We start from the raw sequence: 55,745 nt of genomic DNA on the forward strand, positions 1-55,745 counted from the left end.
CGGCGTCGCCGTGGGCGACCTCGCCAACCCGTTCTTCGTCGCCATCGGCAAGGGTGCCGAGGATGCCGCCAAGAAGATCGGCGGCCCCGGCGTCAAGGTCACCACCGTTTCCAGCAAGTACGACCTCAACACCCAGGTCGGCCAGATCGAGAACTTCATCGCCAACAAGGTGGACGTGATCCTGGTCAACGCCTCCGACCCCATGGGCATCGAGCCGGTGCTGAAGAAGGCCCGTGCCGCCGGCATCGCCGTGGTGGCGGTGGACGTCGGCGCGGTCGGCGCCGATGCCACGGTAATGTCCGACAACGCCATGGCCGGCGCGGAATCCTGCAAGTTCATGGCGCAACAGCTGGGCGGCAGGGGCAACGTGGTGATCGTCAACGGCCCGCCGGTGACCGCCGTCAGCGCGCGCGTGGCCGGCTGCAAGAAGGTGCTCGGCAACTACCCGGGCATCAAGCTGCTGTCAGACAACCAGGACGCCCACGGCAGCCGCGACGGCGGCATGGAAACCATGGCCAACCTGCTGACCGCGCACAAGAAGATCGACGCCGTGTTCGCCATCAACGACCCGACCGGCATCGGCGCCGAGCTGGCGGTGAAGCAGGCCGGCCGCAGCGACGTGAAGCTGATCGCCGCCGTGGACGGCGCCCCGGACGCCGAGAAGGCACTCAAGGACAAGAAGAGCCTGTTCGCCGTTTCGGCCGCGCAGAACCCGTACACCATGGCCACGATGGCGGTGCAGATCGGCTACGACATCCTCAACGGCAAGCGCCCGGCCAAGAGCCAGGTCCTGCTGCCGACCCCGGCCGTGACCAAGGCCAACGTCGCCAGCTACACCGGCTGGACCCAGCACTGAGCCCCGGCACGCGCCGCGGCGGCCTGCCCGCCGTGGCGTGAACCGGCCCCGAGCAACGCGGAGGGGAGCCATCCCCTCCGCCGTCATCCTGCGGGATGAACAGGAGTCGTCATGAGCTCGATCGCATTGGAAATGATGGGCATCGGCAAGCGCTTCGGCGCCAACAAGGCGCTGGACCAGGTCCGGCTCACCGCCTACCGCCACGAGGTGCTGGCGCTGATGGGCGAGAACGGCGCCGGCAAGAGCACGCTGATGAAGATTCTGTCCGGCGTCTACCAGCCGGACGAGGGCGAAATCCGGCTGGACGGCAAGCCGGTGCGCATCGCCTCGCCCGCCGACGCGCGCGCCGCCGGCATCAACCTGATCTACCAGGAACTGGCGGTCGCGCCCAACCTCACCGTGGCCGAGAACATCTTCATGGGCGCCGAGCCGCGCGCCCGCTTCGGCCGCATCGATCACGAGGCCATGAACCGCCGCGCCGAGGAAGTGCTGGCGCGGCTGGGCGCGCGCTTTTCGGCCACCACCCCGGCACACCGCCTGGGTATCGCCGACCAGCAGCAGGTGGAAATCGCCCGCGCCCTGATCCACGACAGCCGCGTGCTGATCCTGGACGAGCCCACCGCCGCGCTGTCCGACCGCGAAAGCGAGCGGCTGTTCGAGGTGATCCACCAGCTGCGCGACGACGGCATCGCGCTGATCTACATCAGCCACCGCATGGAAGAGGTCAACCGCCTGGCCGACCGCATCGCCGTGCTGCGCGACGGCTGCTACGTCGGCAGCATGACGCGCGCCGAGAGCACCCCGCAGAAGGTGGTGCAGATGATGGTCGGGCGGCCGCTCAACGACTTCTACCAGCACAAGAGCGAGGTCGGCGCAGGGCCGGTGCGGCTCGAGGTGCAGGACCTGGGCAGCCACCGGGTGCGCCCGGCCTCGCTCAAGGTGCGCGCCGGCGAGGTACTGGGACTGGCCGGGCTGGTCGGCGCCGGGCGCACCGAGCTCGCGCGCCTGATCTTCGGCGCCGACGCCAGGACCAGCGGGCGCATCCTGCTCGACGGGCGCGAGGTGGCCATCCGCGAGCCGCTCGACGCCATTCGCCTCGGCATCGGCTACCTGCCGGAAGACCGCAAGGGCCAGGGCCTGTTCCTGCAGCTCTCGGCCACCGCCAACACCACCATGAACGTGCTGGGGCGCCACGCGCGCGCCGGCGTGCTCGACCACCCGGCGCTGAAGAAGCTGACGCAGCAGGCCATCGACCGGCTCGCGGTGAAAGTCTCCGGCACCGAGGGCATCGTCGGCGGGCTGTCCGGCGGCAACCAGCAGAAGCTGCTCCTGGCGCGCTGGCTGGCGATCAAGCCCAAGGTGCTGATCCTCGACGAGCCCACGCGCGGCGTCGACATCGGCGCCAAGGTGGAGATCTACCGCATCGTCCATGAACTCGCGGCACAGGGCGTGGCAGTGATCTGCATCTCCAGCGAGCTGCCCGAAGTGATCGGGCTGTGCCACCGCGTGCTGGTGATGCGCGAAGGCAGTCTCGCCGGCGAACTCGCGGGCGAGGCTGTGACCCAGGAAGCCATCATGACGCTCGCCACCCACGAGGCGGCCTGACGCACAAGACACATCAAGGAGACAAGCGATGACTACTTCGAGCCCGAATTCCCCGGCCGGCCTGCTCGCCGCGCCGAAACCGGCCGGCTTCAGCCTGGGCCGGCTCTACAGCAAGGTCGGCATGCTGCCGGTCCTGGTCGTGCTGTACGCCGCCTTCTATCTGCTCACGCTGCACTTCAGCGAGGACGGCAGCACCAACTTCATCACGCTGGACAACAGCCTCAACATCCTGCGCCAGACCTCGATCAACCTGGTACTGGCCTCGGGCATGACCTTCGTCATCCTCACCGCCGGCATCGACCTCTCGGTGGGCTCGATGCTGGCGGTGGCGGCGGTGCTGGGCATGCTCACCTCGCTGCCCGGCCACGCCCCGCTGCTGGCCCTGCCCGCCTTCATCGTGGCCGGCCTGGCGATGGGCGTGCTCAATGGCTCGATGGTGGCCATGCTCGGCATCAACCCCTTCGTGGTGACGCTGGGCACCATGACCGCGCTGCGTGGCGCGGCCTACCTGTTCGCCGACGGCACCACGGTGCTCAACAGCGACATCCCGAGCTTCGAGTGGATCGGCAACGGCAACCTGTTCGCCATCCCCTGGCTGGTCTGGCTCGCCGCCGCCGTGGTGGTGGCCTCGTGGTTCGTCCTCAAGCGCACCGTGCTCGGCCTGCACATCTACGCCGTGGGCGGCAACCCGCAGGCGGCGCGGCTCACCGGCATCAAGGTGAACCGGGTGCTGCTGTTCGTGTATTCGATCAGCGGCCTGTTCGCGGGTCTCGCCGGCGCCATGTCGGCCAGCCGCCTGTACGGCGCCAACGGCAACTGGGGCACCGGTTACGAGCTGGACGCCATCGCCGCCGTGGTGCTGGGCGGCACCAGCCTGATGGGCGGGGTCGGCTCGATCTGGGGCACCGTGGTCGGCGCGCTGATCATCGGCGTAATGAACAACGGCCTGACCATCCTCGGCGTCTCGTCGTTCTGGCAGTACGTGGCCAAGGGCGCGGTGATCGTGCTGGCGGTGATGCTGGACAAGTGGCGCCAGAAACAAAGCGGCCTCAACTGATTCGATGTGGAGTAAGGATATGACGAAGCCACTGCCCCGCGTGGTCGTGTTCGGTGAGGCGCTCACCGACTTTCTGCAAACCGCCCCCGGCGTCTGGGCGAGCCGCGTCGGCGGCGCCTGCTGGAACGTGGCGCGCGCCGTCGCCGCCCTGGGCGTGCCGGCGGCCTTCGCCGGCGCGGTGAGCGAGGACGATCTGGGCGACGAGTTGGCCGAAGCGACCCTGGCCATCGGGCTCGACCCGCGCTTTCTGCAGCGCGCCGCCAAGCCGCCGTTCCTGGCGCTGGTGCCGTCGCAGCACCCGCCGCGCTACTTCTTCGCCGGCGGCGATTCGGCCGACCTGGCGTTCGACGCCGAACGCCTGCCGGCGGGCTGGCTGGAGGCGGCCGAGGTGGTCCACTTCGGCTCCATCAGCCTGGCGCGCGCGCCGCTGGCGAGCCGGCTGCTGGCCATCGCCCGCGCCGCGCGCGCCGCCGGCAAGCGCATCACCTTCGACCCCAACTGGCGCAATCTGATGGACGACGCTTACCGCGCCACCTTCGAGGACATGATCCGCCTCGCCAGCGACGTCAAAGTCTCCGACGAGGATCTGGCGCGGCTGCTGCCCGACTGCTCCACCGAGGCCGCGCTGGCCACCCTGCTGGAGTGGAACCCCACGCTGCGCATCCTCTACACCGAGGGCGCCCAGGGCCTGCGCCTGCTCACCGCGCAGCAGGCGACGCACCAGCCGGCCGTCAAGGTGACGGTGGCCGATACCGTCGGCGCCGGCGACGCCAGCCTGGCGGGCTGGATCGTGGCGACGCTGGATGAGCCCGCCACGGCGGACGCGCTGCCCTTCGCCGCCGCCACCGCGGCCGCCGCCTGCATGCGGGCCGGCGCCCACCCGCCCAGCCGCGCCGAAGTGGACGCGCTGTTGAGCCGACGCGAGGCGCCGCACGCCTCGCCCCACCCCGACCTAGCCCTGTGAGAACCGCCATGTACGCTGCAATCGCCTCCGATCTCGACGGCACCCTGCTGGATGCCCGCGAGACCATCACGCCGTTCACCGCCGCCACCCTGCGCGCCGCCGCCGCACGCGGCGTGCACCTGATCATCGCCACCGGCCGCCACGTGCGCGACGTGCAGCACCTCACCGCCGCGCTGGAGCTGCCGATCAGCCTGATCACCTCGAACGGCGCGCGCGTGCACGGCAGCGACGGCGCCCTGCTCCACGCCGACGACGTACCGGCTGAGCACGTGCGCGCGCTGCTGCAGCCGGACCTGGCGCACGGCACCCGGCTGAGCCTGTACCTGGACGAGGGCGGGCTGTGCTGCCTGCACGACGGCTACGTCCACCGCGACGCCGAGACCGGCTTTTCCCAGCAGTGCGACGACCTGTCGCAGCATCCCGGCCACGGCGTGGCCAAGCTGATGTACACCGCGCCGCCGACGCGGCTGGCCGAGATCGAGGCGGCGATCCGCCAGCGTTTCGGCAGCGCGCTGGCGCTGACCTACTCGCGCCCCGACTACCTGGAAGTGATGGCCCCCGGCGTCAGCAAGGGCCGCGCGCTGACGCGCCTGCTGGCGCGCCTGGGCGTGGCGCCGGAGCGCTGCGCCGCGTTTGGCGACGGCCTCAACGACGTCGAGATGCTGCAAAGCGTCGGCCATCCGTTCCGCATGGCCAACGCCAGCCCGCGCCTGTCCGCGCTGCTGCCCGAGGTGGCCGAGGCCGGCCACCACGACGAGGCCGGCGTGGCGCGCCAGATCAGCCTGGCGCTGGGGCTGGCCGTGCCGGAAGTGTGAACGCCCCACTGAACGAATGGCCGCAAAGAGCCTGTTCGTCAGTCCGGCAAAGAAGAACCTGTTCACGATCTCGCGAGCTAGAGCGAGACAAGGCAAAAACGGCTGAGGAAGCAGAGTTTGCAAGCGGTAAATGAGCATTCCGAAGACGGTTTTAACGCCGTATCGCCGAAGCGCAGCAGCTCGTAAACAGGTTCGAAGAAGCGACGGGTGAGAACCCATCGCATGCAGTGCCTTTTCTAATAAGAGCGGAGGAGAAAGATGAAAACCAAAACCATGAACGTGAAAAACGTCGCGCTGGTTTCTGCCGTGCTGTCGCTGTTTTCCGGCGCTGCGCTGGCAGACGTCAGCATCATCGGCAAGATGGAAGCCGGCGTGCAGCGCAAGAGCAACGTCGACGGCACCCATGTCAACGGCGTCAAGGACTTCGGTTCCGAAATCGACTTCGTCGGCAGCGAGGACCTCGGCGACGGCCTCAAGGCCATCTGGCAGATGAACAACAACGTGCACCTCGACGGCGGCCAGGCCGGTGATACCTTCGCGTCCGGCGACACCTTCGTCGGCCTGTCGGGCGGCTTCGGCGCGGTCAAGCTGGGACACGGTATCGACGCCTACGGCGAGGGTTACTGGAAGGCCAACTTCTTCGACCTGGGCGACCACGGTCCGGACCGCGGCGTCGGCGGCGTGCTGGGGCTGAGCGACGCCGGCAACTCGAAAGGCGCGGTCAAGTACGAGACGCCCAAGTTCGGCCAGTTCAACGCCGCCGCCAGTTGGGCGGCCGGCGAGAAGGGCTCGGGCAGCGCCGCCGGCAACGCCTGGGCGCTGGGCGCCAACTTCGAAGGCGCCAGTTACGGCCTGCACGCCGGCTACCAGCGCCAGGACCTGGTCAACAATGCCTCGGCCCCCTACGTCAACGTCGGCCATGCCGACGATTGGGTGGCGGCGGGCAAGGTCACCCCGCTGCAGGGGCTGACGCTGGCGGCGGAATACAACCACTCCCGGCTCTCGGCCACCACGCCGGGAGCGCTCACCGGCAGCAGCACGTCCTTCGTCGTGCCGGCCGATCCGGTCGCCATGAAGAGCCTGATGCTGCTGGCCGAGTACAAGCCGGACCGTCTGGCGCTGCGCGCTTCGGTGCTGCGCACCGACAACTACCAGTACGTCAGCGACAAGCGCCGCAACGAGTTCGTGCTGGGCACCAGCTACGACCTCTCCAAGCGCACCGCCCTGCTGGCGGAATACCTGCGCAGCAAGGTCAGCAGCGATGACCGCGCCAGCAGCGAGCTGGTGATCGGCCTGCACCACGGCTTCTAAAACCGCGAAAACCCGGGGCGGCGCGAGCGCCGGCCCGGGTTGTCAGACCCTGTTTATCCGACTCGTGTCGAAACGTCCAAATTCAAGGAGCGTACCGTGAGCAAGCTCACCCAACTGCCGGCCTGGCGCACCCTGTGGAACCACTTTTCGCGCGCGCGCGACTGGCACATGCGCGAGCTGTTCGCCGCCGATCCCGAGCGCGCCGAACGCTACTGGCTGCAAGCCGAAGGGCTGACGCTCGACTACTCCAAGAACCGCATCAGCGACCAGACCCTGACCCTGCTGTTGCAGTTGGCCGAAGAAGCCGGCCTGCCGGAGCAGATCGAGGCCATGTTCCACGGCGACAAGATCAACGTCACCGAGAGCCGCGCCGTGCTGCACGTGGCGCTGCGCAACCGCGCCGACACCCCGATCCTGGTCGACGGCGAAGACGTCATGCCCAAGGTCAACCGCGTGCTGGAGCGCATGGGCCGTTTCGCCCACGCCGTGCGCTCCGGCGAGTGGCTGGGCTACACGCGCCAGCCGATCACCGACATCGTCAACATCGGCATCGGCGGCTCCGACCTCGGCCCGCTCATGGTGTGCCAGGCGCTGCGCCCGTACGCGCATCCGCGCATGAACATGCACTTCGTCTCCAACGTCGACAGCTCGCAGCTCAAGGAAACGCTCAAACGCGTGCACCCCGAGACCACGCTGTTCGTGATCGAGTCGAAGACCTTCACCACGCAGGAAACCCTGACCAACGCCCTGACCGCGCGCGAATGGTTCGTTGCCCGCGCGCGTGACGAGAAGGCTGTGGCCAAGCACTTCGTCGCGGTCTCCACCAACAAGCAGGCGGTGGCCGAGTTCGGCATCGACCCGGCCAATATGTTCGAGTTCTGGGACTGGGTGGGCGGTCGCTTCAGCCTGTGGTCGGCGATCGGCCTGCCGATCATGCTCTACCTGGGCGAGGAGAGCTTCCTCGACCTGCTGGAAGGCGCGCACGGCATGGACCAGCATTTCCGCAACGCGCCGCTGGCCGCCAACATGCCGGTAATCCTGGCGCTGATCGGCATCTGGTACATCAACTTCTATGGCGGCGGCAGCCACGTCATCGCCCCGTACGACCAATACCTGCACCGCCTGCCTGCCTTTATCCAGCAGCTTGATATGGAGTCCAATGGCAAGCAGACCCTGCGCGACGGCCAGCCGGTGGATTTCGAGACCGCACCGATCATCTGGGGCGAGACCGGCATCAACGGCCAGCACGCCTTCTTCCAGCTGTTGCACCAGGGCACCCATACCTCACCGATCGACCTGATCGCCTCGCTGGAGAACTGCAGCTCGCTGCCCGGCCACCACGAGATCCTGCTCGCCAACCTGTTCGCCCAGGCCGAGGCCTTCATGCGCGGCAAGACCGCCGACGAGGTGCGCGCCGAGCTGACGGCGCAGGGGCTCGAGGGCGAGGCGCTGGAAAAGCTGGTGCCGCACAAGGTGTTCGGCGGCAACCGCCCCACCAACACCCTGCTGATGAGCCGGCTCGATCCGCGCCACCTCGGCGCGCTGATCGCGCTCTACGAGCACAAGATCTTCGTGCAGGGCGCGATCTGGGGCATCAACAGCTTCGACCAGTGGGGGGTGGAACTGGGCAAGCAGCTCGCCAAGACCATTCACGCCGAGCTCGCCGGCAAGCGCGGCCCGGCCCAGCACGACAGTTCGACCGCCAAGCTGATCGCGTTCTACCGCCAGGTCAACGGCGCCGAGCCGGCCCCTGCCCCGGCGCCGGTGAAGCCCAGCCAGGCGCAGCCGCAGGAAGCCTGAGCCAGCGTCAGCCAGCAAAAAGCCCGTCGCACAGACGGGCTTTTTGCTTGGGTTTCACTCCAGCGCCAGTTCGGCCAGCGGCTGGCCGAGATAGTCCGCCAGCACCGCGACGATCAGCGCGTGGTCCTCGCGCTGCGGCAGGCCGGACACGGTGACGGCGCCGATGCAGCCGCTGCCCGTCAGTCGCAACGGGAAGCTGCCGCCGTGCGCGGCGTAGTCGCGCGTGGCAAGACCCAGCTTGGCTTCCAGCGTCTGGCCGTCGCGCTGCAGCGCGAGCCCCACGGCGTAGGAGCTCTTGTGCGTCAGCTCGACTAGGTTGCGCTTGCGCCGCGCCCAGTCGGCGTTGAGCGGCGTGGTCCCCGCCATCGTGTGCAGGAACACGGTCTCGCCGGCGAGGCGGATCTCGAGCGCCAGCGCGGCGTGGCGCGCCTCGGCGGCGGCCTTCAGGCGGCAGCCCAGCTCCCAGGCGCTGGCGTGGTCGAAATGGCCGAACTGCAACCGCTGCTCCTGCAGCGCGACGCGGGCGAGATCGGCGTCGATGTCGGTCCGGCTCATACGGCAGCTCCCTCGTCGGTCGATACCACTTCCCTTCCCTCCGCGGCGCTCCGGCAGCCCGCCTCGATCACGCGCATCACGGCGATGGCATCACCCGCCGGCACCGGGTTGGCGGTGCCATGCAGGATCGCGTCGCGTAGCGCCGCGTAGTAGGCCGGGTAGTCGCCGTGCCGCGTCGGCACGCGCTCGTGACCGGGTTGACCGTCACGCCATACCGTGAGGATGCCGTCGCGCTCGTCGCGGCCCCAGTCGGCGGCGGACGGAAACCGGCCGGCCTTGAGCGCGGCTTCCTGCTCGTCCAGCCCGTGCTTGAGGTAGCTCGCCGCGGTGCCGTGCACGGCGAAACGCGCCCCCGGCTCGGCGGTCAGCGTGCTGGCGTGCAGGATCACCTGCAGGCGCTCGTAGCGCAGCAGGGCGTGGAAGTAGTCGTCCACCTCGGCGCCGTCGCGCAGCGTGGCGCGCGTCAGCGCGATGCCCAAAGGTTGGCCGAACAACTGCAGCGCCTGGTCCACCAGGTGCGGCCCCAGGTCGTACCACAGCCCGGAGCCGGCGCTCGCCGCGCTCTCGCGCCAGCGCTGCGGCACCTCCGGGCGGTAGCGGTCGAAGTGCGACTCGAACTGCACCACGCGGCCCAGCCGGCCCTCGTCGAGCAGCGCCTTCAGCGTCAGGAAGTCGGCGTCCCAGCGCCGGTTGTGGAACACCGACAGCACGCGCCCGGTATCCCGCGCCAGGGCCTCCAGCTCGCAGCCCTCGGCCACGGTGACGGTGAACGGCTTGTCCACCACCACGTGCTTGCCCGCCAGCAGCGCGGCGCGCGCCAGCGCATGGTGGGTTTCGTTCGGAGTCGGGATGACGACGAGATCGATGTCGGCGCGCGCGAACAACGCCTCGGGCGTGGCTTCAACGTCGAGCGAGGGACAGTCGGCGCGCACCTGATCCGGCCGGCGGCTGGCAACGGCGACCAGCTCGAGGCCGGGGGTGGCGGCAATCAGCGGAGCGTGAAAGGTCTTGGCGGCGCTGCCGTAGCCGACCAGGCCGACGCGAAGGGGATGGGGCATGGGCTAGTCCTCGTAAAACAGAAACCCTGCCGTCTGGGCAGGGTTGCGGAAAACGGCCCTCCAGGCGGGCTTCGGCCAACCTGGAGAGTAGTTTCATACGGCTTAGAGAATGAAGCGCGTATTGATGAAATTGCTCTCGTTCGACAACACAATCGCATCCAGCAGCTTCTTGCTCGCCTCGGTTTCCTTCGCCGCCACCATCGAGCGGATCGAGAACGCGCGCAGCGCGTCGTGCACCGACAGCGTGCCCTCCGCCGAATCCTTGCGCCCGGCGAACGGGAACACGTCCGGGCCGCGCTGGCACTGGCAGTTGATGTTGACGCGGCAGACCTGGTTCACCAGCGGGTCGACCAGCTCGGCGATCTGGTGCGGGTTGCTGCCGAACAGGCTCACCTGCTGGCCGTAGTCCGAGCTGATCACGTAGTCCAGCGCGTCCTCGATATCCTCGAACGGCGCCACCGGGATCACCGGGCCGAACTGCTCCTCGCGATAGAGCTTCATGCCTTCCTTGACCGGGAACACCACCGCCGGGTGGAACAGCGTCTCGGCCACGCTGCCGCCGCCCTCGTTGATCACGCGCGCGCCCTGGGCCTTGGCGTCCTCGACGCATTCGGTCAGGTAGCGGCACTTCTCCTGGTCCGGCAGCGGCGTCACCATCACGCCCTTCTCCCATGGCATGCCCACCTTGAGCGCGTTCACCGCCTCGCTGAAGCGGCGCAGGAAGGCCTCGGCGATGGACTGGTGCACCAGGATCATCTTGATCGCGGTACAGCGCTGACCGTTGAACGACAGCGAGCCGGCGATGCATTCCTTCACCGCGAGGTCGAGGTCGGCGTCCGGCAGGATGATGGCGGCGTTCTTGGCGTCGAGCCCCAGCACCGCGCGCAGGCGGTTCGATTTCGGGTGCGCCTTCTTCAACTGGTCGGCGACGCGGCTGGAGCCGATCAGCGCCAGCACGTTGATCTTGCCGCTGTTCATCAGGTAGGGCACCAGCTCCGAACCCTTGCCGTAGACCGTGTTGATCACGCCGGCCGGGAAGGCGCTGCGGAACGCCTCCAGCATCGGGTAGTACAGCAGCGTGCCGAACTTCGGCGGCTTCAACAGCACCACGTTGCCCATGATCAAGGCCGGGATCAGCGTGGTGAAGGTCTCGTTCATCGGGTAGTTGTACGGCCCGAGGCACAGCGTGATGCCGAGCGGCGAGCGGCGGATCTGGCCGATGGTGCCGTCGACGATCTGGAAGCGCGAGTTGTCGTTGTCGAGCTTCTTCAGCGCGTCGATGGTGTCCTTGATGTAGACGATGGTGCGGTCGAATTCCTTCTCGGAGTCGGGCAGGCTCTTGCCGATCTCCCACATGATCAGGTTCACGATCTCGCGGCGCTTGGCTAGGATCTGGCGCGTGAATTCCTCGACGCAGCCGATGCGCTCGGCCACCGACATGGTCGGCCAGGCGCCGCGGCCGTTGTCGTAGGCGGCCACCGCGGCGGCCAAGGCTTCGTCGGCCTCTTCCTTGCCGGTGACCGGGATGCTGCCGAGCTCGACGCGCGCCAGCTCGCCGTTGTCCTGGCGGGTGTAGACCGGCGACAGCACGGCGCGCGTCTCGCCGTGCCACATCTTGAGCTGGCCGTTCACCAGCAGCGTGCGCTGGTGCAGCGGGGCGAGAATCTGGCAGTCGGCCGGAACGGCGCTCTCGGCGGGGAACAGGGCGTGCAGTTGTTCGATGGTGTTCACTCTCGATGTCCTTTGTGTGTGCAGTGTGTGAGAACCTGCTCACGATCTGTCGCGAGCAGGTTCTGAGCGGTCGGGGCTCAGCCGCGATCCGTCTTCGCGCTTATTCCGGCCAGACCACGCGCAGCAGGTTGGTCGAACCCGGCGTGCCGAACGGGATGCCCGCCACCACGATCAGCGGCCGGCCCGGCTGGTAGTAGCCGGTGTTCTTGGCGGCGGCGCTGGCCTTCTCCACCATGTCCTCGACGTTCTTGGCGTCCTCGGTGGCGTACGAGGTCACCCCCCACAGTAGCGCCAGCTGGCGCGCCACGGTCCGGTTCGGCGTCAGGCTCAGGATCGGCGAGGCCGGGCGTTCATGCGCGACGCGGAAGGCGGTGGCGCCCGAGGTGGTGTAGGTGATGGTGGCACCCACCGGCAGCACCCCGGCCACGCTGTGGATCGCCGCGCCGATGGCATCGGTGGAGTTGGCCTGGTGGCGCGTGGTCACCGCCTGCATCAGCTGGCGCTGCAGCGGGTCGCCCTCGGTGTGGTGGATGATGCGCTGCATCATCGAGACCGCCTCGACCGGGTAGTGGCCGGCGGCGGATTCCGCCGACAGCATCACGGCGTCGACGCCGTCGTACACCGCGGTGGCAACGTCGGAGGCCTCGGCGCGGGTCGGCGCCGGCGCCTTGATCATCGATTCGAGCATCTGGGTGGCGACCACCACCGGCTTGCCGGCCTCGCGGCACAACCGCACGATGCGCTTCTGGATCGACGGCACCTCTTCCGGCGGCAGTTCCACGCCGAGGTCACCGCGCGCCACCATGATGGCATCGGCCACCTCGATGATGGCCTCGAGGTTCTGCACCGCCAGCGGCTTCTCGATCTTGGCCATCAGCTTGGCGCGGCCACCAATCAGCTCGCGCACTTCCAGCACGTCTTCCGGGCGCTGCACGAAGGACAGCGCCACCCAATCCACCCCCAGCTCCAGGCCGAACTCGAGGTCGCGGCGGTCCTTGATCGACAGCGCCGACACCGCCAGCGCGGCGTCCGGCACGTTGACACCCTTGCGGTCGGAGATGAGGCCGCCCGCCACCACTTCAGCCTCGATGACATCGGGCGTGACGGACACGACGCGGAAACGTAGGCGCCCGTCGTCGACCAAGAGCTGGTCGCCCGGCGAGACGGCAGAGAAGATTTCGGGGTGAGGCAGGCAGACGCGCTCATGGTTACCCGGCTCCGGGTTGCGGTCGAAGGCAAAGCGCTGGCCGGCGACGAGTTCGGCCTGGCCGTCGGCGAAGCTCCACACCCGCAGCTTGGGGCCCTGCAGGTCGAGCAGCACGCCGATGGGGCGGCCGGCCTGGTGCTCCACCTGGCGGATGGCGGCGAGCCGGGCGGCGTGGTCTTCGTGCGCCCCGTGGCTGAAGTTGAGGCGGAACACGTCGGCGCCAGCCTGGTGCAGGGCGGCGATGGTATCCACGGTGCTGCTGGCCGGCCCCAGCGTGGCGATGATCTTGGTGCCACGGCTCTGACGTTCGCTACATGTACCCATACTCACTCCTCCTTGTCCTTATGTAGTAGAACTACATTGAAATCGATTTCACATTAACTGTCAACAGACATCACCCAGCCCTGTTCCACACAGCTGACATCCGTACCAAAAACCTCAACAAATCCTTCAACATCAGTCCATTAAGATAAAACAACGGGCCATGACAGAATCGTCTTGCTGGTGCGAAGCCACCCTGCCGTCGCATTCCACTACAGAAGAGAATTGGCACGACTCCAATCGAGTATATTTGTAGTAAAACTACTACGCAACCGCTAACGGAATGCCACCACCAAGGCGGGACAAGGCACGCAACAAGTGCGCCGCAGCGACAGGGGAAGGACTTCCGAAACAGCGGACGCGACGAGCCTTGGCAGCCCGGCAGAAAAAGGGGAAAGAAGACGGCGCGCCCGGCGCGAAGGCGTGGCCGCCTGCGAAAATGGGCTCTAAGATGGAATCATGGCCAGCACCGCGGAGACACCATGACCAAACCGACCATCAGCGTGCAGGGCGAGCCGGGCGAGGACCAGCCCGAGCCCGCGGTGTTCCAGGGACTGTCACGCTACGAAATACGCTCGCAACTGAGCGAGATTTCCTTCTACCTGTGCGGCGAAATCCAGGCCTCGCACTTCTACACCAACTTGTTCTACACACTGCGCAGCGCCAGCGAGACCGACATCATCTACCTGCACCTAAACACCACCGGCGGCGACTTCGACACCGGCATGCAGATCATCAACAACATGCAGTCCTCCTGCGCCCACGTCATCACCGTGCTCGAGGCGCGTGCCTACTCGATGGGCGCGCTGATTTTCCTGGCGGGAGACGAACTGGAGGTGCAGGACAACTGCCAGCTGATGTTCCATATCTACTCGGGCACCTTCGCCGGCCGGGGAACCGAGCAGCAGGCACAGATCCAGGCGGTGAGCAGCTGGTTCGAAAAGGTCATGCAGCGCATCTGCCAGCCCTTCCTCAGCACGGCGGAGGTCGACAAGGTGCTCAAAGGGGCGGATGTCTGGATGGATTCGGACGAAATCCGGCGTCGTCTGAGCCGCCTGCAGCGCGCACCGGCCAAGCCGACTGCGCCGCGCCGCAGTCGCAAGAACAGCGCGCCCGACGCCGAACCCGGCAGCTGAGCGGCACCAGGCGCATCATCGATGGTTTCTCCGGCGAGGCGCAGGAGCAATGGACGGCACGCCCTACGCCGCCCTCAATCCAGCTGCTGGGTCATACCGTGCTCCGGCACCGAACAAGGCCAACGCAGCTCGGTGGCGATACGGCGCCGCAGCGTGTCTGCTGCCACCGGTTCGCCGTGCACCACGAAGGTATGCCGTGGCGCGCTCTCGAAGCCATCCAGCCACGCCAGGATTTCACCGGCATCGGCGTGTGCCGAGAGGTTCTCCAGCATCACCACCTCGGCACGGATCGGCACTTCCTCGCCGTGGATGCGTACCGATTCCGTCCCGCCAACGATCGCCGCCCCGCGCGTGCCACCTGCCTGGAAACCGGAGAACAGGATGGTATTGCGAGCATAAGGAGCAAACGCCTTGAGGTGGTGCAACACCCGGCCGCCGGTGGCCATGCCGCTGGCGGAAATGATGATGGCGGGCTCGTGCCGCTCGTTGAGGCTCTTGGACTCCTCCACCGTGCGCACGATATGCGCCACGCGGCACATGCCCTCGCACTCGGCCGGAGTGAGGCGATGCTCGCGGCGGAAGCGATGGTAGAGCTCGGTGGCATCGGTGGCCATCGGGCTGTTGAGGAACACCGGCAGGTCGGCCGGAATCGCTCCGGACTGCTTCAGACGGTACAGGTAATACATCAGCGACTGGGTGCGCCCCACCGCGAAGGACGGGATCAGCGTGATGCCATGGCGCGCCGTGGTGCGCCGGATGATCTCGGCCAGCACCTTGGCGGTATCTTCCGGCGGGTGGCGACGGTCGCCATAGGTCGACTCCACCAGCAGATAGTCGGCCCGGGCGATGCGCTCCGGCGGCACCATGATCGGATCGTGCGGTCGCCCCAGGTCGCCGGAACACAGCAGCGTCACACCACCGGCGCTGATTTCCACCATGGCGGCGCCGAGAATGTGCCCGGCCGGGTGCAGCGTCACCTTGATCCCCTTCGCCACCTGCTCGGCATGATGCCAGGGCAGCATCTGCAAGGCCTTCAGCGAGCGCTCGGCGTCGGCCAGGGTATAGAGCGGCAGTGCCGGGTGGTGCTTGGAGAAGCCGTGGCGGTTGGCGTACTCGGCCTCTTCCTCCTGCAGGTGGCCGCTGTCCGGCAGCAGTATCTCCGCCAGCGCGCAGGTCGCCTCGCTGGCGTACACGGGGCCGGCGAACCCTTCGCGCACCAGCAGCGGCAGATAGCCGCTGTGGTCGAGGTGGGCATGCGTCAACACCACGGCGTCGAGGCGGGCCGGCTCGAACGGCAGCCGCGCCCAGTTGCGCAGACGCAACTGCTTGAAGCCCTGGAACAGCCCGCAATCCACCAGCACGCGCGAACCGCCGTGCTCCACCAGAAACTTGCTGCCGGTGACGGTGCCAACCGCCCCCAGAAAGGTGATACGCATCACTCGCTCCCGTTTTCCGCCGCAACGGGCGCCGCCACGGCGGCCCCGCGTCGGTAGATCAGGTAATACACCAGCGCCACCAGCACGCTGCCTCCCAGCAGATTGCCGGCGATCACCGGCAACAGGTTGCGCAACAGACCGCCCCAGCCGATGGTATCGGCGAACGGAATCGGGCCGGCGACGCCGTCCTTGAGCAGCATCGCCAGCGGGATCAGGTACATGTTGGCGATGCTGTGCTCAAAGCCGGCGGCGACGAAGGCCGAGATCGGAAACACCACCGCTACCATCTTGTCGGTGACGCTGCGCCCGGCCATCGCCATCCACACCGCCAGGCACACCAGCACGTTGCACAGCGCCCCGCGCCAGAACAGCGTGGCCAGCGGCGCCGAGCACTTGGCGGCGGCCAGCCGCACCACCTGCTCCGCCACCAGTCCGTGGTTCAGGGCCGGGTGCCCCGACAACCACACCATCAGCGCCAAGCCGGCGGCGCCGACGAAATTGGCCAGGCACACCACCAGCCAGTTCCGCAGCAACAGGCCGGTGCCGATGCGGCCATCGGCCCAGGCCATGGCGAGCAGATTGTTGCCGGTGAAAAGCTCCGCCCCGGCCACCACCACCAGCAACAACCCCAGCGAAAACACCAGCCCGCCCAGCACGCGGCTGGCGGCAAACCCCAGGGAGGGGTCGCTGGTCACCAGCACGAAGTAGAGCGCGCCCAAGCCGATGAAGGCACCGGCCAGCACGCCCAGCAGCGCCATCTGCCGCAGCGGCAGCTGCGCCTTGACCACGCCGATCGTTTCCACCCGTTCGGCGATCTCAGCCGGAGAGAAGGCATCGAATCCGTATAGCGCCATCAGTGCCCTCCCTTTCACTCAGGCCGATACTGCCGTTACCCGCACCGCGGTCACCTTGTACTCCGGCGCCTGCACCTGCAGATCACGAATCGACGAGGTCAGCCGGTTCACCAGCGGCTCGCTGCGGTGGAAGGTGGCGAACACCTGCCCAGGCTGCACCTGGCGGCTGATGCGCAGCGGCAGCACCACCTCGCCGTAGCGGCTGGTCACGCGCACCGGCGTGGCGTCGGCAAGCCCCAGGCGCGAGGCGTCGGCCGGCGCCATGTCCAGCGTATCGGCCGGGCGCAGCACCGTATCGGGGGTGCGGTTGCTCATCGTGCCAGCGTTGAACTGGTAGAGCGTGCGCCCGGTGAGCAGCAGCAGCGGGTAGTCGGCGTCGGTCTGTTCCGGTGTCGGCAGGTAGGCAATGGCGGCCAGCATGGCGCGCTGGCCGACCGGGAAGCTCGACTGATACAGCACCGGGGTGCCCGGATGCTGCTCGTCCGGGCAGGGCCAGTGCAGGCTTTCGTGTTCCAGGCGGGCGTAACTGAGCCCGGCCCCCTCCGGCCACAACGCACGCACCTCGTCCCAGATCGCCTGCGGACCGGCAAAATCGAACCCCTCGGCCCGCCCCAGCCGCGCAGCCAGCTGCTGGATGATCCACCAGTCCGGCCGGGCCTCACCCGGAGCCGGCACCACCTGGCGGATGCGCTGCACGCGCCGGTCCGAATTCATGAAGGTGCCGTCGCGCTCGAAGAACGACGCGGCCGGCAGGAACACGCTGCCGAAGGCCTTGGCGGTTTCGTTGAGGAACAGGTCCTGCACGATCACCAGCTCCAGCTCGGACAGCGCCCGGGAGGTCTCGCCGACGTTGGCCAGCGACAGGTAGATGTCGTAGCCGAAGGCCCACATCGCCTTCAGCTCGCCGGCGGCGGCGGCGTCCACCATCTGCAGCAGGTTGCGGCCATGGCGTTCCGGCAGCGCCCCCCCCCATACCGAGGCGCAGCGCGCCCCGGCCTCCTTGAAAGAGTGCCCGCCGGGCAGCGTCGCCGGATCGCAACCCATATGCGCCGCCCCCTGCACATTGTTCTGCCCGCGCAGGGGGTTGATGCCGGCGCCGGGGCGCCCCAGGTTGCCGGTGAGCAGCGCCAGGTTGATCAGCGTCATCACGCCCTCGGTGCCCTGCAGGTGCTCGGTCACGCCCAGACCATGCAGGCACATCGACGGGCGGCCGGCAGCGTAGAGCCGGGCGGCGGCACGGATGTCGGCGGCGCTCACGCCGCACTCCATCGCCACCCGCTCCGGGGCATAGTCGACGATGAAATCGGCAAACTCGTCGAACCCGTCGACCCGCTCGCCGATGAAGGCCTGGTCGAGCAGGTCTTCCTCGATCAGGGTCGCCGCCATGGCATTGAACAGCGGCACGTTGCACCCCGGCCGCGGTGCCAGGTGCACGTCGGCCAGCCCGGCCAGCTCGGTGCGGCGCGGGTCGATCACCACCAGCCTGGCACCGTTCAGCACCGCCTGCTTGATGCGCGCCCCCACCACCGGGTGGTTCTCGGTCGGGTTGGCACCGCAGATCAGGAAGGCCCCGGCCAGTTCGATGTCGTCGAAGCCATTGCTCGCCGCGCCGGTGCCGAGCATGGTCTTCAAGGCCTTGGCGCTGGGGGTGTGGCAGACGCGTGCGCAACAGTCGACGTTGTTGGTGCCGAGCACTACCCGGGCAAATTTCTGCGCCAGGTAGTTCTCTTCGTTGGTGGCGCGCGCCGAACCCAGCACGCCAATGGCGTCCGCACCATGCGCGGCGACGATGGCGCGCAGCTTGGCGGCGGTAAAGTCGAGCGCCTCGCCCCAGCTCACCCGGCGCCAGCCCTCGCCGTCTCGGATCATCGGCCAGGTGATGCGTTCGGGCGAGTGATTGAACTCGAAGGCGTAGCGGCCCTTGACGCACAGGTGGCCGCGGTTGACCGGGCTCGCCGCCGGGCGCACCGCCACCACCCGCCCGCCGCGACGCCCCACCTCCATCTGGCAGCCCACCGCGCAGTAGACACAGGTGGTGCGCGTCCAGCCCTCCACCTCCACCGTCACGCGCTTGTCGTAAAGCGCCCCGCTCGGGCAGCTGTCGACACAGGCGCCGCAGCTGACGCAGCCCCCTTCCAGCAGGGTGGCACCGTGCGCCGGGGCGATGCGTAGCGCCGCACCGCGGTGCCACGCCTCCCACACGAACTGCCCTTGCAGCTGCTCGCAGATGCGCACGCAGCGCTGGCAGTCGATACAGCGCGTCATGTCGATGCCGATATAGGGATGCGAGTCGTCGAGAAACAGGCCATCGCGCAGCTGCCCGCCCGGCTCCACGTCATAGGCCGCAAACAGCCGATGCAGAGGGTGCTGCGGTTCGGCCTCCATGGCCGCCGCCGGATAACTTTCGGCCAACAGCTGCAAGTGGGTGCGGCGCAAGGCGCGCAGGACTGGCGTGTCGGTGCGGATCACCATGCCGTCCTCGGCCTGGCAAGCGCAGCTCGCCACCGGCCGCGGCTCGCCGTCGACCTCCACCAGGCACAGCCGGCAGCCGCCGTGCGGCGTGAGCCGCGGGTCGTGGCACAGATGCGGCACCTCGGCACCGGCCTGCAACAACACGTCGAGCAGCCGGCCCGGCTCGGCGCTCCGGGCGATGCCGTCGATGGTCAGCTGAAGCATGCCTTCCACTCCTCGGGAAAATGGGTCTGGACGGCCCGGGCGAACTCGGCCAGGCCGCGCCCGTGGCCGCACAGGCTGGCGGCGCCGAGCGCGTCGAGCAAGTCGGCACAACGCCCAGGCTCGATGCGTCCTCCCGCCATCGCCGCCTCGAACATCGCCGCCAGCTGCGGCGTGCCGCGCTGGCACGGGGTGCATTTGCCACACGATTCGCCGGCGCCGAAGCGAAACACCTCGGCCAGAATGGCGGCGAGCGGGGTATCGTCGGCAAAGGCGATCACCCCGCCATGCCCCACGGCACAACCGATGGCCTGCATTTCCTCGTAGCCCAGCGGGGTATCGAGCAGGCGCGGCGGCACGATGCCGGCCAGCGGGCCTCCCACCATGACCCCCTTGAGACGACCGCGGCGCATCCGCCGCCCAGTTTGTCGACCACTTCGGACAAGGGCAGCCCGAACTCGACCTCATACAGCCCCGGCCGGCTGAACAGCGAATTGAGCGACAACAGCTTGGTGCCGCGGCTCAACGAGAAACCGAGCGCGGCGTAAGCAACGGCACCGTGCTCGACGACCCACGGCAACGCGCACAAGGTCTCGACGTTGTGCAGCAGCGTCGGCGCGCCAAACAAACCACATTCGCTGATCTGCGGCGGGCGCAGGCGCACCTCGGGGCGGCGCCCCTCCAGCGCGTTGAGCAGCGCGGTCTCCTCGCCGCACAGGTAGCTGCCCGCCCCGATCACCAGCTCAACATCGAAGCGCTCCCCCAGCCAGCCGGCCCGGCGCGCCTGCTCGATGGCTTCGGCCAACCTCGCCCCCGCCAGCGGATACTCCTTGCGCAGATAGATATAGCCCTGCCCGGCACCCACGCCATGGGCGGCGATGATCATCGCCTCGAGCACACGGAAAGGATCATCTTCCAGCAGGAAGCGGTCGGAGAAAGCGCCGGGGTCGCCCTCGTCGGCGTTGACCACCAAATACTTGCGATCGGCCGGCTGTGCCGCCACCGCCTGCCATTTCCTCCCCGCAGGGAAGCCGGCGCCGCCGCGGCCGCGCAGCCCGGACATCTCCACGGCACGTCGCAGTTCCTCCGGCGCCATGGCCATGGCACGCTGTCGCGCCGTCCCGCCACCGCGTGTGACGTAGTCGGCCAGGCGGTGCACCCCGCCCGTCAGCACGTTGCCAAGCAACACCGCCTGGCGGCTGTGCACCTCGACGTGCGGACGCGGATCGTGGTCGGCCGCGCTGGGGCCGGCGTAACACTTGCCGAGACAATACAAGGGGGACCTCTCGCGCTGCGCCGCCGACCAGCGCACCGGCGCATCGGCGCGTGCGGCAAAGCAGGCCAGCCCACGGCAGCAACGCCCGGCCAGCGGCTCGCCAAGATGGTAGAAGGTATGGGCGGCAAGGTGTCGGGGCAGTACACGCACGTAAAATCCCCCCTGAGCATAGGGTTTAACTCTTTCACTGTAGTCAAGCCACGCGATCACAACCGGTATCAGATCAAGCACAGCGCAAATAAGCGTCTGCGCCGGGCAGCCGGAACATCCGGAGACGACGGAGGAAGAGCGGCACGGTTTGTTATAGTGGTATTAAAGAGGTGGCATCCGCCGCCTCGGAAGTGCGCCCGGTGCAGGACCGCCGGTATCGCGGCCGTTGCACCTGGCCCACGTCGATCGGGAGCCTGCCTTGACCTCGTCGCGCGTGCTGTATCTGCAATCAGGAGGGCCGACGGCGGTGGTCAACGCCTCGGCGCAGGGCGTGATCGAAGCGGCACGCCACGCCGGCGTGTCGCTGTGTGCCGCCCGGCACGGCCTGAGCGGGCTGCACCGGGGCGAACTGCTCGACCTGGACGCGGTGCCGCAACGGCAATGGCAGCAGCTCTCCACCCTGCCCGGCACCTGCTTCGGCGCCAGCCGCGAGATGCTGCCACCGTACAACGCGGCCCCGGAGACCTGGCACCAGCTGCGCGACGTCCTTTGCGGCGCCGGCATCGGTACGGTATTGCTCAACGGCGGCAACGGCTCGATGACCATCGCGCTGCGCCTCACCGAATTCGGCCAGCGCCTGGGTTACCCGCTCCGCGTCATCGGCATCCCCAAGACCATCGACAACGACCTTGTCGCCACCCATTTCAGCCCCGGCTACCCGTCGGCGGCCAAGTACCTGGCCGCCTCGGTACGCGAGTTGGCACTGGATGTATCGAGCCTCGGGCCGGGACGGGTGATGCTGCTGGAAACCATGGGCCGCAACGCCGGCTGGCTCGCCGCCGGCTGCGCCGCCGCGGCACGCCACCCGGGCGACGCCCCCCACCTGCTGTTGCTGCCCGAAGTGCCGTATCGGCCGGAACGCCTGCTCGATGCCCTCGACACCTGTCTGCGGCGGCACGGCCATGCCGTGCTGGTCGTCGCCGAAGGCGTGCGCGACGACAACGGCCTGTTGCTGGCCGAACAGCCTTACACCCCCGGCTCCCCGTTCCAGCAACTGGGTGGCGCCGCGCAGCGCGTGGCGTCTTACCTGGCACAGCAGCGCGGCCTGCACGTCCATGTCGCGGTGGCGGATTGCCTGCAGCGCGCGGCACGCCATCTCGTTTCGGCGCTCGATCTCAGGCTGGCGCAAGCGGCCGGACGCACGGCGTTGGAATGGGCATTGCAGGGACAAAGCGGGGTGATGGTGGGACTGCGTCCGGCACGGGGAAAAGAGGACTGGGAAATGGCCGCGGTGGCGCTCGCCGACGTGGCCGACGCCGAACGCCTGCTGCCGGCCTCGTACATCGGAGCGGACGGTTTCTCGGTGAGCCCTGACTTTCTCGACTACCTCCGCCCCCTCTTGCAGGGGGAGGACTGGCCGCCCTTTGCCGACGGCCTGCCGAGCTACCCGTCGTTGCAGTGGCCGCTGCTGCGCTGGCAATGAGCGGCGCGGAGCGGCATTCCCGTTTCCCCGAAGGGAAACGACAGACATGATAAGCGCCCCTCCAGTCCCGGCACCGATCTAGCTGCTCACACCGCTAAAATCAATCCGGCCACCTTGGGGCGCACTTTCACTATAGTCCCAGCCTCGCAGAATGCAAGGCGAAGTCCTGCTCGGAACCCTCATGCCCGCCAGCCTGGCAACACCGGTCCAAGGCGGTCCCGTACGCCCATCCCTGACGAACCATGGGTCGATGCCCGTACACCACGTGCGGGGCGACGGCGTCAGAACCGCGGCGCTTCGGCGAAGCTCAGCCCCTGCCGATCCTTGTCCGACAAGACGGGCGGCTGCGTCAGCGGCCAGTCGATCCCCAGCGCCGGATCGTCCCAGCGGATGCAATACTCGTCCCCAGCATGCCAGTAATCGCTGACCTTGTAGCAGAACTCGGCCCCATCCTGCAGCGCCAGGAAGCCGTGCGCGAACCCTTCCGGAATCCACAACTGGCGCCGGTTCTCGGCCGACAGCGTCACGCCGTACCACTGCCCGAAGCTGGGAGAAGCACGTCGCAAGTCCACCGCCACGTCCCATACCGCGCCTTGCGTCACCTGCACCAGTTTGCCTTGCGGATGGGCGTGCTGGTAATGCAGGCCACGCAGCACGTTCGGCCGGGAGCACGAACGGTTGTCCTGCACGAAGCACACCTCGCGCCCGATCAGCGCGGCAAAGCGGCGCGCGTTGAAGGTCTCGCAGAACTCGCCGCGCTCGTCGGCAAATACCACCGGCTCCAGCAGCAGCAGACCGTTGAGCGCGGTCTCGATGATTTTCATTTTTTTTGCCCCAAAGCTTGTGAAAGAAATCGTTGCGAGCGGCCCTCAGCGGGGTAAAGAGCAGCACAGAAACCGGAATGTACACGGATTACATGAGGTTTTCCGATCGCTGAGCGAATCTCTGCGCGCACATCTTTGATGTACCCAGCGAAAGATTCGCACGCAGAGCACATGACCCCCGATCAGGGACGCGCAGCCGATTTATTCACAAGCTCTCAGAAGATGCGTTCGTTGAGCAAGGACAGCAGGTACTGGCCGTAGCCGTTCTTCTTCATCGGCTGGGCCAGACGGGTCAGCTGCTCATCGTCGATGAAGCCGCTGCGCCAGGCCACCTCCTCCGGGCTGCCGATCTTCAGTCCCTGGCGCCGCTCCAGCGTCGAGATGAACTGGCCCGCCTCCAGCAGCGATTCGTGGGTACCGGTATCGAGCCAGGCATAGCCCCGTCCCATTACCTGCACGTCCAGTTGTCCGGCATCGAGATAGCGGCGGTTGATGTCGGTGATTTCCAGTTCGCCACGGGCCGAAGGACGCAGCTCGCGCGCGAAGTCGACCACCTGGTCGTCGTAGAAATAGAGCCCTGTCACCGCGTAGCGCGACTTCGGTTGCGCCGGTTTCTCTTCCAGACTGACGGCATGGCCCGCTTGGTCGAACTCCACCACGCCGTAGCGCTCCGGGTCGTGCACCGGGTAGGCGAACACCGTGGCGCCACGCTCGCCCTCCGCCGCCTGTTTCATCTTGCCGGCCAGGTCGTGGCCGAAGAACAGGTTGTCCCCCAGCACCAGTGCCGACGGCTGCCCCGCCAGAAACGACTCACCGATCAGAAAGGCCTGTGCGATGCCGTCCGGCGTGGGCTGCACCGCATAGCTGAGACTCATGCCCCACTGGCTGCCATCGCCCAAGAGCTGCTGGAAGCGCGGCGTATCCTGCGGCGTCGAGATGATCAGCACGTCGCGGATGCCCGCCAGCATCAGGGTACTGAGCGGGTAGTAAATCATCGGTTTGTCGAACACCGGCAGCAGCTGCTTGGAGACGCCGAGGGTGACCGGATAGAGCCGCGTGCCGGAGCCGCCGGCGAGAATGATGCCTTTGCGTTGAACCATGAGAATTATCCCTTTTGGATGGCGAGCTGCTGCAACACCAGCTGCAGATGATGACGCCAGTCGGGCAGTACGATGCCCAGAGCGACGCGCAGCTTGTGCGTGTCGAGCCGAGAATTGGCGGGGCGCTCGGCCGCCGCCGGGTAGTCCGCGGCAGGAATGGCCTGAATCGCCTCCGGCTTCAGCACCAACCCTCCCCCGACATCCTGAGCCAGTCCGACGATCTCGCGGGCGAAGCCGTGCCACGAGGTCTCGCCCGCGGCCGTCAGATGATAGAGGCCGTAGGGCAACACTCGCCCCTCGCGAAGCCGCGACACCAGTTGCGCGCTGACATCGGCGATCAGCATCGCCGAGGTCGGTGCCCCGACCTGGTCGTGCACCACGTTCAGCGTGTCACGCTGGGCGGCCAGGCGCAGGATGGTCTTGACGAAGTTGCCGCCGACGCTCCCGTAGACCCAACTGGTACGCAGCACATAGTGACGCGAACAATCGTTCATCACCGCCAGCTCGCCATCGCGCTTGGTACGGCCATACACACTCAAGGGCCTGGTGACATCGCCCTCTCGGTAGGGTGCCGCCCCTGCACCGTCGAACACGTAATCGGTGGAAAAATGCAGCAAGGTGGCGCCCAGACGTTCGGCCAGGCGCGCGAGTTCGGCCGGCGCCTCGGCGTTCACCCGCTCCGCCAGCGCCGGCTCGGTCTCGGCGCGGTCGACCGCGGTGTAGGCGGCGGCGTTGACGATCAGGTCGGGAGCGAACTCGAGCACCGGCGGCGCCAACTGGTCCGGCCTCGACAAATCCAGAACCTCGCGCCCCGGCGCCCATAACTTACCGTAGAGCGCCAGGCTGCGACGCAGCTCGAAACCCAGCTGGCCGCTGCCGCCGATCAACAGGATACGCATCAGGCAGCTCCGTAGTGCATGTCGATCCAGTCGCGATACGCACCACTTTTCACCGCCCCCACCCACTCCGGGTTAGCCAGATACCAGGCGACCGTGCGCTCGATCCCGCTGGCGAAGGTCTCGCGTGGCTCCCAGCCCAGTTCGCGGCGCATCTTGCCCGCATCGATGGCGTAGCGTCGGTCGTGTCCGGGGCGGTCGGCGACGAAGGCGATCTGCTGCCGGTAGGACACCCCATCGGCGCGCGGCCGGCAGGCGTCGAGCGTGGCGCACAGCGTCTCGACCACCTCGAGGTTGGTCTTCTCGCACGAGCCGCCGATGGCGTACACCTCGCCCGCCCGGCCGCGCTCCAGCACCGCCATCAGCGCACGGCAATGGTCCTCGACGTAGAGCCAGTCGCGGATCTGGCGACCGTCGCCGTACACCGGCAAGGGCTGGCCGTCGAGGGCGCGGTCGATCATCAGCGGGATCAGTTTTTCCGGGAACTGATACGGTCCGTAATTGTTCGAGCAGTTGCTGGTCAGCACCGGCAGGCCGTAGGTATGGTGCCAGGCGCGCACCAGGTGATCGGAGGCCGCCTTGGAGGCGGCGTAGGGACTATTCGGGGCGTACGGCGTGGTTTCGCAGAACGGCGCATCATGCTCCCCCAGCGAGCCGAACACCTCGTCGGTGGAAACGTGCAGAAAGCGGAACGCCGCCTGGTCCCCGTCCGGTAACCCCGACCAGTAGGCGGTGGTCGCCTGCAACAGGCGGAAGGTGCCGTCGATATTCGTTTCGACGAACACCGCCGGGCCATGGATCGAGCGGTCGACATGGCTTTCGGCGGCAAAGTTGAGGATGGCGCGGGGGCGGTGTTCGGCCAGCAGCCGCTCCAGCAGCGCCGCATCGCCGATATCCCCGCGTACCAGCTCAACCCGGCCCTCCTCGAGGTAAGGCTGAAGGTTGGCGGCGTTACCGGAATAGGTCAGCTTGTCGAGCACCAACACCGGTTCATCATTCTGCTCCAACCACAGCCTGACAAAATTGGCTCCGATAAAGCCTGCCCCACCCGTCACCAGAATCATCGCTTCCTGCCCCTCTTATGCTGCCCGCCGCCCGGGCGACGCACCGTATCATTCCAGCCGGGTATTCTAGCGGTTCTGGCACGATGACACGAAAAAACCGGTGGGGCTGCCACCGGTCTTGTTCATCGCCCCGCATCAGACCAGGCCGTGCCATCGCAATGACGTGGCGGTTACTCGTTCATCAGCTTGTTGACCACGTCCACGTAACCCTGCATTGCCTGTTCGGCACTCATGCCCTTGATCTTGTCCCAGGCGTCGTACTTGGCACGGTTGATGAAATCCATCATGCCCGGTCGCTCGCCCTGGACATCGCCTTCGGTCGCCTGCTTGAACAGCGAGTAGAGCTGCAGCAGGGTCTGGTTGTCCGGCCGCTCGGCCAGGGTTTTCACATCGGCCTGGGCCTGGACGAACAACGTTTGCAGATCTGACATGTTCATTCCTCTGGGTGATTGGGAGCCTGCCTCCCGTTGCGCATGGATGCCGGTTGCCCAGCTTAATCGAGTCATACTCTAGCACAAATAAAACAATCGTTTTAATTTTGCATGCGCACCTCGATACGCTTGTAGCTCTTTACCGCCCCCCCATGCCGGCGTGCCGGGGCGAAGCGGGCCGAGAGGAAGACACGGCGGGCCTCGGGCTCGAGGACTCCGGAGGGATCTGGCTGTTCGGGCTCCACGGCGTCGACGCCGCCTCGTTCATTGATGTAGACCCTCAGCATCAGGCGCAACTCGCCCTTGGGGGCCTCCGGCGGCAAGGCAAGCTCGATCGGTTGCAGCGGCACCGCCAACACATCGAGCGCCGCTGCGGGGAAATAACCCTCCCCGTCGACCCCGGACAGCTCAGCGGCCGGAGCCGCCGCAACAGGGGCCGATACGTCCGTCGGCATGGTCAGCGGAGCGCTGTCCGCCGAGGAGAATGGTTCATCGCGGATCGGGAGCAAAGCAGGATGGGGCGCCTCGCTCGCGAGCAGCAAGGGGGGGACGGCAGCACGCGCGGGGTGATCCTGGCCGACCGCCCGGGAGGGTTGCAGCATCACGCTGAGCACGCCCGGCACCGACGCGGCCCTGGGCGGAGACCCCGGCAGCAGCATGGCGGTGGCGTGCAAGCCCAACGACAAGCTCAGCGCCAGCGCCAGCCGCTCGCCGATGGACAGGTGCCGATACCAGCAAACCAGCCTCCTGTCCACGTCGAAACCGCGCCCCGCTGCCGAGCACATGGAGGGGTTACTGGGCGCTCAGGTATTTCTCGAATTCGGCCGAGGGAATCGCCCCGGATACCATGCGGCCGTTGCCGAACACCATGGTGGGCGTACCATTGATGCCAAGCTTCGCCCCCAGCGCCTGGTTCTGCTCCAGCACACTGACATCGCAGTTGTCCGGACCGCTCAACTCGGTCCCCTGACGCATGTGTGCAGTCCAGCTGCCGACGCGGTCCTTGCTGCACCAGATCTGGCGCGACTTGCGCATGGCGTCGGGGTGCAGCTGGGTCAGCGGGTAGAGGAAGGTGTAAATGGTGACATTGTTCACGTCCTTCAGCGTTTCGCGCTCCAGCTTCTTGCAGAACGGACAATCCGGGTCGGAGAAAATCGCCACCTTGCGCGCGCCGCTGCCGCGCACTTCTTTCATCGCCGCCGCCAGCGGCAAGTCCTTCCACGCCACCTTGGAGAGTTCGGCCACGCGCTTCTCGGTCAGGCTCTCGCGCTTTTCCGCATCGATCAAATCGCCGACGAAGAGGTGCTTGACGCCGGCGTCGACGTAGACGATCTGACGGCCCGGCAACACCACCTCGTAGATACCGCTCACCGGCGTCGGACTGACGCTTTCCACCTTGCGATCCGGGAAGCGGGTAACGAAAGCCTTCTTCACCTCGGCCACATCCGGATCGGAGGCCTTGGCAACGCAGGCGGCCGACGACAGCAGCAGCGCTGCCAGCGCCAGTTTTTTCAGGGTTGCATTCATGCGTTATTTTCCTTGTTCAGAAACCAATGGCATGGCGGGCGAATTGCCGCTTCAGCGGAGTCAGTCGGTTGGTCAGGCTCAGCCCGGCGTTGCGCAGCCACGGCAAACCCGGCAGCTGGTGCTGATGGAACAGCGCAAACAGCGCATCGCAGGTGGTCTGCATTGTCACCACCGCTTCCTTGCGCTGCCGTGCGAAGCGCCGCAGCAACAGCCAGTCGCCGGGATCGCGATGATCCTGCAGCAACGCCGCCAGCGTCGCCGCATCCTGGAACCCCAGGTTGACCCCCTGCCCAGCCAATGGGTGCACCGTATGTGCCGCGTCCCCGACCAGCGCCACCCGCTCTTTCACAGTACTTTGCGGACGAATCAAGCGCAATGGAAAGGCGGCGGCCGGGGTGATCACGCTCAAACCGCCCAGGGCGTAGTCTCCGGTGGAGGCCACGGTTTCGGCCAAGGTTTCGGCGTCGAGTTCCAACAGCGACTCCGGCTCCGGCGTCGACCACACCATGGACATACGCTGGCCGGCCATCGGCAACCACGCCAGGATACCGTCGCCGAGGAACCACTGCCGCGCCACGTTGCCGTGCGGCCGTTCGCAGTCGAAATTGGCCACCACGCCGGACTGGCCGTAGGGCTTGACGCTGGCCTCCAGACCGAGCTGGCCGCGCACCCAGGAGTTGGCCCCGTCGGCGCCCACCAGCAGCGCCGCAGTCAACTCGCGGCCGTCGTCGAGCGTCAGGCAAGCCTGACGCGCCGTGGTGGAGAGCGCGCTCGGGCGCACCCCGGTCAGCAGGGTGATGTCGCAGCACTCCAACCGCCGCCACAGCGCCGCCAGCATCCAGCGGTTCTCGGCGATCCAGGCCAGCGCCTCGGCGTCGGCGTCGGCGTCGCTGGCGGCAAACTCGATACGGCCGCCGCGGTCGCCGCGCACGTCCATGCTGGCGATGGTGCCGATGCGCTCCATGCCGGGCCACGCCCCCAGGCTTTCCAGAAAGCGGCGGTTGGCCGGGCTGACGGCGTAGACACGCGCGTCCCAGCCCTGATACAGGTCATCGAAGTGGGCGGCCTGCCCTTCCAGCAAGGCCACGCGCCGGCCGGCCTCGGCCAGCGCCAGCGCCAGGCTGGCTCCGACCAGACCGCCGCCGACCACGATGACGTCGAAATCGTTTTGTCTCGTATTCATTACTTAGCGAGTCCTTTAGACCTCACGGTGCGGGTGGAAGAAATCGTCCCGCGGGGATTCCCTGCGATCATCGCCGCGCCACGAGGCCCGTTCGAGAAGCGCCGCCATGCACGTGGTACGGCGAGCATCACAGGACGGGGATGGGGACGCACAGCCGATTTATTCACAAGCACTCACACACCGAATACCAGGTGACCGGCAAAGGCGCGACGCAGCGGTGGCAGCACGTCGAGTGCCATCATGCCGGCGCCGCGCACGGTTTTGACCAGCGGCGAATGACCGTCGAACAGGCGGATCAGGCCATGGGTGAAACCCACCACGGCATGACTGTCGATCTTGCGTGCCCCGGCGAAGACGGCGAGGGCTCGGGCATCGCCCGGATCGGCCACCCCCTCCAAGGCGTCGGCTAGACCGGCCGCGTCGCGCAGGCCCAGATTGAGTCCCTGCGCCGCGACCGGATGCATGGTCTGAGCGGCGTTGCCGATCAGCGCCACGCGCCCGCTGACCAGTCGGTTGGCCTGCTTGAGCGCGAGCGGGAACACCGCGCGCGGTCCCGCCGTGAGAATCCGCCCCTGGCGTTCGCCGAAGGCCTGCTGCAACTCGGCGATGAGCACGCTGTCGTCGCTATCACGCAATCGAACGGCGTCGTCGGCGCTGCGCGTCCACACCAGCATGAAACCGTCGCCGTGCGGCAGCAGCGCCAGTGGACCGTGCGCGGCAAAACGCTCGTAGGCCACGCCCTGCGGCGGCCGTTCGGTGGTGATCGGCGCCAGCACCGCGCATTGGCGGTAATCGTGGCTCAGGCGCTTGACGCCGGGCAGGGTGGCGGCGAGTTCGCCCCCTTCGGCAAGCACCACCAGCCGCGCGGTGAGCATGCCCGGCCCCTCGGGGCTGGTCACGGTCAGCCGTGCGTAATGCGGCAGCGACTTCACCGACTCCACCCGGCTCTGCCACAACACCATGACCCCGGCGCTTTCCAGCGCGGCGTTGAGCGATGCGGTCAGCACCGGGTAGTCGACCACCACGCCCAGGTGCGGCAGCGCCAGGTCGGCACGGTCGAGCACGGTGCGGCCGCAGCTGCCCTGCTGCGATACGTGCACGGTGTCGATCGCCGTTGCGGCCAGCTCGTCCGGCCAGCCGCCGGCGTCACGCAGCATCTGGCGACTGGCCCAGGACAGCGCCAGCGCGCGCGCGTCGCGGATCGGCGCCTCCTTGGCGCGCGCCTCCACCAGCAGCACGCGGCGCCCGGCGCGGGCAAAACGTAGGGCAGCCAAGGCGCCGACCGGGCCGCCTCCGACTACCACGATATCGGCGTGTTCAGGGTTTACTGTCATCGTTTCGTTGCTTCACCAGAGTCATTCTGCCGATGCCGCAGCTCATTGCGCGCGCATCAGGTCCTCGATTTCCTGCACGCCCTTGGGCACCGCCGCGGTGTACACCTCGCGGCCGGTTTCGGTCACCAGCACGTCATCCTCGATGCGGATGCCGATATTGTGGAACGCCGCCGGCACGTTGTCGGCCGGACGGATGTAGAGTCCCGGCTCGATGGTGGTGCACATGCCCGGTTGGTAGCTCCGCCACTCGCCGCCCTGCTTGCGCTGGCCGACATCGTGCACGTCGAGCCCGATCATGTGGCCGATGCTGTGCATGTAGAACTGGCGGAAGGCGCCGGATTCGATCACGCCGTCCACCGTGCCTTGCAGCAGCTTCAGGTCGAGCATGCCGCGCACCAGCACCTGCAACGCGGCGTCGCCGGGGGCCGTCCACACCGCGCCGGGCTTGACCGCGTCGATGCCCGCCAGCTCGGCGGCCAGCACCACTTCGTACAGATCGCGCTGCGGGCCGCTGAAGCGGCCGTTGACCGGGAAGGTTCGGGTGATGTCCGCGGCATAGCCATTCAGCTCGCAGCCGGCGTCGATCAGCAGCATCTCGCCATCGTTGAGCCGGCAGTCGTTGCCGACGTAATGCAGCGTGCAGGCATTGGCTCCGCCGGCGACAATGCTCTCGTAGGCCGGGAAACGCGCGCCGTGGCTGACGAAGGTGTGCAGCAGTTCGGCCTCGACCTGGTATTCGTAGCGTCCGGGGCGGGTGGACTGCATGGCGCGCACGTGCGCCTCAGCCGAAATCTGTCCGGCGCGGCGCAGCGTGGCGATCTCGCCAGGGTCCTTGACCATGCGCATTTCGTCGAGCGGCACCAGCAGGTCGCCGAAACGCGGGGGAGCCTGTTCCCCGGTGCGGAAGCGGGCGCGCACGGCATTGAGCCAGCCCGCTACCTGCTGGTCGAATGCCGGGCTTCGGCCAACGTTCCACCATAATTGCGGCTGCCCCGAGAGCAGATCCGGCAGTCGCTGATCAAGCTCGGAAACGGGATAGGCCTCGTCGAAGCCGAATTGCTCCTTCGCCCCTTCCGGGCCGTGGCGGAAACCGTCCCAGATTTCCCGCTCCAGGTTCTTTTCACGGCAGAACAGGATGGACTTGCCGGCGCGGGCATCGAGCACCAGCACCGCCCCCGGCTCGGCGAAACCGGTGAGATAGAGGAAATGGCTGTCGGGCCGGTATGGGTAATGGGTGTCCGCGTTGCGGATGGCTTCGGGCGCGGTGGGCAGGATCGCCATCCCCTCCCCGATCTGGCTCATCAGGCGCTGGCGGCGGGCGACATGGGTCTGGGTCATGGTGTCATCTTTCTCCCCGGGATGGCCGTGGGACGTCGGATAGCTGCCGGCAAGAGCCTGTCTCAGTAAACGAGCGAGCCAAGGCAGGTTGAGCGCCACCGGAGCACAGGAACCGGAATGTACACAGAGTACATGAGGATTCCTGATCGCTGAGCGAATTAAAATTCGCACGCAGTCCGCTGGCGCTCAAGATGCGAAGGCACAGCCGCCTAATGAGATGGGCTCCAAGACCGGCAAAATGACGCTCAGTTTACACCGCCTTGCCGGCTGGCGCGACGAAGCGGCCCAGTCCCGCCAGCGCCAGCGAGGCCCCCAAGACATCGGCCAGGGCGTCCAGCCACTCCGCCGCGCGATCGGCGGTCAGCCAGGCCTGCAGCCCCTCGGACACTCCCGCCCAGAGCGCACAGGCAAGCCAGGCCGCGCACACGGCATGCGGCAAGCCGGCACGGCGCCAGCCCCAGCCCAGCAAGCCGGCCTGCACCGCGAACAGCGCAAAGTGGCCGATCTTGTCGAAATGGGGAAGCGCAGACGGCTCCCCCGCCGGCTTCAGCAGCAGCCACAGCGACAGCCCCCACCACAGCAAGGCCGGCAGCAACGTTCGGTAAGACATGGATGCGCTCCCAAACAAGCAAAAGGCCCACCATCATGGCAGGCCTTGCAGGACATTGGACCCGGCTAAGCGCTTGAGGAAGAAATCGTAGCGAGCGCGCCGAGGCCGGTTCGAGAAGCACAGCCGTACATAAGGGTGCGGCGAGCATCACCGGCCCGGGATCCGGGTGCGCAGCAGATGTATTCCCCAGCGCTTAGAGTGGCTAACAAAACCCAGCGAAGCGGTCCCTGCCAGGCGCGCTGCCGCAGACAGTACAAATAGTACGGCAAGTGCTTGCTGGACGAATCAAAGATTCGCACGCGAGCGCAACAACACAGGGAGGGTTTTCTTAGCCGCTCTATTTAGTCGTCCATCACGGCAGAGGTGTACACCTCCTGCACGTCGTCCAGGTCTTCCAGCGCGTCGAGCAGCTTCTGCATGCGCTCGGCGTCTTCGCCGGTCAGCTCGGTTTCGTTCAGCGCGCGCATGGTCACTTCGCCCATTTCCGCCTTGAAGCCGGCCGCTTCCAGCGCGCCCTTGATCTCGGTGAATTCGTAGGGCGCGGTAATCACCTCGATCGAACCATCGTCGTTGGTGACAACGTCTTCGGCACCGGCTTCCAGCGCCGCTTCCATCAGCGCATCCTCGTCGACACCCGGCGCGAACACCAGGTAGCCGCAGTGCTTGAACTGGAACGCCACGCAGCCGTCGGTACCCATGTTGCCGCCGTACTTGCTGAAGGCGTGGCGCACGTCGGCCACAGTACGGGTCTTGTTGTCGGTCATGCAATCGACCATCACGGCCGCACCGCCGATACCGTAACCCTCGTAGCGGATTTCCACGTAGTCGACGCCTTCCAGCGTGCCGGCGCCACGGTCGATGGCGCGCTGCACGTTGTCTTTCGGCATGTTGGCGCCCCAGGCCTTGTCGACCGCCAGACGCAGACGCGGGTTGGTGTCGATATCGCCGCCGCCAAGACGGGCGGCAACGGTAATTTCCTTGATCAGTCGGGTAAAGATCTTGCCGCGCTTGGCGTCCGCGCGTTCTTTCTTATGCTTGATGTTCGCCCATTTGCTGTGGCCAGCCATAGTCGCCTCAGTCAGTAATAAAGGCCGCAACGCGGCCGGGTTGAGTCCGATGAAATCGGCGACATGTTACCAGAAAGCTACCCCGACTTCAGCATGCCCTGCATGAAGGCGAAGGCCTCGCGATAGATGGATTCGATCGCCGGCACCATCAGCGGCACCGACAGGTAGAGCGCGGCAAAACCGACCAGCAGGGTAAGCGGGAAGCCGAAAGTGAAGATGTTGAACTGCGGCGAGGCGCGGGTCATCACGCCGATGGCAAGGTTGGTCACCAGCAAGGCCGCCACCACCGGCAACGCCAGCCACAGCCCCCAGTTGAAGATATGCCCCCCCCACTCCGCCAACGCCTTGAGCCGGTCGGGCGGCAGCGTCATGCCGATAGGCAGGGTGCGAAAGCTTTCGAGCAGGATCTCGATCACCACCTGATGCCCGCCCATCAACAGAAACAGCAGGAAGGTGAACAGCGTCAGGATACGCGCGATGGTCGGCACCTGCGCCGCGTTGATCGGGTCGTAGAACGAGGCGAAGCCCAGGCCCATCTGCGTCCCCATGACGAAGCCGGCCATCTCGACCGCGGTGATGACCACGCGCATCACCAGACCCAGGGCGAGCCCGATGAGCAGCTGCTGCACCAGCACCGCCACGCCCTCGGCCGAAACCACCGGGATGGCCGGCTGAGGCGGCAGCAGCGGCACCAGCAGCAAGGTCAGCAGCAGTGCAAAACCGGCCTTGAACCGGGCCGGGGCGGAACGCGACGAGAACAGCGGGTCGGCCAGCAGCACGCCCATGATGCGGGCGAAGGGCCAGACGAACAGGCTGACCAGCGCGTTGATCTGAAGGTCGCTGATCGGAAACATCAGCCGATCGCGTTGGGGATGCTCTGGAACAGCCGCACGGTGTAGTCGACCAGCGTATTGATCATCCACGGCCCCGCCAGCACCAGGGTGACGAACAGCGCCAGCAGCTTGGGAATGAAGGTCAGGGTCATTTCGTTGATCTGGGTCGCCGCCTGCAGCACGCTGACCAGCAGACCGACCAACAGCGACACCAGCAACACCGGTGCCGCGACGATGATCAGGACGTACAGGGCGTTCTGGACGAGATTGATGACGAGTTCGGGACTCATGGCAAGGCTTTCTTCATGATCCAGTTGTCGAGTGCAACGCCGTCGCGCCAGGCGATATGATCCGATTCGACGGCGAAACCGGCGCGCTCGAACACCGGGCGCGCGCCATGGCTGGCATAGACGGACAGCTCGGCCAGGCCGGCCTGGCGCCCCGTCGCCTCCAAGGCGGCGATGAGGCGGCTCGCCACGCCCTGCCCCGCCGCCCACGGGGCCACAAACAGCATGTCGAACTCGCCGTCGTCGGTCAGCCAGGCAAAGCCGGCAAGCGCCCCATCGTCGGCGACCGCCTTGAGCCCGGTACTCCCTCCAAGGCGCCGCGCCCAGGCGGCTCGCCAGCTCGCCGGCATCGGACCGGGAGGCGCCCAGGCCACGCATTGCACCTCGGTGTAATGACGCCGTCCAAGCGCATGTACGGCGTCGACGAATAGCGCGTGGCAGGCGACTAGGTCGGCTTCGGCCAACGTGACGAGCGTAATGTTCATCCGGTGTAGAAACTCCGTACCAGCGACCCCATCAGCAAGGTCCAGCCGTCCACCAGCACAAACAGCATCAGCTTGAACGGCAGGGAGATGATCACCGGCGATACCATCATCATCCCCATTGCCATCAGGATGCTGGCCACCACCAGGTCGATGATCAGGAACGGGATGAAGACCATGAAGCCGATCTGGAACGCCGTCTTCAGCTCGCTGATGACGAAGGCCGGAATCAGGGTCTTCATCGACACCTCGGCCGGGGTGGGCGGCGCCGGCGACTGCGATACCTCGATGAAAAATGCCAGATCCTTCTCGCGCGTCTGCTTCAGCATGAACTCACGCATCGGCTTGCTGCCCTCCTCCAGCATCTGGGCAAAGCCGATCTTGTCCTCGGAGAACGGCACCCAGGCCTTGCTGTACACCTGGTCGAAGGTCGGCCCCATCACGAACAGCGTCAAAAACAGCGCCAGCCCGACCAGCACCTGGTTGGGCGGCGCCTGCATCGTGCCCATGGCCTGGCGCAGCAACGACAGCACGATGATGATGCGGGTGAACGAGGTCATCATCAGCAGCAGGGCCGGAATGAACGACAGCGCCGTCATGAACAGCAGCATCTGCAGGCTGAGCGAATAGCTCTGCCCGCCGCCGGCGGCCGGCGTGCTGTTCATCAGCGGCAGACCGGCAGCGTCGGCCAGCAGCGGGAACAGGCCTGCCAGCAGCAGGCCGGAGAAAACCAGAAAACGTTTCATGAAGCAGAGGGACCGGAAGGGGGACGGGAAGCGTTCAGCGCCTTCTTCAACCAGCGCGCGAACGGCTCGCCCGGGGTGGCGGCGGCATCGTCGGCGTCGTCCGGGCGCGGCAGGCGCGTCAGCAGGTTGACCGCCTGGGTCGTCACTCCCAGCACCAGCCATTCACCTTCCAGTTCGACGATCACCACCCGCTCGCGCTGCCCCACCATCAGACCGCTGACCACGCGCAGCCGGTGCGAGCCCGGCAGCATGCCGCCGCTCAAGCGGCGGAACAGCCAGGCCACGCCAACGATGGCAAGCAGCACGATGGCCAAGCCGATGACGACCTGCAACAGGCTCATCAACGGGCCGGGCGGCGACGTCGATGACGTGGCGGCGGCGGCCGGCAGCGCCAGCAACAACAATAACAAGCCGCGCATCTTATTTCTGCAATCGCCGGATGCGCTCGGCCGGGGTAATGATATCGGTGAGACGGATGCCGAACTTGTCGTTCACCACGACCACTTCACCCTGGGCGATCAGGCAGCCGTTCACCAGCACGTCCATCGGCTCGCCGGCCAGTCCGTCCAGCTCGACCACCGAACCCTGCGCCAGTTGCAGCAGGTTGCGGATGGCGATGCGGGTGCGGCCCAGCTCCACGGTGAGCTGCACCGGGATGTCCAGGATCATGTCCAGGTTCTGCGGCACGCTGGCGCTGGCTGCCGCCGCACCGAACTCCTGGAACAGCGCATGGGCCGGCTGTACCGTTGCTTCGGCCTGGGCCTCGACCGACTCCTGCTCGGCCATGGCGGCCGCCCAGTCGTCCATCGACACCTCGTCTTCGCCCATATTCGATTGTTGCTCGTCACTCATTGTTGCTCTCCTCCAGCCTTGGGCTCGGCCAACTCGTGCGCCCCGGCCAGAATGGTTTCTACCTTCAGGGCATAGTGCCCCTGCACCGTGCCGTAAGTGCATTCGACCACCGGAATCCCCGACACGTCGGCGATGATCATTTCCGGAATCTCCAGCGTCACGACGTCGCCCTGCTTCAGATTCAGCACCTGGCCCAGCGTCACGCTGGTACCGGCCAGCGTGGCGACCAAGTCGACCTCGGCCGCCTGCACCTGGCGCGACATCAGGCTGACCCAGCGATTGTCGACCTCGGTACGGTCGGCCTGCATGGTGCTCGACAACACGTCGCGAATCGGCTCGACCATGGAGTACGGCAGGCAGACGTGGAACTCGCCGCCGCCCGCGCCCATCTCGATATGGAAGGTCATGGCCACCACCACCTCGGTCGGCGTCGCGATATTGGCAAACTGCGTGTTCATCTCCGAGCGCAGATAGACGAACTCGATCGGGTAGACCGGCTCCCAGGCCTTCTGGTACTCGGTGAACACCACCTCCAGCAGACGGCGGATGATGCGCTGCTCGGTGGGGGTGAAGTCGCGCCCCTCGACACGGACGTGATAGCGCCCGTCGCTGCCGAACAGGTTGTCGACCACCAGGAACACCAGGTCGGGGTCGAAGATCAACAGACCGGTGCCACGCAGCGGTTTGACGTGAACCAGGTTGAGGTTGGTCGGCACGACCAGATTGCGGATGAACTCGCTGTACTTCTGCACCCGCACCGGCCCGACGGAGATTTCCGCGTTGCGCCGGATGAAGTTGAACAAGCCGATACGCAGGTTGCGGGCAAAACGCTCGTTGATGATCTCGAGCGTCGGCATGCGCCCGCGCACGATGCGTTCCTGACGACCGATGTCGTAGGTGCGAACACCCTGCGAGTCCTGGCCGCTGTCGTCCTCGGCCTCTTCTCCCGTGACACCCCGCAGAAGGGCATCGACCTCGTCCTGGGAGAGGATATCGTCGGCCATGGCGTTACTGCGACTGGATGATGAAAGCGGTAAACAGGATGTTTTCCACCGGCTGCTCCTCGCCCGCGTCCATCGATTCGTTGATGATCTTCTTGACCTGAGCCTTCAGCTTCACCTTGCCCTCCGGTGTGGAGAGCTCATCCGATGACTTGGACGACAGCAGCAGAATCAGTGCGCTGCGGATCTTGGGCATGTACTCGGTGAATTTTTTCTTGGCTTCTTCGCTGGCGAGTTCTGCCTGCATGTCCACCTGCAGCATGTTGCCGCCATTGCCGGCCAGGTTGACGACGAAGGTATCCAGTTTTTCGAAGATGGGCGGGCCGTCTTTCTTCTTCTTGGGTTTCTCGACCGCCTGTTCGGCATGGGCGTCGCCAGCCGGTGCATGCAGGCTGGTGAACATGTAGGCGGCCAGCCCCCCGACGGCGACAAGAACCAGCAGCAGCAAAGCGATGACAACGATCATCAGCTTGTTGCCGCCGCCTCCCGATTTTTTTTCGGCTTTCTTTTCTTCCGCCATAAACCTCAATCCGTATCTTGCAGTCTTCAAATAGTAAGCGATCTCTTTATGCTATTTTCCAGAAATCGCAGCAGACTGGATAGAGGCGAATGACAAATTCGACGTGTTATTCGTCATTTTATGGGGGGCACGGTTCCATCCCGTCCGCCCATGATGGGTTGCCCACCCGGATTCAGGCAAAAATGCTCAAGACATTCCTTGCCTTATTGATCAGCGACAAGGTGTCATTACCCTCTGCAGGGGCGTCTTCCTGCTGGCGCGCGGCCTTGGCCTGACGCTGGAACTGGCGCGGGTCGCCGGATTGGCCACTGGAAACCTGAGCGTCGGCCAGCTGCAAGCCGCTCGACGCCAGCATCGAGGCGAGCTTGGGCAGACTGTTTTCCACGGCTTCGCGCGCTTGCGGAGTGGTCGCACTGAACGTGACCTGAACTTGGTCATGGTTGAGTTTCAGCGTGACATCGATCGGGCCGAGTTCGGGTGGATTGATCTGGATCTGTGCCTTGTCGGCTTTCACGCTGACCAGCGAGAGCATCTGCTCGCTCATGGACTTGGCCCAGTTGCTGTCGCTGATCGGCAGCGGCAAGGCCAGCACCTTGGCCTGGCCGGCTTCAGCCGCCGCATGCGCCGCGCCAGTGGCCGAAGCGTGAACCGGCAAGAATTGTCCTTGCGCCGCGCCGTCCACCGGCAAATTTTGCGCCCCCGGCAGCGCATGCCGGTCGCCCTTCAGCGCGGTCAGCAACTCCTGCTGCGCCTCGTCCGCCGGCGACGCGTCGCCCTTCCCGAGTTGCAAACCCTGCTTCAGTTCCGGGGTAATGGTCGGCGGCACCGTAGGCAAGGCCATGACCGGTCCAGCGAGCACCGGCTCATCCGACAACGGGGCTTTCTTGGCCGATTTCTTGACGTTGCCTGCCCCCTCCCCGTCTGACTCGGTGCCGGAGGAGGCCGGCGACAGCGCGGCGAGCTGGCTCAGCTGCAGACCGAACAGACCGGCGAACGGGGAACCTTCCGCAACAACGCCGGCGGCCGAGGTGCCGCTCTGGACGGCCACGGCCTTGGCGCTCGCGGCCGGGGAAAGAATGGAAATAGTCATGGCCATGGGCTTCCAGCTAAATGATGGCCATAAAAAAGCAAGTTCCGGGCCAGGACATTGCAGGCACCTCACGTCACGGAGCCGCACCCGGCGCCGCACCTTGGTCAGCACACCGGCAGCCTAGTCCTCGTGCTGCTTGTCCCAGAAACGCCGGGTGGCGAACTCGTCGCTCAGCTTCTGCTGTCGCTTGGCTTCGAGCGCCTCTTGCCTCGCCCGTTCGCGCTCGATCAGCGTTTCGAACGCCTTCAACTGCTTGCGCTCGTTGTTCCAGGCCTGCCGCGCCAGCAAAAAGGTCTGCTTGCAGCGGTCGACCTCGGTCTGCTGGGTGGCCATGGCCTCGTCCAACCGCGCTATGAAGCGATGGAAATCCTGCCACTGCGCCACCGCCATACCCTGCCCTCCGCCCTGCAGCAGCCGTTGGCGATACTCGTTACGAAAGGCATCGAGTTGATCCAGTCGCGACAGCGCTTCCGCCAGACGGGCCTGGGCCTGCCGCATGCGCTCGGCGGCGGCTTCCTGCTTTTCTTCGGCCAACCTGACCAGTAACGCGTACTTGCTGGGCTTCATCGGCTGCGCTCACTACGCCAGGGTCGTGGCCAACTGCTCGAGACAGGAGTCATAACCGTGGGATTCGTGCATCGGTTGGGTGAGAAAGCCGACCATCGGCAGCTGGCGCCGGATCGCCTCATCCAGCATCGGGTCGGAGCCGGCTACGTAAGCGCCGACGCTGATCAGGTCGCGGTTGCGCTGGTAGCGGGAGTAGAGTTGTTTGAAACGCCGCGCCAGGTCCATCTGGCGCGGTGCTACCACGTCGACCATGACCCGGCTGATCGACTGCTCGATATCGATGGCCGGGTAATGGCCGGCTTCGGCCAACTCTCGCGACAGCACGAAGTGGCCATCGAGAATGGCACGGGCGGCATCGGCGATCGGATCCTGCTGGTCGTCGCCCTCGGACAGCACGGTATAGAATGCGGTGATGGCCCCGCCACCCCGCGCAGCATTGCCGGCGCGTTCGATCAGTTGCGGCAGGCGCGCAAACACCGAGGGCGGGTAGCCCTTGGTGACGGGCGGCTCGCCGATGGCGAGTGCGATCTCACGCTGCGCCATGGCGTAGCGCGTTACCGAATCCATCAACAGCAGCACGTCGAGCCCCTGCTCACGGTAGTACTCGGCCAGCGCCGTGGCGTAGGCGGCGCCATGCAGACGCATCAACGGCGGGGTATCGGCCGGTGCGGCCACGATCACCGAGCGGGCGCGCCCTTCCTCGCCAAGAATGTTCTCGATGAAGTCCTTGACCTCGCGCCCCCGCTCCCCGATCAGACCCACCACCACGATGTCCGCCTTGGTGAAGCGCGCCATCATACCCAGCAGCACGCTCTTGCCGACGCCGGAGCCGGCGAACAGGCCCAGGCGCTGGCCGCGCCCCACGGTCAGCAGGCCGTTGATGGCACGTACACCGACGTCCAGGACATCGCGTACCGGCGAGCGCTCCAGCGGGTTAAGCGGCTGACTGTACAAGGGGAAGTAGGCTTCCGGCTGCAGCGGCCCCTTCTCGTCGAGCGGCCTCCCGAGGGAATCCAGCACCCGCCCCAACAGATTGAAGCCGACGGGAACCTGCCTCCCGGCCACCCCATTGAGACTGAGCGGCACCGTCGCCTGGCCGAAGGCCGGGGCATGCTGCATCGCCAGCGGCCGCACTTCGGAGCCCGGCAACAGACCCTGAACATTGGTCAGCGGCATCAGAAACACCTTGTCGCCGGCAAACCCGACCACCTCCGCCTCGACACGGCCGCCATCCGGCAGCGCCACAGAGCAGGCGCTCCCCACCGGCAGCTTGAGGCCGACAGCCTCCATCACCATGCCGGTAACGCGCACCAGCTTGCCGCGCGTCGACCACAGCGGGGTGCGATCGGCGACAGCACGGCAATCGGCAAGGAAGCGCCGCTGGCGCTCAAGCAGCGGGTGAGTCATTGGCGGACGGCTCCAATCCCAGGGCAGACTTCAGCGCCTCGAGGCGGGCAGCCAGGGTCAGGTCCAGCCGCAACTGGGCCGTGTCGATAATGCAGCCGCCGCGCGCGATGGACGGATCGGCCAGCCACTGCCAGACGGTTTCCGGGGTCTCCTGCTGCAAGAAGGTGCGCGCCACCTCCAGATCGGCGGGGTTGACGCGCAAGCGCGCCTGCCCCAGCGAAGCCGGCAGGTCCGACATGGCTTGGCGCAGTAGCGACTCGATGGCACATGGATCGCAGGCCAGATGCGCCGCCACCAGCCGCTCGGCCAGGCCGACCGAGAACGACAGGAGATCGTGCGCCATGTCGGCCTCGATCCGGTTGAGCCCCTCGGCAAACTGGTCGGCCAGAGCCTGCAGAGGCTCCCAATGCCGGGCAAACGCGGTGGAGGCCTCGGCCAGCGCTTCGGCATGTCCTTGCTGGCGCCCTTCAGCCAGGCCGGCCTCGTGACCGGTCTGCCACGCCTCCTGATGAATGGCCTCGAGCTCGGCGGCGGTCGGGTAGGAGCTGGCAGGAACCTCGTCAGCGGGATCGGCCTCGCCTTCTGCCACCGGGTCGGGATCGTCTCCCGTCAGCAGCGCCTCTTCCTCGGAAGCGACGGGATCCGCCTCTCCCTCACTGCCGTCAAGGGGCGACGGCGCCTCCTCCTGGAAGCTGGCTGGCGACCAGGTGCGCCACTCCGTGACTTGCTCCCCCGGAATGATGGTGTTACTCGACGAGGCCTTCATCACCGCCCTTGCTGCCTAACACGATCTGGCCGTCGTCGGCGAGCTTGCGCACCACCTTGAGAATCTCTTTCTGCTCGGCTTCCACCTCGGACAGCTTGACCGGCCCCTTGGCCTCGAGATCGTCGCGCAGCATTTCCGCCGCACGCTGCGACATATTGCGGAAGATCTTGTCCTTGAGCTCCTGACTGGTGCCTTTGAGCGCCACCACCAGCGAATCGGTCTGCACTTCGCGCAGGATGGTCTGGATCGAACGGTCGTCGATGTCGAGGATGTTCTCGAACACGAACATCTTGTCCTGAATGCGCTGCGCCAGCTCGGGATCGTGCTCGCGGATATAGCCCAACGCCGAGGCTTCGACATTGCCACCCATGAAGTTGAGGATTTCCGCCGTCAGGGCGATACCGCCGGCGGCGCTCTTCTTGATGCGGTCGGAACCCGACAAGAGCTGCGTCAGTACGTCATTCAGTTCACGCAGCGCCTGCGGTTGCACCCCTTCCAGCGTGGCGGTGCGGATCAGCACCTCGTTGCGCAGTCGCTCGGGGAAGTAACCCAGGATGGCGCTGGACAGATCCGGGTCGAGATGAACCAGAATGGTGGCGACGATCTGCGGGTGCTCGTTGCGGATGAGGTCGGCGGCCGACGACGGGTCCATCCACTTCAGGCTCTCGATGCCGCTCTGGTCGTTGCCCTGCATGATCTTGTCGAGCAGGTTGGACGCCTTGTCCGCCCCCAGCGCCTCGACCAGCACGTTGCGCAGGTATTCGTCGGAAGCGCCGAGACTCGCTCGCGCCTGGCACTCCTCGCGGAATTTGCCGACGACGTCGTCGATGTCCTCGTGGCTGAGATTGTTGATCGAGGCCATGGCCAGCGAAATCTTCTGGACCTCCTTGGGACCGAGGTACTTGAACACCTCGACGGCCTCGGCCTGCCCCAGGCTGAACAGCAGCACCGCGCTGCGGTGCACTCCGTTGTCACTCATCGGAACTGATCCATTCCTTGATGATCTGGGCCGCCATGCGCGGATCGGCCTTGACCAACTCGCGAGCGGCTTCCAGATTGCTCATGTACTGGCGGCGCTGCAGTTCACGCGGATCGAGGTTGGCCTCCTCGACCGCCGCGGCTCCGGCCTCACCCTCTTCTCTGGCCACGGCCAGCAAGCGGCCGGGCACCCCACCCGCTTCTTCGCCGGCGGCGCCTGGCTGCCCCTTGTCGCCCTTGGCCGGTTTGAGCACGTCGCGCACGATCGGACGTACCACGCCAAACAACAGGTACAGCACGGCGATCGCCAGCAGCACATACTTGACCAGGTCGGTAGCGTTACTGCTGACGTAGTCGACGACCTTCTCCTGCAGCGAGGCGGGAGGTGCGTTGCCGGCGAAAGCGGCGTTGACCACGTTGAGGGTGTCGCCACGCTCCGTGTTATAGCCCATGGTCTCGCGCACCAGATTATTGATCTGCTGGATTTCCTGGGCAGTGAGCGGGGTCGGCTTCACCTCGCCGTTGCGATCCGGCATCAGGCGATAGTTGACCACCACCGCCGCCGACAGACGCTTGAGCACCCCTTTTGGCAGCTTGGTGTGCTGGATGGTCTTGTCGACTTCGTAGTTGGTGATGAGTTGCCGCTCGAGCGCACCGTTCTGCCCCAGGGGCTGACCGGACAAGGTAGCCGTCCCCGGCGCGGCCCCCGGCGGCAAGGTCAGCGGCGCCGAAGCGGCCGACGGCGGCTGATTGGACAAGGCGCCGGGCACGCCACCCGGCAGATTGGAACCGCTCCCCAGCTTCTCGACGATCTGCTGGCTGCGCGTCGCCGAGGGGTTCGGCGTCGAGTTTGGACGGAAGGTTTCCGAGGTCTGCTCCACCTCGGAGAAATCGACGTTGGCGGTGACCTGCGCCCGCACGTTGCCCTTGCCGAAGATCGGCTCCAGGATTCCCTCGATGCGCTTGACGAAATCGCTCTCGATCTGGTGCACGTAGCCGAGCTGGCGCTGGTCGAGCCCGGCGGCATTATTGACGTCGGATTGACTGGAAAGCAGGTTGCCGTCCTGGTCGACCACGGTCACGTTGCGCGCCGACAGATTGGGAACGGAGCTGGAAACCAGGTGCAGGATGCCGGAGATCTGGCCGCCATCGAGCACGCGCCCCGGGTACAGGTTGAGCATCACCGACGCCGTCGGCTGCTGCTGGTCGCGCACGAACACGCTCTGCTTGGGGATGGCGATATGCACGCGCGCCGACTCGACCGCGCCGATAGCCTCGATGGTGCGCGCCAGTTCACCTTCGATGGCGCGCTGGTAGTTGACCTGCTCGGCAAACTGGCTGATGCCGAACTTCTGGTTGTCCATCAGTTCGAAGCCGACGCCACCGGCCTTGGGGAGCCCCTGCGCCGCCAGCTTCAAACGGACATCGTAGACTTTGTCGGACGGCACCGAGATCACGCCGCCGCCACCGATCTGATAGGGCACGTTCATCTGCTGCAGGGCAGCCGTGATCTGGCCGCCATCGCGGTCGGCCAGATTGGCGAACAGGACTTTGTAGTCGGGCGTACGGTTGAGGATGAGCAGGCCGACAATGACCGAGAATACGGCAGCCAACGCCGCAAACAGGAGGATTTTCTTGTTGTTGGGCAGCGCCTTGAAGCGGTCGCTCGCTTCATTGACGCGCGTGCGCCAGGGGGGTGTAGCGTTATCTGCCAGATCAGCCATACAGTGGTTTTATGCTTTCAATTCAAACCGCTGCCGGCATGACACGGGCAGCGCTAGATCTGAGTATTCATGATTTCCTGATAGGCGGATACCAGCTTGTTGCGTGCCTGGACCATGGTCTGGAACGACAGACTGGCTTTCTGCAAAGACACCATCACGTCCTGCAGGTTAACCCCTTCCTCCCCCAGCTCAAACTGCTTCTGCATTTCCTGCGAAGTCTGCTGAGCGGAATTTACCTGCTCGATAGTGGACTTGAGAACATCCGCAAAGTCAACTTGCGATGTCTCCTGCGGCTGCGGTGCCTTGCCCGCCGCCAACGCAGCGGACGCTCGCAATTCTCCTAATAGCTGGTCAATACCCTGTGTCGACATGCTTACTCCCTGCTGCCTGGCACCCCGATCTACCCTTCGTCCGCGTCCGCCATCGAGTCGTCCTCCCGATAACGCTGCAACTTGTAACGCAGGGTGCGTTCGCTGATGCCCAGTTTTTCCGCCGCGAGCTTCTTCACTCCACCTACGGCAGCCAGTGTTTCCAGAATGTGCCGGCGCTCCAGCGTCTTCATGTCTGACTCCGCTGACGGGGCGACGGCAACCGGGGAAAAGGCAACCGGTTCCACAAGGCAGGAATAGTCTGACAGCATCAGATCGGCGGCAAGAATTTCCACCCCGGCGGCAAGAATCACCGCCCGCTGCATGACATTTTCCAGTTCGCGGATGTTACCTTCCCAACTATAGGCCGTCAATTGACGCTCCGCCTCGGGCGATAGCCTGAGGGGGCCCCGTCCGGCGGCCTCTGCATACCGTTTAAGCACAAGCCGTGCCAGCGGCAGGATATCGTCGCGCCGTGCCGCCAGCGACGGGATAGTCAGCGGGAAGACGTTGAGGCGGAAATACAGGTCCTCGCGGAAACGTCCTGCTTCCACTTCACGCTGGATGTCGCGGTTGGTGGTGGCCAGCACCCGCACATCGAGCCGGATGGTACGGGTACTGCCGACCCGCTCCACTTCGCGCTCCTGCAGCACCCTCAACAGTTTGGCCTGCAGCGCCAGCGGCATTTCGGTGATCTCGTCGAGCAGCAGCGTGCCGCCCTGGGCCTGCTCGAACTTGCCAGGTAGCGCCTGGGCCGCACCGGTGAAGGCACCCTTCTCGTGCCCGAACAGGGTCGACTCCAGCAGGTTTTCCGGTATCGCCGCGCAGTTGACCGCCACGAACGGGCCTGGCGCACGTCGCGAATGGCGATGGATGTACCGCGCCAGCACCTCCTTGCCGGCGCCGCTGGGGCCGGAAATCAGTACTGTGGCGTCGCTTTGCGCGACCCGCCCGGCCAACGAGAACAGCTGGCGCATGGCGGCCGACTCGGCCACCACGCCGTCGTCGTCGCCCCCCGGCATGCGCAGCAGGTGCTTTTCGACTTCACGGATCAGGCTGGCCGGCTCGAAGGGCTTGAGCAAGTAATGGGTGGCGCCGGCGCGCAGCAGCTCGATAGCACGCTCGATCACGCCGTAAGCAGTCATCAGGATGAAGGGCACGCCGGGATGGCGCTTTTTCACCTCGTCGAACAGCGCGTAGCCATCCATCGGCTGCATCTGAGCGTCGGACACGATCAGCCCGACCGGCTCCTTCGCCAGTACCGCAAGCGCCTCGTGACCGTCGCCGGCCTCAAGCGTGGGGTAACCGGAGAGGCTCAGGGTGTCGACGATGGCTTCGCGCAGATCGGCGTCGTCCTCGACCACCAGAATGGGTAAAAACGTCATGATTGTCCTGTTATGACTGCGGCGGTCGCTGCTGTACCAGTGCCTGCAAGCGCGCGGCGATGGAGGTCAGCGGCAGCACCTCGTGCGTTCCGCCCTGCGCGATGGCTTCCTTGGGCATGCCGAACACCACGCAGCTGGCCTCGTCCTGAGCGATGTTGTAGGCGCCCGCCTGCTTCAGTTCGAGCATACCGCTGGCGCCGTCACGCCCCATGCCGGTGAGGATGATGCCGATGCAGTTCTTGCCGGCGACGTTGGCCGCAGAGCGGAACAGCACGTCGACCGAAGGGCGGTGACGGTTGACCGGTGGACCGGCGTTGAGACTGGAGACCAAACCCAGGGCCGGTACGGCCTGCAACAGCAGGTGAGAGTGGCCAGGGGCGATGTAGACGGTATTGGCCTGGAGCCGCTCGTTGTCCTCAGCCTCCTTCACGCGCAGTTTGCACAGGGAATCGAGCCGGGCGGCGAACGATTTGGTGAACATCTCCGGCATGTGCTGGGCCACCAGGATCGGTGGCATCCCCTCGGGCAGCACCGTCAGCAGTGCTCGCAGGGCTTCCGTGCCGCCGGTCGAGGAGCCGATGACAATGACGCTCTGCCGCAGCAAGGGCGCACGCCCAGGCTGCCGCGCCAGGATGATGTCGGCCGAGTGACTGGGTGCGACGTCAATGGTTGTTGGTTTGGCGTTGACCACTTTCGGCGGAATCCCCATGAATTTCCTTTTATGACCGGAGCGCGCACCAGGTGGGCGGGGTTGGCCGAAGCAATGCCCGGGACGATCTCCCATGGCGTTTTTCTTGTTTATTGATGATAGCAGCATCAGACCGCAGATGGCGGCAGACCATCCGGCTTCAGGGCTGGATTTCAGCCTGCTGCAGTCGTGCAAGCCAGCCGTCGCAGGCAGCCTCGAGCAGGTCGAGCACGCGATCGAAACCGCTGGCGCCGCCGTAATAGGGATCGGGCACCTCCTGGTTGGGACCAAGCGGCGCCAGCATCAAGGCCAGCTTGTGCTGCATGCCCGGCGGGCACAGCTGACGCAGGGCGGCAAGGTTGCGCTGATCGGCCGCCAACACCAGATCGAAGCGCTCGAAGTCGGCCCGGGTCACCTGGCGCGCACGCTGTGTCGACAGGTCGTACCCCCGCTGGCGGGCCGCCTGCTGGCTGCGCTGGTCCGGCGCCTCGCCGACGTGGTAACCGTGAGTGCCAGCCGAATCAATGAGGATGGCCGCCGCCAAGCCGGCGCGCTCGACCTTGGCGCGCATCACCCCCTCCGCCGTCGGCGAGCGGCAGATATTGCCGTGGCAGACCATGAGAAGGTTGATGACCTCTTTTGGCGCAATCGTTTTTCCTGTTGTCCCGCTCATGTTCACGCCTAGCAAATATCTCCAAATCGGCCCATGCCATAACCATGGCATCCGTATCTTAACAGGGGATGGGCTGTTTGAAGGCGAGATTGTAGAGGCATAACGGTCAGGCGCAAGACCGGGCCGCCGAACGGCCAGGCTTCCACCAGATGGCACAGTGCACGGGAAAGCACCATCGATCGCCGAACGGCAGCGGCGATGACGGGCGGCGTCGGCCTGACTCCGTCAAAACGCTGGAATGCAAAAAGCCCCGCAGAGCGGGGCTTCTTTAATTTCGCGCTTTCTGATCGAATCAGAGCGGCTGAATATTGGTGGCTTGCGGGCCTTTTTGACCCTTGCCGGACTGGTAGCTCACCTTTTGACCTTCTTGCAGCGACTTGAAGCCATCGGCGCGAATCTCGGAGAAATGGGCGAACAGATCTTCACCACCTGCATCCGGGGAGATGAAGCCAAAGCCTTTTGCGTCGTTAAACCATTTAACGGTACCGGTTTCCATATTGTCATTCCTTAAAGCTGATTATGAGCATTTGCTCGGGAACACGAAGATCAAGGAAGAGGAATATGAAACAACTGAAGTACCGCTTGGGCCACCGCAATATAACGACAAATCCACCGCTTGAAGATCCTGCACTCGCAGTTATACGGAGTATTTCATCCGGCGTCCAACTATTTGTAAAAAAACTTGCTAGCCGGTCGGGCGGATTGCCCCTCCCCGCCCGGTGGGGACAGTCGCACCGGCCGGGATTACCGTGACACCTTACAGCTCGTTGATCCAGGCCTTTTCCTTCAACGCCTTGAGCTGGTCGCGCAGCCCGGCGGCTTTCTCAAACTCCAGGTTGCGCGCGGCTTCAAGCATATCTTTTTCGAGGCGCTTGATTTCCTTGGCCAGCGCCTTTTCGTCCATCATCGCCACGCGCGCGTCGTCGACCAGTTTCTTCTTCTCGGCCTCGGCGCTGTACACCCCGTCGATGATGTCCTTGATCTTCTTCTCGACCCCTTTGGGCACGATGCCATGCTCGGTGTTGAAGGCGATCTGCTTGGTGCGGCGTCGCTCGGTCTCGTCGATGGCGCGCCGCATCGAGTTGGTGATGCGGTCCGCATAGAGGATGGCCTTGCCGTGCAGGTTGCGCGCGGCGCGGCCGATGGTCTGGATCAGCGAGCGGTCGGAGCGCAGGAAGCCCTCCTTGTCGGCGTCGAGGATGGCCACCAGGCTGACCTCGGGGATGTCCAGCCCCTCGCGCAGCAGGTTGATGCCGATCAGCACGTCGAACATGCCGAGCCTCAGGTCGCGGATGATCTCGACCCGCTCGACGGTGTCGATGTCGGAGTGCAGGTAGCGCACCTTGACGCCGTGCTCGGTGTAGTAGTCGGCCAGTTGCTCGGCCATGCGCTTGGTGAGCGTGGTGACCAGCACGCGCTCGTTACTTCCTACCCGGAGGGTGATCTCTGACAGCAGGTCGTCGACCTGGCTTGCCACCGGACGGATTTCGATCTCGGGATCGATCAGGCCGGTGGGGCGCACCACCTGCTCCACCACCTGGCCGGCATGGCCGGCTTCGTAGTCGGCCGGCGTGGCCGAGATGAACACCGTCTGCGGCATCATGCGCTCGAACTCGTTGAACTTGAGCGGACGGTTGTCAGCCGCCGACGGCAAGCGGAAGCCATAGTCGACCAGGTTCAGCTTGCGCGCAGCGTCACCCTTGTACATGCCGCCAATCTGCGGAATGGTGACATGGCTCTCGTCGATGAACATCAGCGCATTCTTGGGCAGGTAGTCGATCAGGGTCGGCGGCGGTTCGCCCGGGCCACGGCCGGAGAAATGCCGCGAGTAGTTCTCGATGCCCTTGCAGAAGCCCATCTCGTACAGCATCTCGAGATCGAAGCGGGTGCGCTGCTCGATGCGCTGCGCTTCGACCAGCTTGCCTTCGTGCTGGTAGAAATCGACGCGCTCGCGCAGTTCCAGCTTGATCTTCTCGCAGGCGCGCAGCACGGTGTCGCGCGGCGTGACGTAGTGGCTGGACGGAAACACCGTGAAGCGCCCGACCCGCTGCCGGGTGACGCCGGTGAGCGGGTCGAACAGCGTCAGCGTTTCCAGTTCGTCGTCGAACAGGCTGACGCGCAGCGCGAGTTCGGCCGATTCCGCCGGGAAGATGTCGATCACGTCGCCGCGCACGCGGAAGGTACCGCGCGTGAAGTCGAGGTCGTTGCGCTCGTACTGCATCGCCACCAGACGTCCGATGATGTCGCGCTGGGCGATGGTTTCACCTTCCTTGAGATGCAGGATCATCTGGTGGTAGTCGGACGGGTCGCCGATACCGTAGATCGCCGACACGGTGGCGACGATCACGCAGTCGGGCCGCTCCAGCAGGCTCTTGGTCGCGGACAGGCGCATCTGTTCGATGTGCTCGTTGATGCTGGAGTCTTTCTCGATGAACAGGTCGCGGCTGGGAACGTAGGCTTCCGGCTGGTAGTAGTCGTAGTAGGAGACGAAGTATTCGACGGCGTTCTCGGGAAAGAACTCGCGCATCTCGGAGTAGAGCTGGGCCGCCAGCGTCTTGTTGTGCGCCATGATGATGGCGGGCCGCCCGGTGCGGGCGATGACGTTGGCCATGGTGAAGGTCTTGCCGGAGCCGGTCACCCCGAGCAGGGTCTGGTAGGACAGGCCGTCGGACAGCCCTTCCACCAGCTGCGCGATGGCGGCCGGCTGGTCGCCGGCGGGCGGAAACGGCTGATGGAGCTTGAACGGACTATCGGGGAAGGTGACGATCATGCTGCTCTCGGTTTGGGCGCTTGAGATCTTCATTTTACAAGAGTGTGGCGAGAAACTCCCGAGCCACGGAAGAGTCAGTATTTTTTGGCAATTTACCGCCACACGGCCGCGGTGGATTGTTTAAAATAAAAGTGTTCGTTCCACCCCCTTATGACGTACGGGAGCAGTTGATAATGTTAAGGAATTTTGCGGGTTGGCTGGTGGCCGCCGCTCTCGCCATGCCGTTTGCCGCCCACGCCGACAGCGCCGGGATTCGAGGCATTCAGGTCGCCGCCAACATGACCGGCGCGCCGCACCTGAATTCGCACACGGTGCTGGTGCTCAACGGCGCCAATGGCGAAGCCTTGTACCAGAAAAATACCGATCTGCCGCTGCCGTTCGCGTCGATCACCAAGCTGATGACGGCGATGGTCACGCTGGACGCCGGGCTGTCGATGGATGAGCCGATCACCATCACCGAGAATGAGATAGACCGGCTGAAGAACACCTCGTCGCGATTGTCCGTGGGCACCACTCTGCCGCGCCGCGAAATGCTGCTGCTGGCGCTGATGTCGTCGGAGAATCGTGCCGCTGCCGCGCTGGCGCGCACCTACCCCGGCGGCACCCAGGCCTTCGTCGCACAGATGAACCGCAAGGCGCGCGCGCTCGGCATGAACAACACAGTGTTCTACGACCCGACCGGGCTCGAGGTGCGCAACACGGCAACCGCCATGGACCTGGCGCGCATGGTCCGGGCCGCCAACGGCTACCCCCTGATCCGCACCTTCACCACCACGCAGGAGCATGAGGTGATGTCGGGTTCGCGCCGCATGCTGCACTACAAGAACAGCAACGCGCTGGTGCGCGAGGGCGACTGGGACATTTCGCTGCAGAAAACCGGCTACATCCAGGAAGCCGGGCGCTGCATGGTGCTGCAGACCACGGTCGGCTCGCAACCGCTGATCATCGTGCTGCTGGCCGCCGGCGCGCCGTCGGCACGGGTCAGCGACGCCCGTGCGATCCGCAACTGGCTGGAACGCCATCCGGGCACCTGGCTCGCCGGCTGAACCCCGGCGCCAGGAAACAGGCAATGAAAAACGCGGCCCATGGCCGCGTTTTTCATTGGGCGTCCAGTTGCTGGTCCCAGTACGGGGGATCACCGAAGGTCTGCAGCAGGAAGTCGATCAGGACGCGCACCTTGGGCGACAGGTGCCGCCGGCTCGGGTAGATGGCCAACACCTCTTGTGCCGGCAGCGCATAGCCGGGCAGCACTTGGCGCACCCGTCCGGCACGGAGGGCGTCGCTGACCGCCCAGGTGGAACGGATCGCGATGCCGCCGCCGGCGAGACAGGCCTCGCCCACGGCGTCGCCCAGATTGCTGACCAAGTTGCCGCGCACCTCGACCTCGGTGGGCCCCTGCGGCCCGTCGAGCGACCAGACCTGGCTGCGCGTGCCCACCTCGTCCAGCAACAGGCAATTGTGCCGGGCCAGCTCGGCCGGGTGCCGCGGCTCGCCCTGCCGGTCTAGGTAGCCGGGGGCGGCGCACAGGATGCGCCGGTTGACGCACAGCGGGCGCGCCACCAGCCCCGGCTTGTCGGGCTGGCCGATGCGGATCGCCAGATCGAGACCGCCGTCGACCAGGTCGAGCACGGCATCGGTCAGCAGCAGGTGCACCTCGAGTTGCGGGTAGCGTTCGAGGAAGGCCGGCAGATGCGGCGCCAGGTGCTGGCGCCCGAACGAGGCCGAGGCGGTGACCTTGAGCACGCCGGACGGCTGGTGCTGGCGCGCCATCAACAGGGCCTCGGTTTCGGCCAGCTCATCCAGAACCGCGCGGCCGCGCTGGTAATACAGCTCGCCTTCCGGGGTCAGGGCCTGGCGCCGGGTGGTGCGCTGCAACAGCCGCACGCCGAGGCGCGCCTCGAGGTTGATCAGGCGCCGGCTGATGACGGCGCTGGACAGACGGAGGCGTTCGCCCGCCTTGACCAGGCTGCCTTGCTCGACCACGGCGCAGAAGATGTGCAGATCGCTGAGTGGCTCCATTCGCTTTGTTTTTTTGATAAATACTCAAAATACACCCTATTTATCAAAAAATCTGCCGATTTCACAATGGACGTACATCGTCATTTCTCCAGAAAGGCCTGCGTCATGAAAGCCGTCGCCCTCACCCGCTACCTGCCGATCGACCATCCGGAAGCCTTGCTCGACGTCGAGCTGCCACGCCCGCCAGCGCAGGGGCACGACCTGCTGGTGCGGGTCGAGGCCGTGTCGGTCAACCCGGTCGACACCAAGGTACGCTCGCCGAAGGACAAGGTGGAGTCCAGTCCGCGCGTGCTGGGCTGGGACGCGGCCGGCGTGGTCGAGGCCGTCGGCCCGGACGTCACCCTGTTTCAGCCCGGCGATGCGGTCTACTACGCCGGCGACATCACGCGCCAGGGCAGCAACAGCGAATACCAGCTGGTCGACGAGCGCATCGTCGGCCACAAGCCGGCCTCGCTCGACTTCGCCGCCGCCGCGGCCCTGCCGCTGACGGCGATCACCGCCTACGAGGGCCTGTTTGCTCGGCTCGGCCTCGATCCGAACGGTGCCGACGCCGGCAAGAGCCTGCTGGTGATCGGCGGCGCCGGCGGTGTCGGTTCGCTGGTGATCCAGTTTGCCAAGCTGGCCGGGCTGACGGTGATCGCCACGGCCGGTCGGCCCCACAGCGCCGACTGGTGCCGCCAGCTCGGCGCCGATCTGGTGCTCGATCGCCATCGCCCCCTGATACCTGCGCTGACGCTGCACGGGCACCCCCAGGTCGACTACATCTTCAATGCCGCCGATACCGACGGCTACTGGGAGACGATGGGTGAGGCGATCCGGCCGCAGGGGCGCATCGTCACCATCGTCGAAAACCGTGGACCCCTGGCGCAGGATCAGCTCAAGCTCAAGAGCGCAACGCACGTATGGGAGTTCATGTTCACCCGCCCGATGTACCGCACGCCCGACCAGATCGAGCAACACCACCTGCTGGAGACGGTAGCGGGCTGGATCGACAGCGGCCGGGTCAAGGGTACGCTGAGCGAGACGTGGTCGCCGATCAACGCCGAGAACCTGCGCCGGGCACACCGCCTGCTGGAGTCGGGCAGCATGGTCGGCAAGCTGGTGCTGCAGAGCTGGTAGAATATCGTCATGGACGGCGGCGCGGCTTCGGCCAACCTGCGCCGCATCGACAACTGACCACGACAGGAGACCATGACGATGACCCTTACAACCTGGCTGCTCTACAGCACCGTGGCCCTAGCGACCGCCCTCAGCCCGGGGCCGGCGGTACTGCTGGCGATTTCCAACTCGCTGACCCTGGGCGCGCGACGCGCGCTGATCTGTTCGAGCGGCAACGTGCTCGGCGTGTTCGTCGTCTCGGGCACGGCGATGGCGGGACTGGGGCTGCTGCTGAAAAGCTCGGCAACGTTGTTTCTGCTGCTCAAGGTATGCGGGGCGCTCTACCTGATCTATCTGGGGCTGCGCCAGTGGAAGAGCCGTGCCAATCTGTTCGCCCAGAGCACTTCGGCGGCGGTGCCGGCCATGCAGTCGCCGCGTCAGCTGTTTCTGCGCGGGACCCTGGTATCGATCACCAACCCCAAGAGCATCCTGTTCTTCACCGCGCTGTTCCCGCAGTTCATGCGTCCGGACCAGGCGGTAGCCGAGCAGTTCCTGGTGCTGACGGCGACCTTTGCTGCCTGCACCGTGTTGTCACACCTGAGCTATGTGCTGCTGGCGCGTTCGCTGAAGGGCTGGTTCACCACCGATGGGCGCGCCCGGCTGTTCAACCGGGTGTGCGGTGGAGCCTTCATGCTGCTGGGGATCGGCGTGTTCCGGCTGAAGAACCAGGCCAGCTAGACGGGCCCGGCGAAAAGGACAAGGTTGGCCGAACGCGGGGAATGGCGTTTCGGCCAACCTTGTTATCCACGCATGCCCATGCCGATGCGCCTAAGACGCGGCCTGCGCCTGTTCGTCGCCTCAGCCGTGGCGGAAGGCGATCAGGTGGTCCAGTTCGAGGCGGATGCCGATTGCCTCGCCCACGGCGTGGTTGTGATGGCTCGGCACCTGCGCCAGCACGCGCTGACCAGACGGCAGCGTCAGGGTGTAGTGGAACTCGGCGCCACGGAACACCTTGGATTCGACGATGGCGGTCATCGGGCTGGCATCGTCGTGCTGCACATCGTCGGGACGCAGCAGCACGTCCACCCGGTCGTTCACAGCGAAATCCAGCGGCAGCATCCCGCAAAATTCGCCGATCTCCAGGCTGATGCAGTGCGGCCCGCTGACGCGGCCAGGCAGGAACACGCCCTGGCCGATGAAGTCGGCGACGTAGCGCGTGGCCGGCTGGTGGTAGAGCCGGTATGGCGTGTCCCACTGCAACAGGCGCCCGCCCTGCATCACACCCACCCGGTCGGCCATGGCGAACGCTTCGTTCTGGTCGTGCGTGACCAGGATGGCGGTGGTGTTTTCATGTTTCAGGATGTCGCGCACCTCGCGTGACAGGCGCTCGCGCAGGTCGACGTCGAGGTTGGAAAACGGCTCGTCCATCAGCAACAGGCGCGGCCGCGGTGCCAGCGCGCGCGCCAGCGCCACGCGCTGCTGCTGGCCGCCGGACAACTCGTGCGGGTAGGACGAGGCCAGGCCGGCGAGGCCGACCACCCCGAGCATCTCGGTCACCCGTGCCGCGCGCTCGCCACGCCCGAGCGCGCGCAGGCCGAAAGCGACGTTGTCGGCCACGGTCAGGTGCGGGAACAAGGCGTAATCCTGGAACACCATGCCGATCGCGCGCTCGTGCGCCGGGCACAGGTAATCGCGGCGGCTGATGACGCGGCCATCAAGACGGATTTCACCGCCATTCACCGGCTCGAAACCGGCGATGCAGCGCAGCACCGTGGTCTTGCCGCAGCCCGAGCTGCCCACCAGGCAGGCGATCTCGCCCTTCTGCAGCG

The 55,745-nt window shown here is 66.0% G+C and carries 55 protein-coding genes (2 of these 55 running past the window's edge); 12 read left to right on the top strand and 43 right to left on the bottom strand.

Annotated elements, in window-relative coordinates:
- From FURADRAFT_RS16050 to pgi, 7 genes are all read left to right on the top strand, one after another.
- Positions 1-856, top strand: the 3' portion of a protein-coding gene (locus FURADRAFT_RS16050) for an ABC transporter substrate-binding protein (protein ID WP_008955213.1). The gene continues 86 nt to the left of window position 1, outside the view; only the last 856 of its 942 coding nucleotides appear in the window; the start codon falls outside the window, past its left edge; it ends in the stop codon at positions 854-856.
- A gap of 111 nt (positions 857-967) precedes the next feature.
- A complete protein-coding gene (locus FURADRAFT_RS16055; protein ID WP_008955214.1) occupies positions 968-2,461 on the top strand; it encodes a sugar ABC transporter ATP-binding protein in 1,494 nt (497 codons plus the stop codon).
- A 28-nt stretch (positions 2,462-2,489) separates the two neighbouring features.
- Entirely contained in the window at positions 2,490-3,518 is a 1,029-nt protein-coding gene (locus FURADRAFT_RS16060) for an ABC transporter permease subunit (RefSeq protein ID WP_008955215.1), read from the top strand.
- A gap of 19 nt (positions 3,519-3,537) precedes the next feature.
- Complete coding sequence (locus tag FURADRAFT_RS16065) at positions 3,538-4,482, top strand: carbohydrate kinase family protein (protein WP_008955216.1); 945 nt, start codon at positions 3,538-3,540, stop codon at positions 4,480-4,482.
- Positions 4,483-4,490: 8 nt separating this feature from the next.
- Positions 4,491-5,297 (top strand): Cof-type HAD-IIB family hydrolase, encoded by an 807-nt coding sequence (locus FURADRAFT_RS16070; RefSeq protein ID WP_008955217.1) that lies wholly within the window; start codon positions 4,491-4,493, stop codon positions 5,295-5,297.
- Positions 5,298-5,555: 258 nt separating this feature from the next.
- Positions 5,556-6,608, top strand: a complete 1,053-nt coding sequence (locus FURADRAFT_RS16075) for a porin (protein ID WP_008955218.1) — start codon at positions 5,556-5,558, stop codon at positions 6,606-6,608.
- 96 nt (positions 6,609-6,704) lie between these two features.
- On the top strand, positions 6,705-8,408 hold the full coding sequence (gene pgi, locus FURADRAFT_RS16080) for a glucose-6-phosphate isomerase (protein WP_008955219.1): 1,704 nt from the start codon (positions 6,705-6,707) through the stop codon (positions 8,406-8,408).
- A 54-nt stretch (positions 8,409-8,462) separates the two neighbouring features.
- On the opposite strand, the gene FURADRAFT_RS16085 is transcribed toward pgi, so the two are convergent.
- The 4 genes from FURADRAFT_RS16085 to pyk form a co-directional block, all read right to left on the bottom strand.
- Positions 8,463-8,963, bottom strand: coding sequence for a heme-degrading domain-containing protein (locus FURADRAFT_RS16085; protein ID WP_008955220.1), 501 nt, complete (start codon positions 8,961-8,963; stop codon positions 8,463-8,465).
- Entirely contained in the window at positions 8,960-10,021 is a 1,062-nt protein-coding gene (locus tag FURADRAFT_RS16090; protein WP_008955221.1) for an oxidoreductase, read from the bottom strand. The genes FURADRAFT_RS16085 and FURADRAFT_RS16090 overlap by 4 nt, the downstream gene beginning before the upstream one ends.
- Before the next feature lie 102 nt (positions 10,022-10,123).
- Complete coding sequence (locus FURADRAFT_RS16095; RefSeq protein WP_008955222.1) at positions 10,124-11,752, bottom strand: NADP-dependent glyceraldehyde-3-phosphate dehydrogenase; 1,629 nt, start codon at positions 11,750-11,752, stop codon at positions 10,124-10,126.
- Between the two features lie 100 nt (positions 11,753-11,852).
- A complete protein-coding gene (gene pyk, locus FURADRAFT_RS16100; RefSeq protein WP_008955223.1) occupies positions 11,853-13,283 on the bottom strand; it encodes a pyruvate kinase in 1,431 nt (476 codons plus the stop codon).
- A gap of 479 nt (positions 13,284-13,762) precedes the next feature.
- Between pyk and FURADRAFT_RS16105 the strand changes: the two genes are divergently transcribed.
- Positions 13,763-14,416, top strand: coding sequence for a Clp protease ClpP (locus FURADRAFT_RS16105; RefSeq protein WP_008955224.1), 654 nt, complete (start codon positions 13,763-13,765; stop codon positions 14,414-14,416).
- Positions 14,417-14,490: 74 nt separating this feature from the next.
- Here the strand turns inward: FURADRAFT_RS16105 and FURADRAFT_RS16110 are convergent, their stop codons facing one another.
- Genes FURADRAFT_RS16110 through FURADRAFT_RS16125 form a run of 5 tightly spaced genes read right to left on the bottom strand, consistent with a single transcriptional unit; the run spans position 14,491 to position 20,805 of the window.
- Positions 14,491-15,852, bottom strand: a complete 1,362-nt coding sequence (locus FURADRAFT_RS16110) for an MBL fold metallo-hydrolase (RefSeq protein WP_008955225.1) — start codon at positions 15,850-15,852, stop codon at positions 14,491-14,493.
- Entirely contained in the window at positions 15,852-16,706 is an 855-nt protein-coding gene (locus FURADRAFT_RS16115; RefSeq protein WP_008955226.1) for a formate/nitrite transporter family protein, read from the bottom strand. Before FURADRAFT_RS16115 ends, FURADRAFT_RS16110 begins: the two co-directional genes overlap by 1 nt.
- Before the next feature lie 18 nt (positions 16,707-16,724).
- Positions 16,725-19,382 carry a formate dehydrogenase subunit alpha gene (gene fdhF / locus FURADRAFT_RS16120; protein ID WP_008955227.1) on the bottom strand — a complete coding sequence of 886 codons (2,658 nt, stop codon included), beginning with the start codon at positions 19,380-19,382 and terminating at the stop codon, positions 16,725-16,727.
- Positions 19,370-19,765, bottom strand: coding sequence for an NADH-ubiquinone oxidoreductase-F iron-sulfur binding region domain-containing protein (locus FURADRAFT_RS20835; RefSeq protein WP_201441963.1), 396 nt, complete (start codon positions 19,763-19,765; stop codon positions 19,370-19,372). Before FURADRAFT_RS20835 ends, fdhF begins: the two co-directional genes overlap by 13 nt.
- Positions 19,657-20,805 carry an NADH-quinone oxidoreductase subunit D gene (locus FURADRAFT_RS16125; protein WP_201441964.1) on the bottom strand — a complete coding sequence of 383 codons (1,149 nt, stop codon included), beginning with the start codon at positions 20,803-20,805 and terminating at the stop codon, positions 19,657-19,659. The genes FURADRAFT_RS20835 and FURADRAFT_RS16125 overlap by 109 nt, the downstream gene beginning before the upstream one ends.
- A 259-nt stretch (positions 20,806-21,064) precedes the next feature.
- On the opposite strand from FURADRAFT_RS16125, the gene FURADRAFT_RS16130 reads away from it, so the two are divergent.
- On the top strand, positions 21,065-22,288 hold the full coding sequence (locus tag FURADRAFT_RS16130; RefSeq protein WP_201441965.1) for a diphosphate--fructose-6-phosphate 1-phosphotransferase: 1,224 nt from the start codon (positions 21,065-21,067) through the stop codon (positions 22,286-22,288).
- A gap of 281 nt (positions 22,289-22,569) precedes the next feature.
- Here the strand turns inward: FURADRAFT_RS16130 and rfbC are convergent, their stop codons facing one another.
- The 32 genes from rfbC to uvrB form a co-directional block, all read right to left on the bottom strand.
- Complete coding sequence (gene rfbC, locus FURADRAFT_RS16135; protein WP_008955231.1) at positions 22,570-23,112, bottom strand: dTDP-4-dehydrorhamnose 3,5-epimerase; 543 nt, start codon at positions 23,110-23,112, stop codon at positions 22,570-22,572.
- A 215-nt stretch (positions 23,113-23,327) separates the two neighbouring features.
- Positions 23,328-24,212, bottom strand: a complete 885-nt coding sequence (rfbA, locus tag FURADRAFT_RS16140; RefSeq protein WP_008955232.1) for a glucose-1-phosphate thymidylyltransferase RfbA — start codon at positions 24,210-24,212, stop codon at positions 23,328-23,330.
- Between the two features lie 5 nt (positions 24,213-24,217).
- Entirely contained in the window at positions 24,218-25,111 is an 894-nt protein-coding gene (gene rfbD / locus FURADRAFT_RS16145; RefSeq protein WP_008955233.1) for a dTDP-4-dehydrorhamnose reductase, read from the bottom strand.
- Positions 25,111-26,172 (bottom strand): dTDP-glucose 4,6-dehydratase, encoded by a 1,062-nt coding sequence (rfbB, locus tag FURADRAFT_RS16150; protein WP_008955234.1) that lies wholly within the window; start codon positions 26,170-26,172, stop codon positions 25,111-25,113. The genes rfbD and rfbB overlap by 1 nt, the downstream gene beginning before the upstream one ends.
- Positions 26,173-26,342: 170 nt before the next feature.
- Complete coding sequence (locus tag FURADRAFT_RS16155; protein WP_008955235.1) at positions 26,343-26,603, bottom strand: acyl-CoA-binding protein; 261 nt, start codon at positions 26,601-26,603, stop codon at positions 26,343-26,345.
- A 101-nt stretch (positions 26,604-26,704) separates the two neighbouring features.
- Positions 26,705-27,388 (bottom strand): energy transducer TonB, encoded by a 684-nt coding sequence (locus FURADRAFT_RS16160; RefSeq protein ID WP_008955236.1) that lies wholly within the window; start codon positions 27,386-27,388, stop codon positions 26,705-26,707.
- A 7-nt stretch (positions 27,389-27,395) separates the two neighbouring features.
- On the bottom strand, positions 27,396-28,130 hold the full coding sequence (locus tag FURADRAFT_RS16165) for a DsbC family protein (protein WP_008955237.1): 735 nt from the start codon (positions 28,128-28,130) through the stop codon (positions 27,396-27,398).
- A gap of 16 nt (positions 28,131-28,146) precedes the next feature.
- The gene (locus FURADRAFT_RS16170) at positions 28,147-29,313 is read right to left on the bottom strand and encodes a UbiH/UbiF family hydroxylase (protein ID WP_008955238.1); all 1,167 of its coding nucleotides are present in this window, start codon (positions 29,311-29,313) and stop codon (positions 28,147-28,149) included.
- 173 nt (positions 29,314-29,486) lie between these two features.
- On the bottom strand, positions 29,487-30,647 hold the full coding sequence (locus FURADRAFT_RS16175) for an FAD-dependent monooxygenase (RefSeq protein ID WP_008955239.1): 1,161 nt from the start codon (positions 30,645-30,647) through the stop codon (positions 29,487-29,489).
- Positions 30,648-30,689: 42 nt separating this feature from the next.
- Positions 30,690-31,985: an aminopeptidase P N-terminal domain-containing protein gene (locus FURADRAFT_RS16180; protein ID WP_008955240.1), complete on the bottom strand. Its 1,296-nt coding sequence runs from the start codon at positions 31,983-31,985 to the stop codon at positions 30,690-30,692.
- A 250-nt stretch (positions 31,986-32,235) separates the two neighbouring features.
- The gene (locus FURADRAFT_RS16185) at positions 32,236-32,595 is read right to left on the bottom strand and encodes a VanZ family protein (protein ID WP_008955241.1); all 360 of its coding nucleotides are present in this window, start codon (positions 32,593-32,595) and stop codon (positions 32,236-32,238) included.
- A 341-nt stretch (positions 32,596-32,936) separates the two neighbouring features.
- Positions 32,937-33,662 carry a YebC/PmpR family DNA-binding transcriptional regulator gene (locus tag FURADRAFT_RS16190; RefSeq protein WP_008955242.1) on the bottom strand — a complete coding sequence of 242 codons (726 nt, stop codon included), beginning with the start codon at positions 33,660-33,662 and terminating at the stop codon, positions 32,937-32,939.
- A gap of 77 nt (positions 33,663-33,739) precedes the next feature.
- Positions 33,740-34,516: a flagellar biosynthetic protein FliR gene (fliR, locus tag FURADRAFT_RS16195; RefSeq protein ID WP_008955243.1), complete on the bottom strand. Its 777-nt coding sequence runs from the start codon at positions 34,514-34,516 to the stop codon at positions 33,740-33,742.
- The gene (gene fliQ, locus FURADRAFT_RS16200; RefSeq protein ID WP_008955244.1) at positions 34,516-34,785 is read right to left on the bottom strand and encodes a flagellar biosynthesis protein FliQ; all 270 of its coding nucleotides are present in this window, start codon (positions 34,783-34,785) and stop codon (positions 34,516-34,518) included. Before fliQ ends, fliR begins: the two co-directional genes overlap by 1 nt.
- Positions 34,782-35,267: a GNAT family N-acetyltransferase gene (locus FURADRAFT_RS16205; RefSeq protein WP_008955245.1), complete on the bottom strand. Its 486-nt coding sequence runs from the start codon at positions 35,265-35,267 to the stop codon at positions 34,782-34,784. The genes fliQ and FURADRAFT_RS16205 overlap by 4 nt, the downstream gene beginning before the upstream one ends.
- Positions 35,264-36,010, bottom strand: coding sequence for a flagellar type III secretion system pore protein FliP (gene fliP / locus FURADRAFT_RS16210; protein ID WP_008955246.1), 747 nt, complete (start codon positions 36,008-36,010; stop codon positions 35,264-35,266). Before fliP ends, FURADRAFT_RS16205 begins: the two co-directional genes overlap by 4 nt.
- Positions 36,007-36,429: a flagellar biosynthetic protein FliO gene (gene fliO / locus FURADRAFT_RS16215; protein ID WP_008955247.1), complete on the bottom strand. Its 423-nt coding sequence runs from the start codon at positions 36,427-36,429 to the stop codon at positions 36,007-36,009. Before fliO ends, fliP begins: the two co-directional genes overlap by 4 nt.
- A 1-nt stretch (position 36,430) precedes the next feature.
- Complete coding sequence (gene fliN / locus FURADRAFT_RS16220; protein WP_008955248.1) at positions 36,431-36,862, bottom strand: flagellar motor switch protein FliN; 432 nt, start codon at positions 36,860-36,862, stop codon at positions 36,431-36,433.
- Positions 36,859-37,866, bottom strand: a complete 1,008-nt coding sequence (gene fliM / locus FURADRAFT_RS16225) for a flagellar motor switch protein FliM (protein WP_008955249.1) — start codon at positions 37,864-37,866, stop codon at positions 36,859-36,861. The genes fliN and fliM overlap by 4 nt, the downstream gene beginning before the upstream one ends.
- 4 nt (positions 37,867-37,870) lie before the next feature.
- Positions 37,871-38,383 (bottom strand): flagellar basal body-associated FliL family protein, encoded by a 513-nt coding sequence (locus FURADRAFT_RS16230; RefSeq protein WP_008955250.1) that lies wholly within the window; start codon positions 38,381-38,383, stop codon positions 37,871-37,873.
- 172 nt (positions 38,384-38,555) lie between these two features.
- Positions 38,556-39,473: a flagellar hook-length control protein FliK gene (locus FURADRAFT_RS16235; RefSeq protein WP_236261613.1), complete on the bottom strand. Its 918-nt coding sequence runs from the start codon at positions 39,471-39,473 to the stop codon at positions 38,556-38,558.
- 120 nt (positions 39,474-39,593) lie between these two features.
- Positions 39,594-40,040 (bottom strand): flagellar export protein FliJ, encoded by a 447-nt coding sequence (gene fliJ, locus FURADRAFT_RS16240; protein ID WP_008955252.1) that lies wholly within the window; start codon positions 40,038-40,040, stop codon positions 39,594-39,596.
- A 12-nt stretch (positions 40,041-40,052) separates the two neighbouring features.
- Positions 40,053-41,447, bottom strand: a complete 1,395-nt coding sequence (gene fliI, locus FURADRAFT_RS16245; RefSeq protein WP_008955253.1) for a flagellar protein export ATPase FliI — start codon at positions 41,445-41,447, stop codon at positions 40,053-40,055.
- Positions 41,428-42,213, bottom strand: a complete 786-nt coding sequence (locus FURADRAFT_RS16250; RefSeq protein ID WP_008955254.1) for a flagellar assembly protein FliH — start codon at positions 42,211-42,213, stop codon at positions 41,428-41,430. Before FURADRAFT_RS16250 ends, fliI begins: the two co-directional genes overlap by 20 nt.
- Entirely contained in the window at positions 42,194-43,192 is a 999-nt protein-coding gene (gene fliG, locus FURADRAFT_RS16255) for a flagellar motor switch protein FliG (RefSeq protein WP_008955255.1), read from the bottom strand. Before fliG ends, FURADRAFT_RS16250 begins: the two co-directional genes overlap by 20 nt.
- Complete coding sequence (gene fliF / locus FURADRAFT_RS16260) at positions 43,185-44,915, bottom strand: flagellar basal-body MS-ring/collar protein FliF (protein ID WP_008955256.1); 1,731 nt, start codon at positions 44,913-44,915, stop codon at positions 43,185-43,187. The genes fliG and fliF overlap by 8 nt, the downstream gene beginning before the upstream one ends.
- A gap of 53 nt (positions 44,916-44,968) precedes the next feature.
- Positions 44,969-45,286, bottom strand: a complete 318-nt coding sequence (gene fliE, locus FURADRAFT_RS16265) for a flagellar hook-basal body complex protein FliE (RefSeq protein ID WP_008955257.1) — start codon at positions 45,284-45,286, stop codon at positions 44,969-44,971.
- A 29-nt stretch (positions 45,287-45,315) separates the two neighbouring features.
- Complete coding sequence (locus FURADRAFT_RS16270) at positions 45,316-46,668, bottom strand: sigma-54-dependent transcriptional regulator (protein ID WP_008955258.1); 1,353 nt, start codon at positions 46,666-46,668, stop codon at positions 45,316-45,318.
- Positions 46,669-46,678: 10 nt separating this feature from the next.
- On the bottom strand, positions 46,679-47,377 hold the full coding sequence (locus FURADRAFT_RS16275) for a chemotaxis protein CheB (RefSeq protein WP_008955259.1): 699 nt from the start codon (positions 47,375-47,377) through the stop codon (positions 46,679-46,681).
- Between the two features lie 139 nt (positions 47,378-47,516).
- Entirely contained in the window at positions 47,517-48,029 is a 513-nt protein-coding gene (locus FURADRAFT_RS16280; RefSeq protein WP_040653105.1) for a low molecular weight protein-tyrosine-phosphatase, read from the bottom strand.
- Between the two features lie 292 nt (positions 48,030-48,321).
- Positions 48,322-48,525, bottom strand: coding sequence for a cold-shock protein (locus FURADRAFT_RS16285; protein WP_008955261.1), 204 nt, complete (start codon positions 48,523-48,525; stop codon positions 48,322-48,324).
- A gap of 261 nt (positions 48,526-48,786) precedes the next feature.
- Positions 48,787-50,799 (bottom strand): excinuclease ABC subunit UvrB, encoded by a 2,013-nt coding sequence (gene uvrB, locus FURADRAFT_RS16290; protein WP_008955262.1) that lies wholly within the window; start codon positions 50,797-50,799, stop codon positions 48,787-48,789.
- Between the two features lie 173 nt (positions 50,800-50,972).
- Here uvrB and FURADRAFT_RS16295 point away from each other — a divergent pair, with 173 nt between their 5' ends.
- Positions 50,973-51,845 (top strand): serine hydrolase, encoded by an 873-nt coding sequence (locus tag FURADRAFT_RS16295; protein WP_008955263.1) that lies wholly within the window; start codon positions 50,973-50,975, stop codon positions 51,843-51,845.
- 52 nt (positions 51,846-51,897) lie between these two features.
- On the opposite strand, the gene FURADRAFT_RS16300 is transcribed toward FURADRAFT_RS16295, so the two are convergent.
- Positions 51,898-52,818 (bottom strand): LysR family transcriptional regulator, encoded by a 921-nt coding sequence (locus FURADRAFT_RS16300; protein ID WP_008955264.1) that lies wholly within the window; start codon positions 52,816-52,818, stop codon positions 51,898-51,900.
- A 105-nt stretch (positions 52,819-52,923) separates the two neighbouring features.
- Between FURADRAFT_RS16300 and FURADRAFT_RS16305 the strand changes: the two genes are divergently transcribed.
- A complete protein-coding gene (locus tag FURADRAFT_RS16305; RefSeq protein ID WP_008955265.1) occupies positions 52,924-53,937 on the top strand; it encodes a zinc-binding alcohol dehydrogenase family protein in 1,014 nt (337 codons plus the stop codon).
- A 78-nt stretch (positions 53,938-54,015) separates the two neighbouring features.
- Complete coding sequence (locus tag FURADRAFT_RS16310) at positions 54,016-54,654, top strand: LysE family translocator (protein ID WP_008955266.1); 639 nt, start codon at positions 54,016-54,018, stop codon at positions 54,652-54,654.
- Positions 54,655-54,774: 120 nt separating this feature from the next.
- Here FURADRAFT_RS16310 and FURADRAFT_RS16315 read toward each other — a convergent pair whose 3' ends face one another.
- Positions 54,775-55,745: the 3' portion of an ABC transporter ATP-binding protein gene (locus FURADRAFT_RS16315; RefSeq protein WP_008955267.1), read on the bottom strand. 76 nt of this gene lie beyond the right edge of the window; the window shows 971 of its 1,047 coding nt (coding positions 77-1,047); its start codon lies off the right edge, out of view; the stop codon is at positions 54,775-54,777.

This window comes from Pseudogulbenkiania ferrooxidans 2002 (assembly GCF_000174355.1).
GTDB lineage: Bacteria > Pseudomonadota > Gammaproteobacteria > Burkholderiales > Chromobacteriaceae > Pseudogulbenkiania > Pseudogulbenkiania ferrooxidans.

Excerpts from the sequence above, each read along its gene's own strand:
- FURADRAFT_RS16055 (WP_008955214.1), top strand. The coding sequence starts at position 968 with ATGAGCTCGATCGCATTGGAAATGATGGGCATCGGCAAGCGCTTCGGC.
- FURADRAFT_RS16060 (WP_008955215.1), top strand. The coding sequence starts at position 2,490 with ATGACTACTTCGAGCCCGAATTCCCCGGCCGGCCTGCTCGCCGCGCCG.
- FURADRAFT_RS16065 (WP_008955216.1), top strand. The coding sequence starts at position 3,538 with ATGACGAAGCCACTGCCCCGCGTGGTCGTGTTCGGTGAGGCGCTCACC.
- FURADRAFT_RS16070 (WP_008955217.1), top strand. The coding sequence starts at position 4,491 with ATGTACGCTGCAATCGCCTCCGATCTCGACGGCACCCTGCTGGATGCC.
- FURADRAFT_RS16075 (WP_008955218.1), top strand. The coding sequence starts at position 5,556 with ATGAAAACCAAAACCATGAACGTGAAAAACGTCGCGCTGGTTTCTGCC.
- FURADRAFT_RS16085 (WP_008955220.1), bottom strand. The coding sequence starts at position 8,963 with ATGAGCCGGACCGACATCGACGCCGATCTCGCCCGCGTCGCGCTGCAG.
- FURADRAFT_RS16090 (WP_008955221.1), bottom strand. The coding sequence starts at position 10,021 with ATGCCCCATCCCCTTCGCGTCGGCCTGGTCGGCTACGGCAGCGCCGCC.
- pyk (WP_008955223.1), bottom strand. The coding sequence starts at position 13,283 with ATGGGTACATGTAGCGAACGTCAGAGCCGTGGCACCAAGATCATCGCC.
- FURADRAFT_RS16105 (WP_008955224.1), top strand. The coding sequence starts at position 13,763 with ATGACCAAACCGACCATCAGCGTGCAGGGCGAGCCGGGCGAGGACCAG.
- FURADRAFT_RS16110 (WP_008955225.1), bottom strand. The coding sequence starts at position 15,852 with ATGCGTATCACCTTTCTGGGGGCGGTTGGCACCGTCACCGGCAGCAAG.
- FURADRAFT_RS16115 (WP_008955226.1), bottom strand. The coding sequence starts at position 16,706 with ATGGCGCTATACGGATTCGATGCCTTCTCTCCGGCTGAGATCGCCGAA.
- fdhF (WP_008955227.1), bottom strand. The coding sequence starts at position 19,382 with ATGCTTCAGCTGACCATCGACGGCATCGCCCGGAGCGCCGAGCCGGGC.
- FURADRAFT_RS20835 (WP_201441963.1), bottom strand. The coding sequence starts at position 19,765 with ATGGTGGGAGGCCCGCTGGCCGGCATCGTGCCGCCGCGCCTGCTCGAT.
- rfbC (WP_008955231.1), bottom strand. The coding sequence starts at position 23,112 with ATGAAAATCATCGAGACCGCGCTCAACGGTCTGCTGCTGCTGGAGCCG.
- rfbA (WP_008955232.1), bottom strand. The coding sequence starts at position 24,212 with ATGGTTCAACGCAAAGGCATCATTCTCGCCGGCGGCTCCGGCACGCGG.
- rfbD (WP_008955233.1), bottom strand. The coding sequence starts at position 25,111 with ATGCGTATCCTGTTGATCGGCGGCAGCGGCCAGCTGGGTTTCGAGCTG.
- rfbB (WP_008955234.1), bottom strand. The coding sequence starts at position 26,172 with ATGATTCTGGTGACGGGTGGGGCAGGCTTTATCGGAGCCAATTTTGTC.
- FURADRAFT_RS16155 (WP_008955235.1), bottom strand. The coding sequence starts at position 26,603 with ATGTCAGATCTGCAAACGTTGTTCGTCCAGGCCCAGGCCGATGTGAAA.
- FURADRAFT_RS16160 (WP_008955236.1), bottom strand. The coding sequence starts at position 27,388 with ATGTGCTCGGCAGCGGGGCGCGGTTTCGACGTGGACAGGAGGCTGGTT.
- FURADRAFT_RS16165 (WP_008955237.1), bottom strand. The coding sequence starts at position 28,130 with ATGAATGCAACCCTGAAAAAACTGGCGCTGGCAGCGCTGCTGCTGTCG.
- FURADRAFT_RS16170 (WP_008955238.1), bottom strand. The coding sequence starts at position 29,313 with ATGAATACGAGACAAAACGATTTCGACGTCATCGTGGTCGGCGGCGGT.
- FURADRAFT_RS16175 (WP_008955239.1), bottom strand. The coding sequence starts at position 30,647 with ATGACAGTAAACCCTGAACACGCCGATATCGTGGTAGTCGGAGGCGGC.
- FURADRAFT_RS16180 (WP_008955240.1), bottom strand. The coding sequence starts at position 31,985 with ATGACCCAGACCCATGTCGCCCGCCGCCAGCGCCTGATGAGCCAGATC.
- FURADRAFT_RS16185 (WP_008955241.1), bottom strand. The coding sequence starts at position 32,595 with ATGTCTTACCGAACGTTGCTGCCGGCCTTGCTGTGGTGGGGGCTGTCG.
- FURADRAFT_RS16190 (WP_008955242.1), bottom strand. The coding sequence starts at position 33,662 with ATGGCTGGCCACAGCAAATGGGCGAACATCAAGCATAAGAAAGAACGC.
- fliR (WP_008955243.1), bottom strand. The coding sequence starts at position 34,516 with ATGTTTCCGATCAGCGACCTTCAGATCAACGCGCTGGTCAGCCTGTTC.
- fliQ (WP_008955244.1), bottom strand. The coding sequence starts at position 34,785 with ATGAGTCCCGAACTCGTCATCAATCTCGTCCAGAACGCCCTGTACGTC.
- FURADRAFT_RS16205 (WP_008955245.1), bottom strand. The coding sequence starts at position 35,267 with ATGAACATTACGCTCGTCACGTTGGCCGAAGCCGACCTAGTCGCCTGC.
- fliP (WP_008955246.1), bottom strand. The coding sequence starts at position 36,010 with ATGAAACGTTTTCTGGTTTTCTCCGGCCTGCTGCTGGCAGGCCTGTTC.
- fliO (WP_008955247.1), bottom strand. The coding sequence starts at position 36,429 with ATGCGCGGCTTGTTATTGTTGTTGCTGGCGCTGCCGGCCGCCGCCGCC.
- fliN (WP_008955248.1), bottom strand. The coding sequence starts at position 36,862 with ATGAGTGACGAGCAACAATCGAATATGGGCGAAGACGAGGTGTCGATG.
- fliM (WP_008955249.1), bottom strand. The coding sequence starts at position 37,866 with ATGGCCGACGATATCCTCTCCCAGGACGAGGTCGATGCCCTTCTGCGG.
- FURADRAFT_RS16230 (WP_008955250.1), bottom strand. The coding sequence starts at position 38,383 with ATGGCGGAAGAAAAGAAAGCCGAAAAAAAATCGGGAGGCGGCGGCAAC.
- FURADRAFT_RS16235 (WP_236261613.1), bottom strand. The coding sequence starts at position 39,473 with ATGACTATTTCCATTCTTTCCCCGGCCGCGAGCGCCAAGGCCGTGGCC.
- fliJ (WP_008955252.1), bottom strand. The coding sequence starts at position 40,040 with ATGAAGCCCAGCAAGTACGCGTTACTGGTCAGGTTGGCCGAAGAAAAG.
- fliI (WP_008955253.1), bottom strand. The coding sequence starts at position 41,447 with ATGACTCACCCGCTGCTTGAGCGCCAGCGGCGCTTCCTTGCCGATTGC.
- FURADRAFT_RS16250 (WP_008955254.1), bottom strand. The coding sequence starts at position 42,213 with ATGAAGGCCTCGTCGAGTAACACCATCATTCCGGGGGAGCAAGTCACG.
- fliG (WP_008955255.1), bottom strand. The coding sequence starts at position 43,192 with ATGAGTGACAACGGAGTGCACCGCAGCGCGGTGCTGCTGTTCAGCCTG.
- fliF (WP_008955256.1), bottom strand. The coding sequence starts at position 44,915 with ATGGCTGATCTGGCAGATAACGCTACACCCCCCTGGCGCACGCGCGTC.
- fliE (WP_008955257.1), bottom strand. The coding sequence starts at position 45,286 with ATGTCGACACAGGGTATTGACCAGCTATTAGGAGAATTGCGAGCGTCC.
- FURADRAFT_RS16270 (WP_008955258.1), bottom strand. The coding sequence starts at position 46,668 with ATGACGTTTTTACCCATTCTGGTGGTCGAGGACGACGCCGATCTGCGC.
- FURADRAFT_RS16275 (WP_008955259.1), bottom strand. The coding sequence starts at position 47,377 with ATGGGGATTCCGCCGAAAGTGGTCAACGCCAAACCAACAACCATTGAC.
- FURADRAFT_RS16280 (WP_040653105.1), bottom strand. The coding sequence starts at position 48,029 with ATGAGCGGGACAACAGGAAAAACGATTGCGCCAAAAGAGGTCATCAAC.
- FURADRAFT_RS16285 (WP_008955261.1), bottom strand. The coding sequence starts at position 48,525 with ATGGAAACCGGTACCGTTAAATGGTTTAACGACGCAAAAGGCTTTGGC.
- uvrB (WP_008955262.1), bottom strand. The coding sequence starts at position 50,799 with ATGATCGTCACCTTCCCCGATAGTCCGTTCAAGCTCCATCAGCCGTTT.
- FURADRAFT_RS16295 (WP_008955263.1), top strand. The coding sequence starts at position 50,973 with ATGTTAAGGAATTTTGCGGGTTGGCTGGTGGCCGCCGCTCTCGCCATG.
- FURADRAFT_RS16300 (WP_008955264.1), bottom strand. The coding sequence starts at position 52,818 with ATGGAGCCACTCAGCGATCTGCACATCTTCTGCGCCGTGGTCGAGCAA.
- FURADRAFT_RS16305 (WP_008955265.1), top strand. The coding sequence starts at position 52,924 with ATGAAAGCCGTCGCCCTCACCCGCTACCTGCCGATCGACCATCCGGAA.
- FURADRAFT_RS16310 (WP_008955266.1), top strand. The coding sequence starts at position 54,016 with ATGACCCTTACAACCTGGCTGCTCTACAGCACCGTGGCCCTAGCGACC.